The following is a 57,671-nucleotide window of genomic DNA, read 5'->3' on the forward strand; positions in this document are numbered from 1 at the left end:
CTGCGTTGCACGAGAAAACTGTCGATTCACCTAAACCAATAATCGAGTAGCGCGCCCAGTTTTCACCACCCTCCACGGATTCAAACAAATAGGCTTGCTTATGCTCTTTTAGGCGAGCAAAAACAGATAATGGCGTCTCGGTATCAGCTAAACGCTGACGATAGACAGGAATTAGGTTATAACCTGAGTTTTTGAGTTGATTGAATTGAGCTTGTGTTGTCATGAGTGTTTCTCTATTTTTTCAATATGGCGATATCAGTTTTTAAAATTAGCAGGTTGAGTTTCGCCATCGAAAAGCCATATGTTTACTCATGTTCATTCCTTCGTTTACAAAGTTACCCAATCAGCTCACACAGATTATCCACCACTTGTTGTGGCTGACAGTCTAAAATATTTTCACCATGATTATAGCCATAGCTGACCACAACACAATCAATACCCGCACGGCGTGCAGCCTCAACGTCATTGGATGAGTCCCCAATCATTAAGACCTGGTCTTTGTTTTGCGCATATTGTTCAACACAGTGTAACAACTGACGCGGATGAGGTTTGCGCTCTTCAAAACGATCTCCACCGATGACATCAGCAAAATAATGACTCATCCCCAAATGATCGACAATGGCGCGTGCAGGTTGTTCAGGCTTATTGGTCACACAAATCATGGTTTTCTTTTGCGCCAAGCCCCATTCCAAAAATGGCACAATGCCATCAAAAGGTAGCGTTTCCACACATGGGTCAGCATTATAAATCTTTAAAAACGTATCCAATAATTGTTGTTGCTGGGCTGGATCAACTTCACCAGTCAAATGCTGCAAGGTACTTTGACAAAACAGTGCCGTTCCTTTTCCTATCCAGATCCGCACCTGTTCTTCCGTCACGGTTGGTAGTTGCATGGCGTTGAGACTCATGTTCATGGCACGATGTAAATCTGTTGCAGAATCCACCAAGGTTCCGTCTAAATCAAAAAGTAAAACTTCTCGTTGCGCCAAGTTAGCAATATTCATTCACCCTCACCCATTTTTATCATGTGCTGCCCAAAAACAATCAAGGCATGCTGTTGCATGCCTTGATTGTAGTGTGATCTGAATCTTATTTGAACATCAGCCACGCAATAATGGCTAAAATAATCAAGACAATGATCGAGATCAGCCCAACAGAGGCATTCTTTTGCGTCTCAGCCGCTTGAGCAACGGGTATTGAAACTTCACTAACCTCAGCTGGGGACTCATTTGAAGCAGTAACATCTACACCTTCAGGAATAGGCGCAGGTTTAGGAATACCAACATTTTGTGGCATACCATCACGTGTTAGGCTCACATTAGCATCACGCTCTTTCAGCTCTGGCATTCCCTGATCATTCATTTGCTGTGCTACTGTTTTGGGTTGCTCAGGTTCTGCTTGTGCTGTTTCCGAAGTAGCAACAGCTTCCGATGGCTGGGCAATCGTCTCTTCTACCACAGCCGCACCCAACGTCGCATCATCTACTGACTCAACCACCTGCTCAAGTGGCTTTGCAGGCTCAAGTACTGAAAACTTTAAGCTGGCAAACTGGACAATATCACCCTGCTTTAACAAGGTCTCCACAGCAATTTGCACATCATTGACAAACGTGCCATTTGACGAACCGAGATCTTGTAACCAGAGTGCTTGCTCTTTCAGTAAAAAGGCTGCGTGCTTACGCGAAATTTCAGATTGTTGTAATAATATATCTGCCGTCTGATGACGACCCACCAACATATCACGATCAATATTAATTTCTTGACCAGTTAACTCACCAGAAATTGCTTGTATTTTCCAAGTCATGACTTATCTCTCTATGTGCTGATTTATCATAACACAGTGAATATTCTTTACCATTTTGCCTTTTATGCAGATGAAGTAAAATCATCTATGCTGTATTCGACTGTAAATCCTCAGATTTTAAAGTAAGTTGTCGAGACCGACTTTTGTGTCATCTGCCCAAGCATGGCACCTTGCATCCGATCAACACTTAAATTCTTCCATACAGACTCAGGTTGCTGCACTTGTGGCAACTGACTTGACGGGGTCTTCTGAGGCACTTTAGCAACGGGTTGTTTTTGAATCACAGGTTCAATCGCAACAGGTGTTGTTTCTACCTTAGGTTGAGTTGCTGTCGGGCTGCTCGGTACACGCTGATAAGATTGTGGCAAGCTTGGTTTCGTTGAGCTAACAGGCAAACGTTGTTGGAAGACATCATCGACATTTTCTGGTAATTTTGAAAAACTACCATCTTTATCCATAGCCAACTGCAAACTGTATAACTGACTATAGCGCTGTTGGGAAAGGCGACGTGCTGACTCAGCATCACCAACAATCGTTGGATGAATGAAAACCAACAAATTGCGTTTCTGATCCGTCTTACCATCTGAACGAAATAAGCGCCCCAAACCAGGAATTGCACCTAGACCAGGAATTGACTGGCGTGAATAGGCTGTATTATCAGAAATCAAACCACCTAGAACAATGGTATTACCATGTTCTGCCAAGACTGAAGTCTTGATCGCACGCTTACTGGTAACCAAATCTTGCGCTTCACCCTTATTGGTTTTGACATCTGAGACTTCTTGTTCAATCTCTAAACGGATCGTTCCGCCTTCCCCAATATGTGGCACCACCTTAAGCGTTACACCCACATCTTTACGTTCAATCGTTGTATAGGGATTGGCTGTGCCTGAAGATGTGGTAGAAACCGAACCCGTCACAAACGGTACATTCTCCCCCACAACGATATAGGCTTCTTCATTATCCATAGTCACAATAGACGGTGTGGAAAGCAGATTCGACTTGGTTTTACTCTTTAAAGCCTGAATCATGGCACCATATAACTGGCGAGAACCATCACTGCCTTCTTTGTAATCACCCAAAATGAGTGAAGCACCAGCTCCAATTGCACTGGCTGCCCCTGCACCACCACTGGCTAAATAACCCGCCGCAATACTTTGTAAACTTGAACCAATATTGTCAAAGTTAATAATTCCCACACCACTGCTTAAATCACCCATCGCCCATTGTACGCCCAGTTGATCTGTATCATTCCCTTCCACTTCAAGAATAGTTGCCTCAATCAGGACCTGCTGACGGCGAGTATCCAATTGCTGAATAGCAGACTCAATTTCACGCATGAGCTGTGGATCGGCTTTAACAACCAACGCATTTTGTGAGCTATCAGCAATAATACTCACTCCATTACTATTAAAACTGGTGATGTTGTTTTGATTGCGATTGGACTGGCTATTTAAGTTAATACTGGGTGTAGAAATCTGTGAAGACGAACCCTCACTGTTATTATTCTGACTAAAGGCCGCATTAGTGTTGCCACTATTATCAGCAGACTCGTTACTATTGACTGCTTGTCCCGAAACTAAGCCTTGTAAAATCTCAGATAAGTTTTTGGCGCTGGCATATTTTAAACGAAAAACCTTCAAGCCACCCAGACGTTCCGCAGCAGGCACATCGAGCATCTCGATCATTTGGCGAATACGTTTACGTGTAGCGGTATCCCCTTTTAAAATAATCCGATTGGTGCGGTTATCTGCAATAATACGTATTCTTGAGCCTTTTAAGTCCTTGATGGAACCTGTGCCGCTCATACTCTCCAACAACCCGATCATCTCTTCAGCTTGACTCGACTGTAACGACACCGCTTCAATATCATTTTGTCCCGTACCATCCAAATTACGGATAATGGTTTCAAGCTGATAAATATTGCTAGCACGATCGGAAACAATCAGTGCATTGGTTCCATTCACTGCCGATAAATGTGCAAATTGTGGCATCAGCGGGCGTAATGCTGGAATTAAATCATTGGCATTGGTATTTTCCAGCCAAATCACCCGCGTCACAATCTGATCACCTGTAGCGCGGTGACGTGCGTCATAGGGAATGCCTGAGCTTTTTACATTACTATCAGGCACAATTTTAATGGTTCTGCCAGATGGGATTGCCACTACACCATTCACATTCAGCACCCCTAAGAACAAATCATAAACTTCTTCTTTGTTAAGTGCTTTGTTTGAAATGACCGTAACATTGCCACGAACCCTTGGATCCACCGCAAAATTTTTCCCAGTGATATCTGCAACTTCATTAATAAATGCGGTTAAATCTGCATCGCGTAGATTAATTTTCCATGTTTGCGCATAACTGGCTGTGCTCACCGTGGCAAGCAAAGGTGCTGCAATTGTTAGTGCCCATGCTGAGCGGTGATTCAATAAAGCCATAAATCCAAATCATTCCTAACTGATACTGGTGATGCTTGATCACTGAAAATTTTGTTGTACCGTAATGATACGATCACCACGTTTCACTTCTATTTTTACTTGTCCTTCACGACGCGCACGCTCCAATAACTGCGCATCATTTTGCCCCTGTCCGATCGCTTGACCGTTTAAAGACATAATCTGATCTCCCGCCTGCAAGCCTAAACGACTACGTAGTGCAGCAGGGGTTTGTTCCGTCACCTGATAACCTTGGCCAGCATTATTGTTGGTACCGACACCCAAATCCTTTAAATATTGCTCGCGATCTTGTTGTAAGCCCTGTACTGCTTGGCCTAATGCTTGCTGCTCTTGACTCACAGGAGGAACTGCAACAGGTGCAGTCGTCGGAGCCACAATTTGCTGATCTAGATTATCAATTCCTTGGAACAACAATTCTCGGGTTTGCCCACTGTTATTTTTGAGAATCGCGCGGTCCCAATAGACCTCAGCCAGATAATATGAACTGCCTTCTATGCTCTCCCCCACCCGATAACGATCTGCTACATTATTTGACTTAATCACAGCAGATGAAAACTGACTAGGTTGCCCAACCACCACACCTTGTAGCTGTAAATTGAGCTGATCATCTGCAGGATTCTTACTTTGCTCTGCAAATAGCGCAAAATTGGTAATATTCGGGACTTGGGGTTGCTGTGAACCCAATTCAACACGTGGCATTTGCATAACTTGTGGTGGCGCCACCCAGAGCCAAAATAAGCCAGCCAACTTCCAGCATAGTGCCAAGATCAAAAGCATTAAACACAGTGGTGCTAGGCGCTCAAACTGTTTAAGGTTCAGCTCTGGTAATTTCTGTAGATCAAAATCCATTAAAAGCCCCCTTTCAGCAGAGGCTGACGCGAACTCACCACATAACTATCTAGACCTGCTTTACCTTGATAAGATGGCACATTTAACATTAAACGTTGGGTTAATTGCACATCCAGCATCAAATCTGGATCAACCGTTAAATTCATGAGTTTTTGTTGACGTTGATCCTGCAAATTAATCATGAGTTTATTTTGATCTTGCGATAACTTTCCTGCCAACGATGGAATTTGCATTTGCTGTGGACGTTGCGCAAAGATATACATCAATTCCCCTCCAGCCCACTGCATGCCACCACCTACCTGACTAAAACCTTGCTCTTTTTTATAATTAAAATCAATTTCTTGCAACTGGATTGCATTGCTAGGCCATTGCCAATTGGCGACCGACTTTAAAGTTTCTGGAGCAATTTGTCCGTTCAAATCCCGCACGATGACTTTTTTCCCGAAACCATAGGCCAACACACCATCCAGTTTGGTATTGGCACTATAAATCTCAACATTGGCGCCTGCACGCAGTAACAGTAAATCTAAAGGTCGGGTTGTCCAAACAACGGTTCCACGTAATTTTCCAGTTTGCCAATCGGCCTGTCCATGCCAAAGATTACCGCTGACATTCTGCAAAATCTGATTGTTTTTATAAAATTTTGCAATGAGCCATGCTGCCGGTATTTGCAGCAAAACGAAGATTAAAAATACTACAACTGTAAACATCCACCACGTGACGTATTTAGGTTTTGTGATTCTCCCACCACGAACTTTCAATTATTCTTCCTTGCTTCATTTTTTGTCTTTCTTTGATAGACATTATGCATAATTTTACAACAACACCAAACGTTAACTACAAAAAAAACCAAGCATATAATGCTTGGTTTTTGCAGTTTATGTCACGTCTGTGACAAGGCGATGACTTAGATTAGGAAATCTTCTAGCTTCGCACCTTTTTCCAACTGAGCCACTAACCAGCGTGGTTGCTTACCACGACCTGTCCATGTTTCAGCAGCATTACTTTTGTTACGGTAACGTGGCTCGACAGACTTACGCGTGCCTTTCTTACGCTTCGTTGCACCAAACTCTAAAATTTGTTCGATGCTTAAACCTACATTTTCTGCAATTGCAATAATTTGGGTATATGCATCTTCAACTGCTTGATCTTTTTTAGATGCAATTAAAGCTTCCGCTTCGATTTGTAGACGCTTTAACTCTTCTACGGATAAATTACTAATATCTGGCATACATTAACTCCATTAACCAACATTTTATTTACTGAGCCTATTTAATAATATTTTGATTAGACCAAAGACTCAACTCATCCATGACTTAAACAACAATACTTAGACAGTATTTATATAGTCTAGCGACTTTTAAAATAAATAAAAAGACATTTATATTTTATGTCCGATGGTTAACTCGAATTCTTTGAGTTTATGACGCGTCAGTTCAGGGATTAATGTTTTCTGCATATTCACCTTATCGACACAAACAATAACCGCTTCCGCTTCTGCAACGATAGATTGTTGTTGCTCGCTCCAGAGTAAATAATGCATACGAAATGCACTATTTCTAAGTTCTTCAATCCGTGCACCGATGCTTAATTGATCTGGATAAAATACAGGTTTTAAATACTTGCACTGATTTGATGCGACCACAGTCAGTATGTCCGAAGATAAAATACCTGTCCGCTCAATATAGGCCAAACGAGCACTTTCCACATAACGGTAATACATGACGTTATTAACATGACCAAAGGCATCCATATCTCCCCAAGCCACCTGTTGGGTATAAACCAATGGGTAATCTAACAGGCTCCGCATTATCCACCTATATTTTCATTTCGACAAAATTTGCATTATTTTCAAAAATTAAATTTAACTGTTTAATTAAATCCTCATCCCCGTTTAAGGTCGACTTGATTCTTAAATAGTTCATTAATACATTATCTGGATATAAATTTAATAACTCATCGGCTTGGTCTTTGTTCCCTAAAGCAGTATAAATATGCCATTTTGCAAAACTCAAAACGGGCACACTCATATACTTCGCTTCCCATGCTTCGATATGCTGTTGTAAATCGACATAATCGGGTAGCTGTTTCAAAAGTTGCTGTTGAAACCACAAATAAAATACTTCTGCATTAAACTGTTGATTGAGCAAATGAATCGACAGAATTTCATGTTGTGCACTCAAATCAGGCATGCGCGCTAATAATTTAAGCCATAAAAGTTGAATATCATAACTGCGGGTAAAAATCTGATCCGATAGATCTAAATAGCGCTGTTTTAAATCTTCTAAATTGTCATAGCTGGCTTGATCAAATTTAATCAACAAACGTTTCAACCATGCTTTCTTCACATCCTGATCCAAATGACCATATTGGGTTGAACGCAAATACAGCCATGGAAACTGAACCGCGAAACGCCCCCACAACTCTTTTAAACAGGATTCATAAGCCGTTTGTACATCCTTTAGCCATGGTGAAAGTTCATGTTGATTAAGAAACTCAAGATGAGTGAGTGCTTGTTCCGCATCCTCTTTCGCTAAAAAGAGTTCAATACGCTGAAGTTCAGCCAGTTCAAAAGCCATGGCATTGCTTTGACTTAGTGCACTGAGTGCTTCTGGAAACTGCGCCTTCATCAAGTATAAGCGCGCATCAATAATACTTTTGAGCAAGCCCGACTGAGCAAACGCATTTTGAATAAAGGCCTGCTGATCTCGACCTGCATCTAACAACCAGATCACAGCCAATTGCTCGTAAGGATGTAAATTTTTAAAATCAAAAACCGTTTCTGCTTTACGTTTTTCCCGACTAAGATAACGTTTCAGCCCGAGCCAACATAGGTGCAAACCAAGACTCAGTACGGCTAATGCAAGAAACATCACCCAAAGATTGGTTTGCAATTGCCAGTCATGCCAAAATACATAGACATAGCCTGCACCATGTCCGTAACTCAAAACACTCAGTACAGCAATCGCAATTAAACTCACCAAGCCATAAGCAATCAGTATTTGTTTCATCTCATTACCCCAGCAACGCACGTGTGCCTAAAATCGGGGTGGGCACGACCATCAAAGTCTTTAATTTATTCAATTGTTTTAGCAGTTCCTTAGCTTTAGGATCTGGTAGCTGCTGAATGAGCAACATAACCTCAGTCAAATCTTTTTGGTATTCGGTGTATTGTCCTGAAATTAAGGCTTGACGGGCCAATAACAAACGCAATTGGGCCTCTTTCAAAATAATCTGGCGTTGCATTAACGCTGTTGCGGGTGCTTGAGCAGGTTCAAGCTTAAACCATTGTTTCCAAAAGGGTTCAGACGAATCACGTACGGTGCTTAACTGTGGTTGCTGTATTTCACGATTTAAAGCCAGATCAATCTGTTGCAGTTGACGGTTAATTTGTGCTTGCTGTTCATTGCGCTCAGCCACAAATTTCTGAATGGTTTGCATATCTCGCGCGATGACCTGATGCAGACTTTGCTTCAACGCCACAGCCAAATTATATTTTTCCAGTTGCATATCTAAAAAGGCCAATTTATCGGTGGCCACCACATACTGCTGTTGCTTTAAGGCAAACTCCACCAAGTCCAGTTGTTGTTTGATAAACAAAATTGGATCAATACCCTCAACCACTTCTTCAGTGAGCTGACTACTCGTCGCATTCGCTACTGCAGGACTCTGCTTCAAAGTTTCTTTCTGACGTTGCATGGCGACAACTTGATCGTTCAAATTAGCACTGCGCTGCTCGATTTGGTGCATCTCACTCAACAAAGCAGTTTGCTGTGTACTCAGCCCCCACACGTCATAACTCAGCTTCGCAACCCACGCCAACGTAGCCATTAACACCACTATAAGAATCTTCTTCATGCGTTCCCTTGCCCACTGCATAACAACTGTACAATCGTGGCTGTCTTTAAGTCTTTCAGTACACTCACTTTAAACTGTACATACATTTGCTGTTGAGACTGTTTCAAGATGTGAGCCAAACGTTCACCTAATACCAAAAAGTGTCCTTTTTGCAAAAGTTGAATGTTTGTGTCTAGCAGAGCTAACCAATTCAGCCAACTAGCCTCACTACTGATCAGCGCAACATAATCATTATGTTCTGATAAACATTGAACCAATTCAGCCTGTTGCTGCAAAGTTTGATGAGGACAACGGCGTTCATATAGCACAAAGTTCAGTATAAAACGCCCGTGTTGCATTAAGGTGTCCATCATAAACTGACGCCCACCCTCGCCACGCCAAAATGCAATGCTCGCATCATCAGCCAAGTTCTGCAAAACGGGTAATTGTAACATCCCTTCTGAGCTTTCCACCTCGGGCACAACACTATCTAAACCAAACTCAGCTAAAGCTTGTGCAGTCTTTTGTCCAACAGCAATCCACTGAAGATGCTTTAAGTCAGACAGAGCTAGCCCACTGCGCACCAATTGATCCATACCAAACTGTACAGCACTTGGACTAACCACGACCACAACCTGTACCTGAGGCAACTGATCATACAAATGTGCCAAGTCTGTATCCCATAGCCTTGGAATGAGTTCCAATAAAGGCAGAGAATAGACCTCAACCGCCTGTTGCTCTAGCACTTGAGTCAGGCTTTTCGCCCGATCGACTGGACGCGTATTAATAAACAACATCGTAACTAATATTAATGATAAAAAGCTTTGAGCAAGTCACCAGCGCCTTGTGCCAATAGCTCTTGCGCCAGTACAACCCCTAAATGCTCTGCTTCAGCAGCATCACCTGCCACTTGTGCTTTCAGTAAGGTTTGCCCATCGACACTGCCCACGCGGCCTTCAAGCTGAATGCGGTTATCTGCTAAAGTGGCATAGCCTGCAATCGGTACCTGACAGCCACCTTCAAGATAAGCATTGAAAGCGCGTTCAGCACGTACACAAGTATCTGTTTCTAGATGTAGTAAGGGATGAATCAGGTCCAAGACTACTTGATCATTGCCACGACACTCTAGCCCTAAAGCCCCCTGACCCACAGCAGGTAAACTCAACTCTGGTTGAATGGTATGGCGGATACGTTCTGCCAAACCCAAACGTTTTAATCCTGCACTGGCCAAAATAATGGCATCATACTGACCCGCATCCAGTTTAGATAAACGTGTTCCCACATTGCCGCGTAAGTCGATAATGTCTAGGTCTGGTCGTTGTTTTAAGATTTGGCATTTACGGCGCAAACTCGAAGTACCAACCTTTGCCCCTTCTGGCAATGCCTCAAAACTCGCATAACTATTCGACACAAAGGCATCTAAAGGGTCCTCACGCTCACAGATGACCGCCAGTGATAAGCCTTCAGGCAAAGCCATTGGAACATCTTTCATCGAATGCACTGCCAAATCAGCACGACCATCCAATAACGCTGCTTCAAGCTCTTTGACAAATAAACCTTTGCCACCAATTTTTGCCAATGGCGTATCTAAAATTTTGTCCCCTTGAGTAACAAAAGTTACCAACTCTACGGTGAGCCCCTCATGCAATGCTTCTAAACGAGCACGAATATGTTCAGCCTGCCAAAGAGCAAGTGGGCTTTGTCGAGTAGCGATCTTTAGGGTTTTCATAAATTTTAGTATGTGCCAATAAGAATGAAACTATCTTAAACTGAATTTCCCCCATTGGAAATGTATTCAGCCTAAAGCACTGAGTCTCATTTCTTGCAGCATTACCGATGGCTTTAAGTTAGAGCTTATGTAAGCGCTCACGCAATCCTGGCAAATGCCGTCGGCTGACTGCCAAACGTTCATCTAGCTCACGGCAACGCACTTGATACTGTCCAGAGTTAACCACCTCTAACCCTTCTAAAAAGTGAACTGAAACCAAAGCATTGCGGTGGATGCGAATAAAGGCATCCCCAAACTCATGTTCTAAGTCTTTTAAGGTTTCATCAATTAAAACACTGCCATTTCTATGACGGACAGTGACGTATTTTTGATCCGCTAAAAAATAATAAATATTTTCAACAGGAACCAACTCCACACCACGATAGGTTTTCGCTGCGATTTGATGTCGCTTTACATTAAATTCGTCCATATTTTCTTTTTGTTTTATCTCGCTCATTTGAGCTTGGGTTAATTTAGTGAGGTGACCAAGCACCTGTTGCAATTCCTGTTGCATCACTGGTTTTAATAAATAGCCTTCAGCATGTGACTTAAATGCGTCAAGCGCATGTTCATCGTAAGCTGTACAAAACACCAAAGCAGGCATGGGCTCAAGCTGACGCAAAAAATGCGCACAGGTTAAACCATCCATTTCTGGCATTTGAATATCCAAAAGTACAACGTCTGGCTCATATTGTTGAGTGAGTTCTATAGCTTGTTGACCATGCGATGCGGTTGCCACCACCTGATGTCCAAGCTGACTCACCAATCGAGATAAACGTTCAATTGCTAAAGGCTCATCATCACAAATTAGGATGTCCATTTATCTCCCCCCAACAGTCACCTTGTTTATTTTTATAGGTTCACTGTGGCTTATTTATATTGATACTGCACAACAGTGGTATACATTCCTTCCCCTGCATAAGTTTGAAAACTGACACTACGCCCAAAATATGCTTCTAGACGCTGCTTCACATTTTCAATGGCAATACCATGTCCCTGTCGTTTATGAATTGTTTCCTTTGTAAATGGGTTAGTTATCACGATATTAACTTGATTCTGCAATATTTCAATCAGTACACTTATCGTACTCTTAGTTAAAAATTTTTCAACTCCATGAAAAATACTATTTTCAAGTAAAGGTTGTAAAGTTAAGAGTGGAATATGTACCTGCGGACATAACTCGGCATGTTCGATTTTCCATTCAACCTGTAAACGATCTCCCAAACGAATTTGCTCGATTGCCAAATAGCGTTGACATAGCTCAATTTCATCACTTAACTTCACCAACTTCAGCTCTTGAAAACTGGCTCTAAACAGGCGCGACAAGTTGAGTAGCATTTGCTCTGCTTTATCTGGATCAATCGCAATTAAACTGACAACATTATTTAAACTATTAAACAAAAAATGTGGATGAATACGGGCTTGCATAGCTTGTACCCGCGCATTCAATTCACTATGTTGCTGCCTGAACCACTGCTCTCTTAAATATAGATAACGAAAACAAAAAGTCCCCAACAGCAGACCATAACCCAAATGTAGCGCCACATCCTCGAATAAAACTGGCGAAGTTAAACCTTTGAGACTAAAATTGATGCCAAAGAAGATCAGTATATTAAGACTCAGCGTGGTTGCCAAAACAATGATCTGTAATAAAAAAAAGCCTGACAATAAAGTCATACCCAAACTTAAATTTTGCAACTTTTTTTGAGCATATTGCATCAGTGCGGTAAACGACAGCAACACCCAATTAATGTAAAGCATATAACTCAGCACATGCCCAAACACCAAAGCTGACCAAGACTGTGCTTCGGCCAAAGCCAACAGCATAGCCAACAAATTTCCACCAACAAACAGCTCCAGCAAATGTGGCCATTGCACAATTTTACTAAATAAATAGGAAATATTGGGCTTGGTCATACTGGAAGTTAAACTTTGCGCATCTTGAACTTCGGCAAGTTGTCTTGAATTTGTTATACTCATGCGAGTTCTACCGCTTTTTATCTTATTGAGCCGACATGACCACATCTTCTAATTCCTCAAATCCGTCACAAGCCCAAACTTCGGGTATGTGGGGCGGTCGTTTCTCTGAAGCTACTGATGCCTTTGTTGCTGAATTTACAGCATCTGTACAATTTGACCAACGCTTTTATAAACAAGATATTGCAGGCTCTATTGCCCATGCGACCATGCTTGCAAAAGTTGGCGTTCTGACCGAACAAGAACGTGATGACATCATCAATGGCTTAAACACCATTCAAGCTGAAATTGAAGCGGGTCAGTTCGAATGGCGTATTGACCTAGAAGATGTGCACATGAATATTGAGTCGCGTTTGACTCAACGGATTGGCATCACAGGTAAAAAGCTCCATACAGGTCGTAGCCGTAACGACCAAGTGGCAACCGATATCCGCCTCTATGTTCGCGATGAAATTGATGCCATTTTAGAATTACTAAAAAAATTACAAAAAGGTATTTTGAGTATTGCGGCTCAAAACACGCATACCATTATGCCAGGTTTCACCCACTTACAAACAGCACAGCCTGTGACTTTTGGTCACCACCTATTGGCATGGTTTGAAATGTTAGTCCGTGACTCTGAGCGCCTCATTGACTGTCGTAAACGTACTAACCGTATGCCTTTAGGTTCAGCAGCACTGGCAGGTACCACTTACCCCATCGACCGCGCATTTACAGCAGAGTTACTGGGTTTTGAAGCTGTTTCTGAAAACTCGCTTGATGCAGTATCTGACCGTGACTTCGGTATTGAGTTCAATGCTGCGGCTTCGCTGATCATGATGCACTTATCACGCATGTCAGAAGAACTCATTCTATGGACATCTGCTCAATTTAAGTTTGTAAACATTCCAGACCGTTTCTGTACAGGCTCATCCATCATGCCACAAAAGAAAAACCCAGATGTGCCTGAGTTAGTACGTGGTAAAACAGGCCGTGTCTATGGCGATTTGATGAGTTTGTTAACACTCATGAAAGGTCAACCGTTGGCGTATAACAAAGACAATCAAGAAGACAAAGAGCCTTTGTTTGATGCGATTGATACCGTGCGTGGCTCGCTCATGGCTTTTGCAGACATGATTCCTGCTTTGGTGCCAAACATCGACATCATGCGTGAAGCAGCGCTTCGTGGCTTCTCAACCGCAACCGACTTGGCTGATTATCTTGTTAAAAATGGTGTGGCTTTCCGTGATGCACATGAAATTGTGGGTAAAGCAGTTGCTTTAGGTGTTCAAGAGTCCAAAGACCTTTCTGAATTGACTTTAGAACAACTTCAACAGTTCTCTGACTTAATTCAAGCTGATGTATTTGAAAAAGCACTGACCCTTGAAGCGTCAGTCAATGCGCGTAACCACATTGGTGGAACTGCACCTGCGCAAGTAGAAGCTGCCATTGAACGTGCCCATGCGCGTTTAGAAAAACTTTATGCTCAATAAGGACGTCTAGATATGACTCGACAAGTTTTTTGCCGTAAATATCAAACAGAAATGGAAGGTTTAGACTTTGCACCGTTTCCAGGTGCAAAAGGCCAAGAACTTTTTGAAAGCATCTCCAAGCAAGCTTGGGGAGAATGGTTAAAGCACCAAACCACTTTAATCAATGAAAAGCGCCTAAATGTGTTTGAACCAGATGCGAAAAAGTTTCTTGAAGAACAACGTGAGAAGTTCTTTAACAATGATGAAAGCTTAGAAAAAGCAGAAGGCCTAAAGCCTGAGGCGTAATAAAGCGGAGTACTGCTCCAGCACGCCGTAAGACAAGCGAAGCGCATCGTTTCAAATGCCATGAAAGAGTCTGTAAAAGGACTCTTTTTTTATTTGCATGTCGATTGACTAAATCAATCTCTAAAGTAAAAAAGAAGATAGATGACACGTGGATGACTTAATTACTGTTTAAACCGATTATTTGTATCCAAATGATTGAGTGTAAACATAGCGCTACAGAACCTGTATAAAACTCAACATTACACTACAAGAACCTACATGACGCAGAAAAACATCTTTCCTATAATGACATTCAAGGATAGAGGGAAGCCTCTTATCTATAACGATAAATATCCCCGATTTTAGTCTCAGATTTCCCCCAAAATCTGAGATTTTTTTTATCCAAAAATTAAGCAACCATAAAAAAGCACAACCGAAGTTGTGCTTGAAAAATAAAATTCGCTTTTTTTATTTTTGGATATGTTTTTCAACTTCTTCAAAACTGGTATGACGCACATCCAAGCCTTTCACCATGTAAATCACTTGCTCAGAAATGTTACGCGCATGGTCGCCAATCCGTTCTAATGAACGTAATACCCACATCACATTAATCACGCGCGCAATATGACGCGGGTCTTCAATCATATACGTCATCAAAGTACGCGTTGCAGACTGATATTCACGGTCAATATCAGCATCGGCCATCATCACCCGTAACGCTTGCTCAGCATCCAAACGCGCGAACGCATCTAAAGCATCATGAATCATGACACGAACTTGGTTACCAATATGACGCGTTTCCATATAACCACGTGGTGATTCGCCATCTTCACATAAACTTTGCGCAATACGAGCAATTTTCGCAGCCTCATCACCAATACGCTCTAGATCAGTATTGGCTTTCGACATTGCAATCACCATACGCAAATCAATCGCAGCAGGATGACGACGGGCTAAGATCAAGGTCAATGCTTCATCAATTTCACGCTCTAATTGATTCACTGCATTGTCTTTAAACTGTACATCTACCGCTAAGTTGGCATCGGTGTCGAGTAAAGCATGAATTGCATTTGCCACTTGTTGCTCTACCAAACCACCCATGGTCATAAATTTAGTATTCACATCCTGCAAATCTTCATTGAACTGTGAAGAAATGTGATGGTTTAAAACAGGACTATTTGGCAAAGGACGTACTCCACAGCAACATCATGAGGGACTAAAGTTTGAGCGATATTAAAACATATCAATTATGAAGATTTGATGACAAGAGCTCATTCTGAGCTTGTTTTGTCGATCCACAATGCTTTCATTTTTCGCATCTCATAGTCAGTCAACTTACCCACAGATGCCTTTAAATGCAAGATAATGCGCAAATCACCTTTCAAGTATCCGCATTGTATTTTGATTAAAACAGTATGCCTTCCCCATGAATGTCCATTTTAGCACTAAACTTTTAACCAAATTGACATGCATCGAATTCAATTACACCTGTCACAACTTAGCTTTCGCCAACATCATCAAAAGCAAAAGTTTATTCAAACGAATTGTTATTAGTTTCGTATATTTTTTATTGCATACATTACACTGACATATCTTAATGCATTCATTATGAAGTAAATATTTTCCAGCGTCATAAACCCTGAACCACATTCATTCACAATACTACACATTAAAAATCTGATTCCTCTATAAAATGAGGCGTGGAGAAACGGAGTGTCTCTATATCTTGTTGTCGCTGAACTGAGTTTTCTAAATCGAGTTGCTGTGAATCATTTTTCTTTCTTTTCACTTAAAACATATACGCTCATATTTTTGTGCGTAATGCTGGCTGCCTGTCAGAAACCAGAGCCAGTGAGTTTTCAGGAACCAGCTAGAATTGAAGCGTCTTCGTCACAAACGATGGATCTCACAGATTTGTGCCAAAAAATTGGCAAAAACATGTCCGAAATAGATGCTCAGCGTACCACTTTTGCTTTAGAACAAATCAACCAAGACTTGAAACTATGTCTACCTTTACTTGATTTCCAACAGCAAAAACATTTATTGAGTTTATCTAATAAAATGTACAGTGACTTCTTAGCCGTCGATCGTACGCCACAGCAACAACGTGCTTTTGAAAGTTATGCTTTAGAAATGGCACAGCACCCGACCATTCAACAGAGTCTTTTTGAACAATTAACGCTTCGTGACCAATACTTAATCAAACATCAAGGCCAATCTTATGTGGAGTTATTCGACGCAGGCGAAGGGGAAGTCCATTACCGCCGCAGCCCTGAATATTTAGCTAAAATTTTTGCACCCTATTTACCTGTTGCAGAGCAAGCGTTTATTGAACATTTAGCAGCACAAAATCAGTACCCTGCCGTGATCGACCATCAAGTTAAAATTGATGCTAAAGAAATTGCAGATCGTGCATTGTATTGGGAAAGTTATTTAAAACAATATCCTCAAAGTAGCTATCATCAAGATGCCCGCCATTTATTGAATCTATATAGCACCTTGCTGTTTATTGGACCAAATACTCAAGCTGTTTATGATGGCTATACCGTACAAAGCAGTTATTTAGAGGAAATTGAGCGTCTTGCTGAACTCAAAAATTCAGTAGTCACCGATCATGCACGTTTATTTTTGAAATTTATTGAACTTAGCCCTGAACAAAGAACAGCTCAAATCATCTTGCCTGCTTCCACTCATCCGCAGCGTTTAGGTGCAGAGCAATTATTACAAACTCAACTCGCTCACTTTATTCAACTCCGTATGGTTCAACCCGACCAAGGCAAAGACTGCTTAAGTGATGCCATTTGCCTGAACCGCTAACATATACGCTCTCAAATTGTGCTCATATTTTGAGTAAAAAGATCGCTGTTTTTGCTTAACATGCATGTTAAGATGATGCATCGCTTGACGGAGCGCGAGTAACAACTCGCTGAGATCATCTAAAGCTTTTTATGAAGTTTTGAAGATGAGTACCGTTGAACCTGATCAGGTTAAGACCTGCGTAGGAATCAAGCCATCTAAAAACTGAACGCCTTTCATTGAACTATTTCCAGTAGAAATACATTCGTTGCATTTGTATCCACAAATCAACAACACATAGAAATAGTTTCAATTGCCATCGTTTTTGGTCGTGCTTGATTCGTTGATGTCATTCATAAGGATCATTGCAATGAACCATTTAACGAATCTTTCCGCTGAAATTTCAGCACAACATGAACAAGATGCCAAAGACCTGACCCGTATCTTGCCTGCCTCTAAAAAAGTCTATATCCAAGGTTCGCGCCCAGACATTCAAGTCCCCATGCGTGAGATTGAACTGACCGAAACCCCAACAGGCTTAGGCGGTGAGTACAATCCGCCTGTCATGGTATATGACACCTCTGGCGTATATACCGATAGCAATGTCAGTATTGATCTGAATAAAGGCCTACCAAATGTCCGTGAAACTTGGATTGAAGAGCGCGACGATACTGAAATATTAGACTGCCTCAGCTCAAGCTTTGGTCAAGAACGTTTACGGGATATTCGTACCGCTGAGATTCGCTTTGCGCATATTCAAAAACCACGTCGTGCCAAAGCGGGCCACAATGTCACGCAGATGCATTATGCTAAACAAGGCATCATTACGCCTGAAATGGAATACATCGCTATTCGTGAAAATCAACGTCAGCGTGAAGGGGTCGATGCACGTCAGCACGTGGGGCAAAACTTTGGCGCGCATAACTTGATGGAAATCACACCTGAGTTTGTGCGTAAAGAAGTGGCTGAAGGACGTGCGATTATTCCTGCCAATATTAACCACCCTGAAATTGAACCGATGATCATTGGTCGAAACTTCTTGGTGAAAATCAATGCCAATATTGGTAACTCGGCTCTTGGCTCTTCAATTGATGAAGAAGTCGCAAAAATGACGTGGGCAACCCGTTGGGGTGCAGACACCATCATGGACTTATCGACCGGTAAAAATATCCATGAAACCCGTGAGTGGATTATCCGTAACTCACCTGTTCCGATTGGTACTGTGCCTATCTATCAAGCTTTAGAAAAAGTCGATGGGGTTGCGGAAGACCTCACATGGGAAATTTTCAAAGACACACTAATTGAGCAAGCGGAGCAAGGTGTAGACTATTTCACCATTCATGCGGGTGTCTTATTACGTTATGTACCGATGACTGCAAATCGTCTCACTGGCATTGTCTCTCGTGGCGGTTCGATCATGGCGCAGTGGTGTTTGGCCCATCATCAGGAAAACTTCCTCTACACACATTTCGATGAAATCTGCGGAATCATGAAAGCCTATGACGTGTCATTTAGTCTCGGTGATGGTCTACGTCCAGGTTGTATTCAAGATGCCAATGACGAAGCACAATTCTCTGAGTTACGCACATTAGGTGAGCTCACTCATCGTGCGTGGAAACATGATGTTCAGGTGATGATTGAAGGACCAGGGCATGTGCCTATGCATATGATCAAAGAAAACATGGATCTACAACTTGAAGTTTGCCAAGAGGCGCCCTTCTATACTTTAGGTCCATTGACCACCGATATTGCCCCAGGTTATGACCATATTACTTCTGCGATTGGTGCAGCGATGATTGGTTGGTACGGGACTGCCATGCTGTGTTATGTCACCCCCAAAGAACACTTGGGCCTGCCGAACAAGAAAGATGTCAAAGATGGCATCATCACCTATAAAATTGCAGCGCATGCGGCAGATTTGGCCAAAGGTCATCCGGGTGCGCAAGTCCGTGACAATGCCCTGTCTAAAGCACGTTTTGAGTTCCGCTGGGAAGATCAGTTTAATTTAAGCCTTGATCCAGACACGGCGCGTAGCATGCATGATGAGACTATGCCAAAAGAAGCACACAAATCTGCACACTTCTGTTCGATGTGCGGTCCGAAGTTTTGTTCGATGAAAATCACCCAAAACGTCAGGGATTATGCACAAAATAAACAGAACACTGAACTGAATAAAATTCAGCAAGAAGAGGTTGAATCAGGCCTCAATAGTATGAAAAAACAGTTCCATGCAACAGGACAAAACTTGTACCAAAAAGTGTAAGTTCATAAAAAACCTTTTGTAATCATGCGATTCTCAGTTAGGATGAAGTGATAAATTTCATCCTGATTGAGCTTTATGAACATAATTAAGCAAGCTACATATCACCGTGAAGATGTCCAAATTGTAGACAGAACCTTTCTGTTTCGGGGTTTTATCCAAGTAGAAAAAGTAAATTTACGTCATCGTCTGTTTAATCAAACTGAGTACACCTCTGTGATTTCACGTGAGCTCATTCAGCGCCCTGAAGCGGCTGGTGTCTTGATTTATGACGATACACAACAAAAATTTGCACTGATTGAACAGTTTCGTATCGGCGCTATGGATGACCAAGATTCAGCTTGGCAGCTAGAAATTATTGCAGGGGTTTTAGATGGAGATGAATCACCCGAAAGTTGTATTCGTCGCGAAGCACTAGAAGAATCAGGTTGTCAGATTGAACAATTACAACATCTGTTCAGCTTCTATCCTTCTGCGGGTGCCTGTGCTGAACTGTTCCATCTGTATAGTGCTGCAGCCAATTTACCTGAACAAGGCGGTGTCTTCGGTATGCCAGATGAAGGTGAGAACATTTTATTGCACCTAATTGATTATGCGCAGATTGGCACATTACTTTCCAATGGTCGGCTCAGAAATGCGCCTGTCATAATGGCCTTGCAATGGCTACAACAACAGATTAAAACGACAAGGAATGTCTAAGGGGTCAGACATGACTTTAAATAATGAAAAAAATTGGATCATTGTCCAAATTTCCGATACGCACTTGATGGATCAAGATCATTTGGAATTTGTACATATGAATCCAGAGCAAAGCTTTCATCATGTGATGCAACACATTGTTGAACGCCATCCAAAAATTGATGCCATCGTCCATACAGGCGACTTGGCACAGGTTCCCGTGCCTCGGACTTATCAGCGCTATCTAGACTTTATGCAAAGTTTAAAGACGCCGTTTTACCAAGTGCCTGGCAATCATGACAATATTGAACACTTCCCTTTTCATGAGCAACAGAATAAAGCTCACGTTATTCACTTTGGTCCGTGGAGCGTAGTCTTACTCAATAGCGCAGTAAAAGGAAAAGTTGATGGATGGGTGGATGAAGCTCAGTTGATTCAGTTGGAACAGATTTTACAAGATTTTGCACAACAGCATATTCTGATTGCTTGTCATCATCATCCCTTTGAAATGCAGTCCAAATGGATTGATCAGCATAAACTCAAGAATACCCCAGACCTCACTGCTGTGTTGGCACGACATACCAATGTCAAAATTGTCTTATCAGGTCATGTCCATCAAGAATCATGGCGTGAATGGCACAATATTCAGTTTTATTCGACACCTTCAACCAGTGTGCAATTTAAGCCTTTAAGTGATCATTTTGCTTTAGATGAGCAAGCACCTGGTTATCGTATTTTACAATTAAATGCAGATGGAACACACGAAACACAGGTACAGCGCGTGTCACACGCGCAACAAAAAATAAATGTTGAAATTTCAGGTTATTAACTTTTCATTTTTCTCGTTTTCAATTACCTTAGTTGCTCTTACGAAAAAGTGATCAATTTAATCCAAACATCAAAGACTATCAAAATACTTAAAAAGTCTATATGATGACGACCCCCGAGGGTGGAATCTACTCGAGGGTGGATAAAAACACTTGCATATCACCATATTTTTTGCGTATTGAATACGTATATGATGAGGATTGCCCTAAATGGCGAATGACAACCAAAATACTGTCTTAGACGAACAAACTGATGTTGTAGATGAAAAATCTACAAAACGCGTGCGCAAAACTAAGCCCAAAGCGACTGACGGTGGTTCTACTGCTAGCTTATTTGGTATTGAACCTTATCAGCCGAAAAAAAATGAAGAATACATGTCTGAAGGTCAGCTGGAGCACTTCCGCCAGATCTTATTGGCTTGGAAAGCAGAGTTGATGTCAGAAGTTGACCGTACACTCAACACCATGCAAGACGAAAACACCGCTTTGCCTGATGTGAATGACCGTGCGACACAAGAAGAAGAGTTTGCAATTGAACTACGTACACGTGACCGTGAACGTAAACTCATCCGCAAAATCGAACAATCAATTGAAGCGATTAAAAACGACGACTATGGTTTCTGTGAAACCTGTGGTATCGAAATTGGTCTGCGCCGTTTAGAGGCTCGCCCAACTGCAACTTTATGTATTGACTGCAAAACGTTAGCAGAAATCAAAGAGAAGCAAAATAACGGTTAATCATGTTATTTAATAATCCTCCCCCAACCCCTCCTTTACAAAAGGAGGGGGACAACAGGATGGCTTATGTGGGTCGGTTTGCGCCATCGCCAACCGGCCCTTTGCATTTTGGTTCACTCATTACAGCCGTTGCCAGTTATTGCGAAGCAAAAGCACATCAGGGCTTATGGTTAGTACGCATTGAAGACACTGACATTCCCCGCATTTATCCTGGCAGTGAAAGCCATATCTTGCGTTGTATCGAAGCTTTCGGCTTTCAACCCGATGCAGAGATCATTTTCCAAAAAGATCGTCTCGATCTATACGAAAACGTCATTCAACAATTGCATCAACTCCAACTGGTCTATGCCTGTCAATGCACCCGCAAAATGCTCGGTTCTAATCACATTTATGCAGGTACTTGCCGTGACCTTGCTCTGCCTTTTGAGCAACAATCCATTCGCGTCAAAGTGGAAGATCTCGAGATTTGTTTTAATGATGCGCTGCAAGGCAGACACTGCTCGCAGCTAGCACATGAGCTCGGTGACTTTGTACTGAAACGCCGTGATGGCATTATCAACTATCAGTTAGCAGTCGTAGTAGATGACTACCTACAAGGTATCACCCATGTGGTTCGTGGTGCAGACCTTTTAGACAATACCGAGCGACAAATTTATTTAGGTCAGCTCTTAAATTACCCGCATCTTAACTATATGCATCTGCCTTTAGCCATGAATGATCAAGGGCAAAAACTGTCTAAACAAAACATGGCACATGCACTCGATCTCAACCAAGCACCTGCTCTACTCGCTCAAGCGATACGCGCTTTAAATCAGCCAGCTGTCGAGTTAGACCACCCTGAACAAATGTTGCAACAAGCCATCGCACAATGGGATGTTTCGCTGATTCCGCATTGCACTACCCTGCACGGCACTTATGTATAGCAAAACGATTACGGCAGAAACTCAACACTAGGCATAGCATTCAACGTTTCAATTAAAGCAAATTCAAAACTGATGTAAACCATTACAGTTATATCCATCATAAAAGCATGAGGGATAAATGCACTGATGAAAAACAGAATTCAGGAACAGCTCAAACGCTATTCGCATAATAAAAAACATGTCCAGTATGCAAATAACATGATGAAAGAAGAATCAAGCTTAGAAGCTTGATTCTTCTTTCGTTGGGTTAGTGCTTTGTGTGCTGGCATCAATTTTTAAAATCAAACTAATCATCACTGCGCACATAATCAGAGATGAACCACCATAACTAATGAAAGGCAGGGTCAAACCTTTGGTTGGGAGCATCCCCATATTCATACCTGCATTGACCAAAATTTGCAGTAAGAAAATAATCGACACCCCATAAGCCAAATACCCCGCACGCAGGTACTGGTTTTTCAGTGCACGATGACCAATTTTGATACAACATACCAACATGGTAAAGGACAGAATTAAGACTGTCGTAATTCCGAAAAAACCAAACTCTTCACCTAAAATAGCCAGCATGAAGTCAGTATGAGCTTCTGGTAAATACGCCATTTTCTGCACGCTATGCCCAAGCCCTACACCAAACCACTCCCCACGCCCAAAGGCCATCAAGGCATTGGAAAGCTGATAACCCGTACCTAGTGGGTCTTCCCAAGGGTTAGAAAACGACATTAAGCGCTCAAAACGGTAAGGCTCAAACACAATCAAAAAGACAAAGGCCGCAAAGATTGCACCAAAAGCCATACCAAACTGAATGAGGGGTGCGCCAGCAAGAAAGAAGATGCCGAGCATCATCAAGCTAATCACTACGGTTGCACCTAAGTCGGGCTCCGCAATAATCAAACCCACCGTCAACAGCATAATGATGCCGAGACGGATCAAGCCTTTGATGTTGTTCCTTACCTCTTCAGCACGGCGTACCACATAGTCCGCCGTGAAAATCGCCATCATTACTTTGGCGACCTCAGAGGCCTGCAAGGTGAAGCCCGCAACACGAATCCAGCGGGTCGAACCATTCACCTCTGTACCAACAACCAATACCGCGGCCAGCAGTAAAATGGTTAAGATCCACAACGGAAAAGTATTGTTAAACCAGACATTGAGCGGTATTCGGTAGACGGCGTAGGCTAAAACACCCGCCACAACAATGGAAATCCCATGACGCAATACGTAGTGGAATGAATTCTCATGAAGGCGTTCAGCATACGGCATAGAAGCCGAAGCTACCATGATCGAGCCTAAACACAACAACGCTATCACACAAAAGATCAATACATTACGCGGTGTCACTTCACTGGGTACACGTGGCGCCCAACGGCTATAAAACTGGTTAATTTTATTGATCGTTGTCTGAGCAAACTCAGCCATCTCAATTTCCTTATTATTTTTAGTGGAGTTCTTGCACACAAGCGACAAACTGATGTCCGCGCTGTGGGTAACCACTGAACATATCAAAACTTGCACATGCAGGTGACAATAACACGACATCGTGGGCTTGGGTATGTTGTTGGCAAAGTGCAACCGCCTGCTCTAAAGTGTCAGCATGCAGTAAAGGCGTTGTTCCTGCCACGGCTTTTTCAATCAATACTGCATCTTCACCAATCAATACCGCCACTTTCACATATTTGCTCAAAGCTTCACGTAAGGCACTAAAGTCTTGCCCTTTACCTTGACCACCTAAAATGATCGCAACTTTGCCACCTTTGGCCGCAATTGCTGCACCTAAGCCATCAATTGCAGCTAAAGTTGCGCCGACATTGGTTCCTTTAGAGTCATTATAGTAACGGACCCCCTCAACGTCTTTCACAAACTCACAGCGATGCTCTAAGCCTTTAAAGCTTTTCAGCGTTTCCAACATCGACTCAAGCGGAAGATTAATCGCTTCACCCAAAGCTAAACAGGCTAAAGCATTGGCAACATTGTGTGTGCCTTGAATATACATCTCTGCACTATTCAATAACCGTGTGCGGCCACGAGCCAACCAAATCGTACCATCATCATCTCTTAACACACCGTACTGATTCATATCAGGAGCATTTAAACCAAAGCTTTGCATTGGTGTAGCATCAGGTACCAAAGGACGAGTGAGAGAGTCATCACGGTTATGAACAACTTTTTTCACACCTTGGAAAATACGATGCTTCGCGGTGTGATAACCCATCATATCGCCATGACGGTCAAGATGGTCTTCACTCATATTCAGTACCACCGCAACCTCAGCCTGTAAATTTGATGTGGTTTCTAACTGAAAGCTGGATAACTCCAAAATATATAGGTCTGGATCATCCTTGGTTAAGTCTAAAGCTGGACGGCCAAGATTGCCTCCCACCGCGACTTTCACACCTGCATGTTCCGCCATCAGCCCAATCAAGGTCGTCACTGTACTTTTTGCATTAGAGCCTGTAATCGCCATAATCGGTTTATCGGTTGCACGGCGTAAAATCTGAATCTCACTCACCACAGGAATGCCTTTGGCAATCGCAGCTTGAATTTCAGGTAGTTTCGGATCAAGCCCAGGACTAATAATGATTTCTTCAGCAGACAACAACAGCTCTGCGTCAAACTGACCAAAACTGGTTTGTACCTCTGCTGGAATTTGGTCATGACCGGGCGGGGTCGATCGAGAGTCCGTTACTGCAACGCGGTAGCCTTGGTTATGTAAAAAATTGACCGCTGCAACACCTGAAATACCGAGTCCTGCAACGACCTTAAGTCCACCACGTTGTATTAACATTTTCGCCCCATGCTTGGTCTGAAATTTATCTGCGGAAATGTTAGCACTTTGCTGTTTTGAATGCTTTTTCTGTTTTGACTTTCCCGCACTTTTTTTGTGTCAGTGCGTAAAAAAGCCGTCCCTATCGGACGGCTTTTTTATTTGTGAGTAGAAATCGTTTTATTTCCACTTCACCGCCTGAACTTCAGGCTTTTTCGCACTGCTGTCTTCTGTCGCTGGGCAGGCACAATTTCCACCACACCCACCAGACATCGCAGGTTTTAACCACGCTGCTAAACGCGTCCAACCGCGTGCTTCACATAGCTCCGCCAAGGATGTGAAAACTGAACCTGATGTCTGAGGAAATACTTTCTTAAACACCACCACCGCACTCCAGATCACTAGAGCAGCAACAATTAGAACTTCAATCATCTCAATCTCCTCGCCTATTTACACTGATTAGCCCAAATAATGCGTTGCAATTTGATAGGTCAGGAATGACATTAAATAAGCCAAACCAAACAAGTAAATGGTCATAAAACTCACGGTTTTCCATGAACCTGTTTCACGTTTGACCGTCGCTAAGGTAGCCAAACAGTGCGGTGCATAAATAAACCACACCAGTAAAGATAGTCCTGTCGCTACCGACCAACCGAGCTCACCACCACTACTGATCAGTGAAGCCAAGCCTTGTGACATGGCATCATCATCGACAGCAGATAAGGCATATACCGTACCTAGAGCTGCCACCACCACTTCACGGGCCGCCATGGCTGGAATCAAAGCAATACAAATCTGCCAGTTAAAGCCCAGTGGCGCAAAAATCGGTTGCAGTAAATGACCAAGCATGCCTGCAAATGAATAATCAATTTCAGGTAAAGTCGCGCCTTCAGGGGCTTGCGGGAAAGTACACAAGAACCACAGCAAAATAGACAAGGCGAAAATGATACCACCTACACGACGTAAGAAGATCTTGGCACGGTCAAGTAAACCAATCCAAATATTCTTCAAGTCAGGGAAACGATAGCTTGGTAACTCCATCATCAACATATGTTGTGACTTGTCTTTCTGGAAGAATTTCAGAACGAAAGATACACACAGTGCACTCACAATCCCTGCCATATATAAAGCGAACAACACCAAGCCTTGTAGGTTGAACAAGCCCCAAACGGTTTGATTGGGGATGAATGCTGCAATCAATAATGCATATACAGGCAACCGTGCTGAGCAAGTCATCAACGGTGCAACAAAAATCGTGGTCAAACGGTCACGGGGATCGCTGATGGTTCGTGAAGCCATGATGCCCGGAATCGCACAAGCAAAACTAGACAAGAGTGGAATAAAGGCACGTCCTGAAAGACCTGCCTTATACATCAGTTTATCCAGCAAGAATGCAGCACGTGGCAAATAACCTGATTCTTCCAACACTAAAATAAAGAAGAATAGAATCAGAATCTGTGGCAAAAATACCACCACACCACCTGCACCTGCGATGATTCCATCCACCACCAAACTGTTGAGTAAAGGTTGACTAATCACCCCACCTGCGGTTTCACCCAACCAGCCAAAGAAAGTTTCAATCCCATCCATAAACGGCGCTGCCCAAGCAAAAACCGCTTGGAAAATAATAAACATCATCACAGCGAGGCTGACTAAACCGAGAACAGGATGCAAGAAAATTTTATCCAGAAAATCTGTTCGTTTGTCTTCTTCATCAACATACTGCACCACATCGTGCAATACATTCTCAACCTTCTGATGCGCCGTATCACCTTTTAAACCTGTCAACTCAGTATAAGGCACAGCATATTTGCCCTGCTCTAAAGCACTGAGGAGACTTTCAATACCCGAGTTACGTACTGCAACGGTTTCAACAATGGGCACACCCAAACGCTCAGAAAGCTTTTGGGTATTGATTTGCATCCCACGGCGACGTGCTTCATCCATCATGTTTAAAACGATTAACATTGGACGACCCAATGCAATCAGTTCAATCACTAAACCAAGGTGAAGTTTGAGGTTGGTTGCGTCAACAACGCACAAGAAAGCATCTTGCTGACCTTCATCAGCAATTTTCCCCATCACCACGTCACGGGTAATCATTTCATCAGGGCTGGTCGCATCTAAGCTATACGTCCCTGGCAAGTCCAGAACGCGAACCGCTTGACCTGAAGGCAAACTAAACTGACCAACTTTACGTTCAACCGTTACACCCGCGTAGTTGCCGACTTTTTGACGGGTTCCAGTCAGATGGTTAAATAACGAAGTTTTACCGCAGTTAGGATTACCTACAAGGGCAACACGCAAGGCATCACTCATCTAGGTGCTCCTTCGACTTGAATTTCAATTTTTTCAGCTTCAACTTTTCTTAGGGCGAAACGTGTAAAACCCACTTGGATTAAAATGGGATCGCCTCCAAAAACGCCTTTGGTAATCACCTGTACTTTAGTACCTGCAACAAATCCTAGTGTTTCAAGACGACTAGCCACCAAGTCAGTCTGAGCTTCGCCATCCAAAGTACGATTCACTTTGCTAATGATGGCAGTTTGTTTGACTTTTAAATCAGATAAACGCACCGCATCCAACCCTTTAATATTTTGAACAGTATACAAACAAATGAGAATAATTACCAAATCAGATTCGATAATGATTCGCATCTGTTATAACACATCGACAAGCGAGAATGATTACACTACATTGAATAAACCCCAATCATTGTTTTGTATTTTTTGCTGATGTGCTGAAAAGTTATGCTAAATAAAAAACCGCGTATACCTGCGCCTGTTCAAATTCCAACCCAGCTCAGCTTTTTACATGGCTTTAAAGATTACCTCATTGCACAAACTGTCAGTCCGCATACGCGAAATGCTTATCTTTCCGACTTACTACAATGTAGTGAGTGCTGTGCTGTGAGCATGCCCGAATGGAGCAGTGATGATATCGCTGATGTTTTACTGGCACTTACGAAACAAGGCAAAAGTCCACGTTCAATTGCGCGCTGTCTATCCGCCATGCGTTCTTTTTTTAAGTTTTTACGGGAACAAAAACTACGCTCCGACAACCCCGTCGCACTGCATAAAACGCCCAAAATTGGCCGCGCACTGCCTAAAGATTTATCTGAACAAGATGTCGATGCCCTGATTCAAGCACCCGATATTGAAACCGCTCTCGGACTGCGTGATCGTGCCATGTTTGAAGTATTGTATGCTTGTGGGCTACGTGTATCTGAGCTACTGAACCTCCGCCTAGACTTAATCAATTTAAAACAAGGCTATTTAAGAATTACAGGTAAAGGCAATAAAGAACGACTGGTGCCTTTAGGGCAAATCGCAGTGGAATGGGTCGAGAAATATCTGCAAGAGTCTCGCCCACAGTTATATAAATCTGCAACCGACTATCTGTTTCTCACTCAACATGGGGGCATTATGAGTCGGCAAAATTTTTGGTACGCCATTAAACGCTATGCCTTACAAGCAGGGATTCAAGCAGAACTCTCGCCACACACCTTACGCCACGCTTTTGCAACCCATTTACTCAATCACGGTGCGGACTTGCGTGTGGTACAAATGCTCCTAGGACACAGTGATCTGTCGACAACACAAATTTATACCCATGTCGCACAAGTGCGTATGCAGCAACTGCATGCCATGCATCATCCACGTGCTTAAAGCCATTAACAAATATGCATGGAAGACTATTTTTAGCAGGAAGGCAACGAAGTATTACCGAGTCTTCTGCTTTTTTTGCTATGCTTGGCGCTCTGTTTTTATAAAGTCAAAAGAAAAAGGGTTATCTATGTTATTTACCCGTAAGCCATTGTTCATTGCCTGTGTCCTTGCCTCCTCTGTTCTGGTCACAGCATGTTCAAACAATACTGAAGAAAAAAAACAAGACTCTTTAACAGCAAGCGCTCCGGCCACGGGTGAAGCATCGACATTGTCGGAACGCAATGCGAAACAACGTTTAATTGACACGCTTCAAAAGCATTTCAAAACAGCCAACATCAATGCCAAAATCATTGATATTAAAGCCACCGAAGTACCCAACCTATTTTGGGTGAATCTTGAAGGAATGAGTTCTGTCTATACCACAGCAGACGGCAAATATATTATCCAAGGGGATGTGATTCGCTTAGGCGATAAAACCCTCCACAATGTTAGTGATAACCTACAGGCTGAGGCCAATAAAAAGCTATTAGCAGAACTGAAAACTGAAGATCTACTGGTTTATAAAGCCAAAGGCAAGACCAAACATGTGGTTTATGTCTTTACCGATGCCAGTTGTCCTTACTGCCATAAACTGCATGAGCACATCCCTGAAATCACAGCTCAAGGTGTCGAGGTGCGTTACATTGCATGGCCACGTGGCGAGCAGTTCATGCCTGCTATGGAAAGCGTGTGGTGTAGTGCAGACCGTCAAGCTGCGTTTGATCAAGCCATTTCAGGTGTTCAACTGCCACCTGCAACTTGTAAAAATCCAGTGCGGGATCAATACCAATTAGGTCTAAACATGGGTGTAAATGGTACGCCTGCGATTTATAACGAAGATGGTGAATATCTCGGTGGCTATTTGACACCAAGTGAATTATTAAATCGACTTAAATAACTAATTTTTATTTGTTATTTAACTAATATTTATAGTTAAACATAAAGTTATTTCTTTCCTAGAGTCTCACAGTTTTTTTAGCTATGATCTAAGCTTGATTTAATATTTATAAGTAAATTGGAGTGTGACGTGAAACCAGTTCGTCTGGCAATCCTCGGTCTTGGTACTGTGGGTGGTGGTGCCCTTAAACTACTAAAAGAAAATGCTGCTGAGATTAAACGTCGCACCGGTCGAGAAATTCAAATTACCTATGTCGGCACACGTCGTCCACGTCCAGATTTAGAGCTTGATCCAAGTATTAAACAAAGCTCAGATTTGTTAGATATTGTGCGTCAACCTGATGTCGACGTTGTGGTTGAAGTTATGGGTGGCATCCACCCTGCTTATGAAGTGATTAAGGAAGCCATTCTTCACGGTAAGCAAGTCGTTACAGCAAACAAAGCCTTACTGGCTGAACATGGCAATGAGCTGTTCAAACTAGCGGATGACAATGCGGTGCAAATCGCCTATGAAGCTGCGGTTGCAGGCGGTATTCCGATCATTAAAGTCATGCGTGAAGGTTTAGCTGCCAACCGTATAGACTGGTTAGCAGGTATTATCAACGGGACAGGAAACTTCATCCTGACTGAAATGCGTGAAAAAGGTCGTGCTTTTGCAGATGTGCTCAAAGAAGCGCAGGAACTCGGCTATGCCGAAGCAGATCCAACCTTTGACGTTGAAGGAATTGATGCTGCGCACAAACTGACACTATTGGCATCTATTGCCTTTGGTATCCCGCTTCAATTCGATAAAGTCTTTACAGAAGGCATTAGCAAGGTCACTGCGCAAGATGTAAAATATGCTGAAGAACTGGGTTTCCGCATCAAACACTTGGGTATTGCCCGTCGTGCTGAAAACGGCATTGAACTCCGTGTACATCCAACGTTGATTCCTGAAGAGCAATTGATTGCCAATGTGAACGGTGTGAAGAATGCCGTATTGGTTCAAGCACATGCTGTCGGCCCAACATTGTATTACGGTGCAGGTGCAGGTGCAGGCCCAACTGCTTCTGCCGTGGTTGCAGACGTGATTGATATTGTCCGTGACATTTCTTATACCGAAGATGGTGCAGGAACAATTCCGCAATTGGCTTTTGAAGCATTAGCAGACTTACCTATTCTGCCACGTGAAGAAATGACCACAGGCTACTACATCCGTATTAATGCTGAAGATCAAACAGGTGTTTTGGCCGATGTCACCACAATTCTAAGCCGTGCTGGTATTAGTATTGATGCCATCATGCAGCAATCTCGCTTAAAAGACCTGATTCCAATCGTGATTTTGACTGATCCAGTCAAAGAATCAAAAATGGATGAGGCTCTTGCTCAAATTCAAGCCTTACCCGTCATTCATGGCGAAATCGTGCGAATTCGTTTAGAATCGCTTGATAATTAATCGGGTTGAGGGAAAGGCGCTTGTTCTCCCCTCACCAAGCTCTACACACAATTGGAACATCATCATGTCGAATGCCAATCGTTATACTGGTTTAGTTGACCGTTATCGCGACCGTTTACCAGTGTCTGCAACTACTCGCGCTATTTCTTTGGGTGAAGGTAATACGCCACTGATTAAACTTGAGAACATTCCACGTTTAATTGGCAAAAATGTTGAAATTTATGTGAAGTACGAGGGCTTAAACCCGACTGGTTCATTTAAAGACCGTGGTATGACCATGGCAGTCACCAAAGCCGTTGAAGAAGGCTCAAAAGCGATTATTTGTGCATCTACAGGGAATACCTCTGCAGCGGCAGCAGCTTATGCTGCACGTGCTGGCATCAAAGCATTCGTTTTAATCCCTGAAGGCAAAATTGCCATGGGTAAAATGGCACAAGCGATGATGTATGGTGCGATCACCATGCAAATTCGCGGTAACTTTGATGACGGTATGCGTCTGGTTAAAGAAATTGCAGATAAAGCGCCAGTAACCATCGTCAACTCAATCAACCCATACCGTTTGCAAGGTCAAAAAACCATTGCTTATGAAATCGTCGATGAGTTAGGTCGTGCACCAGATTACCACTGCCTACCAGTAGGTAACGCAGGAAACATTACTGCACACTGGATGGGTTATACCGAAGCAGTTGCCAATCAACCTGCAGATCAATTTGAGCAAGTGATTTACAATGCTGAAACTGATCAATTCACAGGTCCAAAACCTGAAGGCCTACCAACCATGGTGGGTTACCAAGCAGCAGGTGCTGCACCTTTCTTACGTGGTGCACCCGTTGAAAACCCTGAAACAGTTGCAACAGCAATTCGTATTGGTAACCCACAAAGCTGGAACCATGCGAAAGCAGTGGTTCGTGACTCTCAAGGTTGGTTTGACGAACTGACTGATGCAGAAATTTTAGAAGCACAGCGTTTACTTTCAATGTATGAAGGTGTCTTTGTAGAACCTGCTTCTGCAGCATCTATTGGTGGCGCAATCCGTGACATCAAAGCCGGTAAAATTGCAGAAGGTTCTGTGATTGTCTGTACCGTGACAGGTAATGGTCTAAAAGATCCTGATACTGCGATCAAGCAATGTTCTGACGCAGTTATGCTTTCAATTGATGCAACTTTAGAACAAGTTCGTGATTCAATTTTGTCGAATATGTAAGCTGAGTTAAAAGAAGAAGCCCTGCATATGCAGGGCTTTTTTGTGCCTCAATTTTTGTTGTTGAGTGAACAAAAACAAAGTCAGGTTAAATACGTTTTGGTAATTGGCTGGCCCAGTTCATTAGGCGCGTTGCGTCATTGGTACGTGCTGCAGAGGAGTCCGCACCCAATAATACCACCACTGCTGGACGGTTATTTAAAGTGGTATGCATCACCACACAACGACCAGCTTCATTAATGAAACCTGTTTTTGAAATATTAATATTCCAGCCACCATTACGAACTAAGGCATTGGTATTATTTGATTTTAATACACGATAACCCAAGTTAAAATCATAGCTTGCTGTGGTTGAGAACTGACGAATCAGACCATATTGTGATGCAGCATTAACCAAAATACCCAAGTCACGTGCTGAAGCCACATTACCGGGATGTAAACCTGTTGACTCCATATAATGCGTTGAATTCATGCCCAAAGATTTTGCTTTGGCATTCATCGCAGCAACAAAAGCTGAACGTCCACCTGGATAAGTCCGAGCAAGTGCTGATGCTGCAGGATTTTCTGACTTCATTAAAGCAAATAACAAAGCCTCTGCACGGTTCATACTATCACCCGCACGTAGAGATGAACTTGAACTTTTACAGCCTGAACACGAAAAGTCTGCTTGCTGTAAAGTAATGTTTTCAGACATATTTAAACGTGCATCTGAAATCACCACCGCGGTCATCAATTTGGTAATGGACGCAATTGGCAGAGCAGTATTACTGTTTTTACTGTACAGCACCTCCCCAGTATTGCCATCCATGACTAATGCTGCACGTGCATTGACAGTTGGTTGGTTAGAATATTTCGATGTATCGAAAATTTGTGCAGTTTTAGCTGTGCTATTGGTAACAACACCATTTGAGCTTCGAATACTGGTGGTGACTTTTGTTGAACCCTGCGGAGCGTACTCCTCAGGATCTTCCATCATCTGATCATTAAGAAGCTGTTCTGCATCCGCAGCAGACCAACTCATAGTTGCTTGGCTCGATCCCGAACCTGGGTTGACCACCAAGTCTGCAAAGCTATGGGTACTGCTGGTCATTACAATTGACCATCCCAATAGATGCATTAAAAATTTATTTGATTTTTTCACTTTTATTCACTCAACTTCATAACCCATAAGATACATTTGCGTATCCACGCCCATTACCTTACATTTGTACACAATGCGAATAGCATTGCCATCAACAGTGCGCATATCTTTTCAAATAAGCCTAAGAATAGGATTGCTAATTTTGTCGTTTCATTGCAAGCTTATTTTGCTTTATGTAACAAAAAATATGGTTTTTATAGTGAGGAAGTGCTAGGTGATCACAGTTTTAGTAGTAGATGACCATGAGTTAGTGCGTACAGGGATTTGTCGAATGCTCGAGGACCATGCCGATGTTCAAGTCATTGGCCAAGCTGAATCTGGTGAAGAAGCCATTAACCTTGTTCGTCAACATCATCCGAATGTCGTTTTATTAGATGTCAACATGCCTGGGATTGGTGGGGTAGAAACGACACGCCGTTTACTACAAACCGCACCTGACACTAAAGTTTTAGCCGTCAGCGGTTTAGCGGAAGAGCCTTATCCATCGTTATTACTCAAAGCTGGGGCTAAAGGTTACATTACCAAAGGCGCACCTGTAACTGAAATGGTTCGTGCCATCAATAAAGTGATGCAAGGCGGTAAATATTTCAGTGCTGATATTGCTGAGCAACTGGCCAGTTCTTATCTATCCGATACACAGACGTCACCTTTTGATGCCTTGTCTGAACGTGAAATGCAGGTCGCGATGATGGTGGTGAATTGCATCAGTGCGCAGGAAATTTCTGATAAACTTTTTGTCAGTGTAAAAACAGTCAATACCTATCGTTATCGCATTTTTGAAAAGCTCAACATCGACAGCGATGTAAAACTCACTCACTTAGCGATTCGTTACGGGCTGATCAAACCCTAATGTCTGCTCTCTAAAGACCGACATGGCTCGACACAATAGCAATATTCAACTCAACCAATACCGCTTAGGCATTTGGTATGCGTCGTATCGACTGTTTATTGGCTGTTGTTTACTGCTGGTATTTTTACTGACCTATGCGCAACTGTTTTCAAACTACCAGTATCCAGCACTATATCGCTATGTACTGATTGGCTTTATTTTTATCAGTGCTTTTCAGCTCCTGAGCCTCAAGAATATACGGACACATATTCCGCTTCAGCTTACCTTACTGTTCATTGTCGATGTTGTCAGTCTCAGTTTACTCACCTTCGCCACAGATGGCCCTAACTTACAATTAAGTTTACTATTTGTGATCACGATTTTTGCCTCTTCCTTATTGGTGGATAAACAAAAAGCGCTCATCATTACTTTGATCGCAGTGATTACACTGGTTTATCAGCATTTTATTGGGACATTATTTTCAATTAGTTCACTCAACACCATTGGCAATAGTGCAGTGCTCGCCTTTTTATTTTTTGTGGTGTATGGGTCAGGTCAAATTGCTGTTCGACGCTTCCAGTTCCTTGAAAACATAAACTTTTACCAATCTCAAGAATTAGATCAACTGCAAAATATTAACCGTTATATTCTTGAGCAAACCGAGCTGGGTTATTTGGTTCTCGATGAAAACTGCCATATTGTACTCAGTAACCCTGCAGCATGTGCACTCTTGGGTATTTCTCCGATTTATGCCAATGACAAATACCCTTTGTATAAAGCACAACCTGATTTATTCGAGCTACTCAAATTCGACCAACTGAAAAATGGGGAAAAATTCCAATTTAAATCACAGTTGAGTCGCTTTCAAATTCAAATCGAAATTCAAAAACTACAAGTCCCGAATCAAACGCTGACTTTGTTTGTGCTGCAAGACGCACAAAAAATTAATCAACGCGTACAACAACTCAAACTGGCTGCACTGGGCCAACTTTCTGCCAGCATTGCACATGAAATTCGCAATCCTTTGGCAGCCATCACTCAAGCCAATGAACTGATGCAAGTCAATGGCCCACAACAAGAACTATTGCATAACATGATTGCCAAACAAGCTTCACGGATTGATAAAATTATCGGCGACACACTGAGCATGGCACGAAGTAAAGAAACCTATCCGACTTTAATTGATGTCGCAGCTTTTTTAGAACGTTTTATCATTGAAGATTTGCCCGATGTCAAAGAGCAAATTGACTGCCGTATTTCGGATCAAGCTTATATTCAGTTCGACGAACAACAACTGAGACAAGTGCTGATCAACCTGATTCGAAATGCCATCCGGCATAATGCAACGGAAGCTGAACATATTCAAATTCGCGTCTATAGCTATAAAAACCTTGTTCACATTGAGGTTTGCGATTTTGGAGACGGGGTCGCCACTCAGGATCAAACGACCTTGTTTCAACCGTTTTTCAGTACCTCAATCAATGGAACTGGTTTAGGATTATATTTATCCCATAGTTTCTGCGAAGCCAACCAAGCTAAGCTATACTATGTAGAACAAAAAATAGGGGCATGCTTTCGGATTGAATGCCCTCGTATAAACAATGACGTGTAATTTTCGGGGTTAAGCGTGGAAAAAAAACCACTTGTCTTATTGGTGGATGATGAACAAGACTTATGTACACTGATGCAAATGTCTTTAAGTCGAATGGGGATTGATACGCATATTGCCTATCGTTTACAGGAGGCTGTTCAAGCACTTAAAACACATCAATATGATGCCTGTCTGACAGATTTGAATTTACCTGATGGTAATGGATTAACGCTGGTGGATTTTATTGCTCAAAATTATCCTAATCTACCTGTAGCTGTATTAACTGCTTATGGCAACATGGATGTCGCGATTGCCGCATTAAAAGCGGGTGCTTTTGATTTTGTCAGTAAACCAATCAACCAAAAGCATTTAGAGCAACTTTTACAAAAGGCCTTTAACCAGCCTATCAGCCAGCTACATATTCAAGAAGATACGCTTGAACACAAACTGTTAATTGGTCAATCCCTTCCTATTCAACAGCTTCGTGTGACCTTGAAAAAAATTGCCCGCTCACAAGCCCCTGTCTTTATTACAGGTGAATCAGGAACTGGTAAAGAAGTGGTGGCCAATTTGGTACATCGCCTGAGTAACCGTAATGAAGGGCCATTTATTGCCATCAACTGTGGTGCTATCCCAACAGAACTGATGGAAAGTGAACTATTTGGACATCGTAAAGGTAGTTTCACAGGGGCAACCCAAGACAAACAAGGCCTGATCCTTTCTGCACATGGTGGCAGTCTATTTTTAGATGAAATTGCAGAACTGCCACTAACCATGCAAGTCAAACTCTTACGTGCAGTACAAGAAAAGCGTATTCGTCCCATTGGTAGCGATACAGAAATTGATGTCGATTTCCGTGTGATTAGTGCCAGCCACCAAGACCTTGAAGCCTTAGTACAACAAGGTAAATTCCGTCAGGACTTATATTTCCGCATCCATGTTATGGACATTGTACTGCCTGCCCTACGTGAGCGCGGTAATGACATTATTCTTTTGGCACAGCATTTCATTCAGAAAATCTGTCAAGAGTGGGACATCCCGGTCAAAACCCTAAGTGAACGTGCACGTGAGTTTTTATTGGCCCAATATTATCCGGGCAATGTGCGTGAACTGCGCAATATGATGGAACGTGCCATCACTTTAAGTGATGAAAGCAGTATTGACTTACCGCACTTGCAAACCGCCCCACTGCGACCGATTGCACAGGCCAACTATACTAATGCCACACAACAGGGTGCGATTGGTACTGATCAACTTAGCCCTGTGCCTTCACGCAAATTACCTGAAGAAGGCTTAGAGCTGTATTTAGAAAAAATTGAAAAAGAAATTTTGATGAATGCACTCAATCTCACCCACTGGAACCGAACACTGGCGGCTAAAAAGCTCGGCATGTCATTCCGTTCTTTACGTTATCGCTTGAAGAAATTCGGACTCGATGGTGAAGACGATTCCGTTTAAAGACTTAACGACGGTTAATTAAAATCTCTGCCACATGTTCAACATAGCTTTCGTCTTTGAGTTCGTGTGGCATTGGATAAACCTGATTTGGCGCAATTCCCACCCCTTCAATCATCTGACCAGTTGGCGTGTAATAGTGAGACACGGTCATTTGCAAAGCTGCACCATTGGACAGTGGAAAAAGTTTCTGCACGACCCCTTTGCCATAACTTTTCTCACCAATCACCCATGCTCGCCCATGTTCCTTGAGCGCCGCAGTAAATACTTCTGCCGCTGATGCAGAGCGATCATTGATTAAAATTCCTACTTTCAAGTTTTGAAACTCAAAGCTTGGTAAGGCCTGAAACTGCTGATCACCCTCCGAGCGGCTTTTCGTTGAAACAATGACGCCTTGATTTAAAAATAGATCAGCAGATTCCACTGCAGCGGACAACAATCCTCCCGGGTTATTCCTGAGATCAATCAACACTGCTTTTAGACGCGACGAATGGTGTTCTTCGATCAACTGTTGAATTTCGTTGGCGGTATCTTGTTGGAAAACACGAACTTTCAGCACCAATACTTGGTTGTTCAATAACTGAGACTGAATATCTGTTTCAACCTTTCGGGTTCTCACCACATTGATTGGAACAGAATTAGCTTTCAATTGAAGGCTCACCGTACTGCCGATGGCACCACTGAGTAAATCATTCACCTGAGTATGGCTGAGCTTATGTAATTCCTGATCATCTATTTTAAAAATGGCATCTGCATTTTTTAAACCCAATTTGCTCGAGTCTGAATCAGGTTTCAGCCCACGTATCAGCCATTGTTGTAAGCGGGAATCAAATACTAAACCAAAATCTACCGAAGCCAAATCTCCTTCAGTATATTGCACCAACTGCTTATATTCTTGCGGTGATAAATAGCGGGAATAACGGTCTAAACCGCCGACCAAGCCTTTAATGGCCTGTTGAAAAAGAGCATCATCACTGCGTTCAGCCACATAATTATCTTTGACTAAACCATAAATTTGCACAAATTGTTGAATGGATTCTATTGGAACCTCAACATAGCCCTGTTCCAATTCATCATCAAAAGCAGGTGCAGTCGCTGTTTTTGCAACAGCACCCACTGAGTGGATCAAAGCAAAACCTAAAGCAATCATTACACCTATTGAAGTCCACGATGCTTTTGCCATTTATCCACCCAAATTGATTTATACGTCTAATGTAATTAAGTTACGACCTTTCATTTCTGTAGGAACAGGAATGTGCATTAAGCTAAGTAGCGTTGGTGCGACATCAGCCAATACGCCACCTTCAGCGATGGTTGCTTGCGTTGGTCCTACATAAATGAACGGCACGAGCTCTGTGGTATGCTGAGTATGTACCTGACCGCTATGATAATCCTGCATTTGTTCAACATTACCATGGTCAGCCGTAATTAACATATGACCTTTTTGTGCCATCACCGCTTCATAGACACGGCCTAAGCATAAATCAACGGCTTCCACTGCTTTCACCGCAGCATTAAACACGCCCGTATGACCAACCATGTCGCCGTTGGCATAGTTCACCACCAACAGATCAAACTCGCCTGAGTTAATCGCAGCCACCAATTCATCGGTTACTTCATATGCGCTCATTTCTGGCTTGAGGTCATAAGTCGCAACATTCGGTGAAGGAATCAAAATACGTTTTTCACCTGGATATTCATCTTCACGACCACCGCTGAAGAAGAACGTCACATGTGCATATTTCTCAGTTTCAGCAATACGCAATTGGGTTTTGCCAAGGTCTGAAAGATATTCACCAATCGAGTTTTTCAATGCTTCAGGCATATACGCCACAGGCGCATCAATACTGGCTTGGTAACGTGTCAACATGACAAATTTCGATAAGTTGGGTACGACTTTACGTGCAAAACCTGCAAAATCTTTTTCAACAAACGCTTTAGTGATCTCACGTGCACGGTCGGCACGGAAGTTCATAAAGACAATACTGTCACCATCTTCAACTTTCACAGCATCGCCAATACGTGTTGCTTTGACAAACTCATCCGACTCATCAGCCGCATAAGCCAGTTCCAAACCTTCAACTGCCGTAGCCGCAGTACGTGTAGCTTCAGACTCTGTGAGTAAACGATAAGCTTGCTCTACACGGTCCCAACGATTGTCACGATCCATCGCAAAATAACGACCAATCAAGCTGACAATACGTCCTTGATTTGGATATTGAGCAAACAATGCATCTAATTTTTCTAAAGAGGGTTGAGCACTGCGTGGCGGCGTATCACGACCATCTAAGAAGGCATGAAGGTACACGGTTGCACCACGTTTTAACGCAAGTTCAGCCATAGCCACAATATGATCTTCGTGTGAATGTACCCCACCTTCAGACAACAAGCCCATGATGTGTACCACACCACCCGCTGCTTTGGCTTTTTCAACAGCATCGACCAACACTTCATGCTCAAAAAAAGCACCTGTGCGAATGTCTTTGGTGATGCGGGTAAAGTCTTGATAGAGCACACGCCCTGCGCCCAAGTTCATATGACCCACTTCAGAGTTGCCCATTTGACCATCTGGTAAGCCGACGTCTTCACCAGAGCCTGAAATTAAGCTATGCGGATGCTTTGCTTCAATCGCTGTTAAATTTGGTCGATTTGCTGCTAAAAATGCATTGTCTTCGACCGCCTCACGATGACCCACACCATCCATAATCACCAATACGTGAGGAATTTTGCCAGCAGTTGCATCCGCCATAATAAACACTCTTTTTTGTCTACAAATTAATCGCTATATCTTACCGAATTTTCGGTCAAGACTCTATGCAGGCATGATGGTTTAACACCATCATTCGCATTGTTTTCTTCAATATCGTACAGTTAACGCGCACGTTGTAATAAATAACCGCCTGCTGTAAACATCAACAAGATCGGCACAAAAACAAACCACGCAGGTGATGGTGAATACACCAAACTTGCATACCCCAAGAAGTCTTGTAGGTAAAAGAATCCTAAACCTGTAAACAGTGCAATCACCAAACGAAAGCCCATCGACTGTTGGCGAAGTGGACCAAAAATAAAGGAACACGCAATCAACACCAAGGCAATTAAAGCAAATGGAGAGGCCACTTTCTGCCAAAAAGCCAACTGATACGTTTTAGGCACTTGGCTGTATTCATGCATATAACTCATGAAACTGACCAATTGACTCGGTGAGAGATCTTCAGGATCAATAGTCACCATATGTACATATTTCGGTTGTAAAGCTAAGGCCAAAGGCATCTCAGTTGCTTTTTGTAAAGACGCATTCCCCGTTGCTAGCAAATCGACTTGTGCAGTATTCTGTAAAATCCAACGGCCATCTTGTACAAATTGCCCCTGTTCGGCATTCAATACCCCTTTTAAACGAGCATCCCGATCAAAGTCGACCACTTGCACATTTTTCAATTGACCTTGAGAGTTGGCATAATCGACATAAATAAAGCGTTGCCCTTCTCGCGTCCAATAACCACGGACTTCACCCAACTCAGCAGCCGTTCGATGACTTTTCACACTTTTGGCTTGCTCATTGGTATAGGGAATCACCCATTCACTTAGAGCAAAAGACAGCACCACTAAAATCAATGCCGAACGAATCACCCAACCGACGATCCGCCAAAGACTCACACCAACAGAGCGCATCACTATCAGCTCACTGTTCGATGCCAAAGTGCCCAAGCCCAATACAGAACCAATCAGTGCTGCAATCGGCAGAATTTCATACAAATATTGTGGTGCCCCCCATAGGACGTAGCGTAAAGCATCCAACGCCCCATACCCATCTTTGAGAGAGCCTAACTCACCTAAATAAGTAAACAGAATTTGTAGAACTGATAAAATGGCTGTGGCACCTATCATTGCCATCGCGGTGGTTTTGGTCACATGTTTTGCGACTATACGACGTGCGAACATGATTAAGACCCCGCTCGTTGTAATGTTTTCTTAATTTTGGGTGCAAGCTTTTGTTTACGAGAAAACAGTGCTGCTGCAATCGCATAAATCACCAAAATCAGTGGATAAGCCCAAATGCCCATTTCTTCTTTGCTGACCCGAGTTTTAATGGCCATTAACGCCACAATCAGACTGGCAAAAATCAGTAATGCTGGAAACAGCTTTAAATAACGCCCTTGACGTGGACTCACTTCAGATAAGGCTACAGCAAGCATCAATGCGACCACAATCGCAAAGGGCACAAAAATACGCCAACCCAATTCACTCGCCACGACAGGATCATTTCGATTATCCCAAAGTTTCACAGTAGACAGTGCTTCAACATCAGCACTTTCAAACTTCGCTTCTTTATCATTTTCTAAACGTAGACGATAAGACTGAAACTCCGCTTGCGTATAACGCGGCTGTCCTGGATAAATTTCATAACGTCGACCCTGTACCAAGTCCACCACATTGGCAGGATCATTTTTAATTTCAACACGTGTGGCTTCTTTGGCCAAAATCATGACATCAGGCTTACCCTCTTTCTCAGCACGCTGATAAAAGAAAATATCTTTGAGATTCTTGCGGTCTTCCGACAAATCACCTGCATAAATAGTATAAGGGCCAGATGAAATGAACTCTTTAGGGCGAACCAGATCAAACCCTGTTCGTACTGCCTGACTGGTGGTGAGTTGTTCAAATTGACGAACACCCCACGGCGCCATCCACAACATTAAAATTGCTTGGACAGCAAGATAAACCACCGTAAGTGGAATCAGAAGCCGTCCTAACTGATTACGACTAACCCCACTACCATTAAGTACCGCCATTTCATGATCGACATATAAACGACCAAACACCAGCATCAAACCAATGAAGAAGCCTAGAGGAAGTATTAGCGTTAAAAATTCAGGCAAACGATAGCCAATAATGCTAAATAAAATACCTGCATCCAAGCGACCTTGTGCGGCTACACCAAAATACTTGATCAAACGACCGCCCATCATGATCAAGGTCAATAAGGCAATCACAACCAAGGATGTCGACACCACTTGTTTGACCAGATAACGCCGAATAATCAAATTAATGCTTCCAAAAATAGGTGAATAAAAACTAGCGCTAGTTTACCCGAATAGTGAAAATATAAAACCTGTACTCTTGTTGCACTTTGCAACTCTATTCATGTTAATGTTTCAGTGGTTTAATCATTTTCAAACTTTATAAGGCTTAAATAAAACTTATGAAACTCTCTATTAATACGTCATTCGCAGAGAATACGTCTAGCCAATTTTTGTTGATATTAGTAGATTCTGAAAACACTCAACAGCTTACAAATAGTTATCAAATTAATGATTTAAACAACTTAGTTGAGGCAGCTCAGTTTAAAGCCGCTTTCAATGAAACCTTAAGCCTCATTGCTCAAATCCCAACAAGCCCAAATGCAGCATTGTTAGGAATTGGTAAAGCTGCTGAATTACAAACAGCAAAACTGGCTAAAGTTGCACAAACTATTATCAAAGCTTCACAAAAAAAATTCAAACACATCAGTATTGATCTTTCAGCCCTCCCGACTGAATTGCATTATTTATTTGCCCTCAGCTTGACGCAAGCAGCGTATGCTTTTGACGAATTCAAATCGAAAAAAACAGAGGCTGTGCTTGAACACATTAGCTTCATTGCAACCAACTCGACACTGAATGATGCACAGCTCAAATTGATTGAAGCAGTGCAATCAGGTCAAAGCTTTGCACGTGATTTAGGTAATCGTCCGGGCAATATCTGCTTCCCTGAATATTTAGCTGAACAAGCTTTAGCTCTAGCAGCCCAATACCCTGACCTGCTCCGCGTTAATGTCCTCGATGAACAGCAAATGGCTGACTTGGGTATGCACTCTTTCCTTGCGGTGAGCAAAGGCTCAGATCGCCCAGGCCGTATCATTACTCTTGAGTATCAAGCTGAACGTACTGAAGCCCCAGTGGTCTTGGTCGGTAAAGGGATTACCTTTGATACAGGTGGCATTTCATTGAAACCGGGTGCTGGTATGGATGAAATGAAATATGACATGTGTGGTGCAGCATCGGTTCTCGGGACACTCCGGGCTCTATGTGAATCACGTTTAGCCATTCATGTCGTAGGTACGATTGCTGCGGCTGAAAATATGCCTTCAGGCAAAGCTACACGCCCGGGTGACATCGTGAGCACCATGAGTGGCCAAACCGTTGAAATTTTAAATACCGATGCAGAGGGTCGTTTGGTACTGTGCGACACCTTGACCTATGTCAAACGTTTTAATCCCGAACTGGTGATTGATATTGCAACCTTAACAGGTGCTTGTGTCGTTGCACTCGGTTCTGTACTCACAGGAATGTTTACTCCTGATGATGAATTAGCAGCAGAATTATCCAACGCAGGTCAAAACAGCTTTGACCGCGTCTGGCGCATGCCGGTGATTGATGATTATCAAGAACAGCTCGACTCCCCATTTGCCGATATTGCCAACATTGGCGGGCCTAAAGCTGGTGCTGTGACGGCGGCTTGCTTCTTGCAACGCTTCACCCGTGATTACCGTTGGGCGCACTTAGACATTGCAGGTACAGCATGGAATTCGGGCGCCAATAAGGGTGCAACAGGGCGTCCAGTGCCTTTACTGATGCAATTCTTAGCCAACCGTGCGCAATCTAATGGCTAATATTAGCTTTTACCTGTTTGAACAAAGTCCTGAACGACAAGTCGAAAGTGCTTGTCGTTTATGCCGAAAAATCTTGCGCCAACCAGAGCGAATCTGGTTGCATGCAAGTGACACTGAACGACAGCAGCAATTAGATGAACGGTTGTGGAGTTTTGATCGTACAAGCTTTATTCCGCATGGCATTGATCAAATTGAGGCTCGAATCTGTATTTCAGGCCAACTGCCCGAACAATCCGATTGGATTGTGTTCAATTTTAACGATCGAGCTATTGAACAGTTCGAAAAATTTAGCCACATTATAGAAATTATTGAAAATAACGAGTCGGCCAAACAACAAGGTCGTGAAAAATTTAAACAGTATCGACGTTTAGGTGTGGAAGCTCGAACCTTCAAGCTCTAAACCTTTCCACCGTTGACATAAGGAGATGCGTAGTGGCATTGAATGTTGGTCCAGATTTTAAACAGCGCTGGTTAAATGTCCCTGATGCTGTTCGTCAGGCCTTTATTGATGACCTGAGTCGCGTCTGTGATGTACTCAAACCTGAAACAGGTTTACACAGTTGGATTGAACAAGACCAACGCGCTCAAGCCGTCTCTACCCAAAAAATTGAGCAAGCCTATGCTGACCTGAAAGCACAGCTGATTGAAGAAGCGCGAATTCGTAAGCAAGAAGCGTTGGAAAAATCACTGGCAGATAAACGTGCTGCACAGGAAGCTTATGCTGAAAGCCTGAAAAAAGATGAAATTCGTCAGTTTAATGAGCAAACGCAAGCGTTGAATGTCATGCGACAAAGCGTTGATCAGGAAATTTCAAACTATACTGCACGCTATGAAAAAACACCTGAGCACGCACTGGATTATGCCAAAGCTAAGCTCAGCATTAACGATGCACAGATTTTATCTGAACTTGAAAGTGTTCGTTTACGCTTGGAACTTGAAGCGGAAACCTTAATTGAAGAATCTGTGACCGCCTACCGCAGCAAGCTGAAAGCTGCGGCACAAGAAGAAATTGATTATATTCTGAAAAACTCAAATTTCTCAGATGAGGTGGTATCCAACACTGCCGAATAAGTGACCCATTCATGTAAACTCACTTCGGTGAGTTTCTTTATATGTATGCATCACGCTCTCCATTGTTAGTCGTTAAGCGAATACCCCGACCATGAACGATAAAGTGTTACCCACACCATAACCAATCGCCAACAAACTGGTGATCCAAATCAAACCACCTGTGACGTTGTACCACATAAAACTACTCAAACTCATATGTCCTGCACCTGCTGCAAAAGGAGCAAATGAACGGACAAAAGGAATGAAACGTGCTACTAAAATGGTTTTACCACCATGCTTTAGGAAGTACTGATTGGTTTTCACCATATATTCAGGTTTCAACCAACGTGAATGTTGATGTGCAAACTTGAAGCCTAGTTTTTGGCCCGTATAATAATTGACACTATAGCCCAATACCGCAGCAATAATCATCAAAATACCCATAGTATGGATGTGAATTAAATCTGAGCTTGAACACAGTGCACCAATGGCAATTAATAAACTGTCACCAGGCAAAAAGAACATAAAAACGAAACCCGTTTCTGCAAAAATAATCAGAAAAAGAATCGCATAAATCCAAAGGCCGTATTCTGCAAGCAGTACGGGCAATAATTGTTCTAGATGGAGAAAAAAATCAATCATTGTCACGTATCCGTGCAATAAACTGCGTACTATCTTTCATCATACTCAATTGCTTACCTATTCATTTCAAAAGAAAAACTCCCTCATTTTGGCAAAATAGGGAGCTCATCTTTTGTCTATTCTTGCTGCAATCTAAACGATTTTTCTATTTCAAGAAACCATTTTGTGCCAAAAAGTCTAAACTAATTTTAGATTGTGGGGTAGTTTCAGCTGCTTTATTACCCATCATCAGGCGTTCGATGTAGCGTGCTAACACATCTACTTCAAGGTTCACTTTACTGCCTGACTTCCACGTTGCAATATTGGTTCGTTCCGCCGTATGCGGAATTAAATTGAGACTCAAAATATGCCCACGTAAATGGTTAATGGTCAAACTAATGCCATCAACTGTAATCGAACCCTTTTCTGCCAAATAACGGGCAATTTCAGGCGGTGCTGTGACTTCAAAATACAGCGAGCGTGCATCTTCACGTACAATGGTAATTTCACCCACCGCATCGACATGCCCTGACACAATGTGTCCACCAAAGCGTGTGGTTGGCAACATCGCCTTTTCTACATTGACCCGTTGCCCCACTTTCCAACCACCCAGTGTGGTTCGGTTCAGACTTTCACGCGAAACATCTGCAGCATACCAATGCTCCCCCCAATCAATTACCGTGAGGCAAATACCGTTAGTGGCAATCGAGTCACCTAAATGTACATCTGACATATCGAGGTCAGTACCAATGCGTAAACGCACGTCACCACCGACATTTTGCAGGCTTTCAACAGTGCCTAGACTTTCAATGATTCCTGTAAACATGACTTATTTTTACCTCAATCTTCTTACCACAGTGCCAACTGCGTGGTGACTCCAGATGTATCGACCCCGCCCAATTCTGCATAATGGTATAATTGCCCAAGTAACTGTCGAATTGGTGGCCCTGACTTGGCATGGGTATCGGTGATCACAATAAACTCTAACACACGTGCGCGCTCCGACTGGCGTTGCTTACTCACGCGATAACGAGGTACATCTTGTGTCAATAAAGTCACTCGTCCACGCTCTAGATTCGCCTTGAGCAAATCACCTGCTTCAATATTACCATCGGTTGAATAGCTGGTTAAAATGTAACGTGCATTGATGGTCGAAAGTAACTTCTCATAAGCTTCTTTGGCATACTTAGAAGAGTTATATGGGCTCGGACGTTCTTTACGCCATGCACGGTCGATCCCGCTTTTAAAGCCTTTGGTGTCAGGGGTTGGTAAATCAACCTGATCCCATAGCGTTAAAGCATTCAACACATGATAATTACTGCTGTAGGCATGCTGGTTATAGGGTGGGTCTAAATACGCCACATCGACCTCAAAACCACTCATTTGATTGGCCAAATGTTGTGCATCGACACACCACATTTCCGCCGCAGGTTTTTTCGGGTCACCCACTTCACAAAAACGGCTCGGCGTTAACCAAAGCAAGGACTCAATCCGCTCTAACGCTGTTTGAGTTTTACCCCCCCAACCGTGGTGGAAGCTTTTAAAGACGCCTGAAGTATTGCTAACAAAACTAGCAGAGTACAGTAGCGGCGCCAACAGTGCTGACATTTCCACATCATCAATAGCACCCTGTGCTTGCCAAGTCGCAATTTGCTGACGAATTGCATCAATACGCATGCCGTTGCGACGCTTAAAGAACAAACGGTCACGGCTCGGATCATAAATTTCATCATTACGCGGACACAGATTATGCGTCACCCAGCCTTTCACTTCAGGCAGGCGATTTAAATAATCAATGGCTTTTTGATAGCCACCCAACTCTTTAAATGCAGGTGCATCAACGCAAGATAACACGGCATTATTCAGAGCATGGCTATACGGTTCCCAGTCATTGGCAATCACCCGATAACCATTTTGGCGTGCCAAACGTGAGACTACACCTGAGCCTGCAAAGAAGTCTGCAAAAATAGGCGCACGACCATCTGTACGGTTTAACGTTCCAGTACTCTCAAGTGCTTCTAAAATCAGATGCAACAGACGGCGCTTATTCCCCAAATAAGGAACAAGTTGATGAAATAGGTATTCATCTGTAGTACGTGCCGCATGACGACGTTTATGATAAACCGTAGACTCTGAACTCATAATGACTCTTGAGATGGAATAAGCGTTAAGCGCACATCATCACCCAATCGGGTAACATCCAGCAGCTTAAAGCGGAGTTGCTCTGCCATCTGAGAAAACTCAGCATTGAACATTGCACGTGCAGACTGACCCAATAAGGTCGGTGCTACATAACTAATCATTTCATCAACCAACTTTTCTTGTAAAAAAGCCGTCGATAACGTTGCACCTGCTTCAACCATGACATCATAAATCTGATGTGATTGAACCAACTGCTTTAATAACTGATCTAAAGGCTGTACAGCAAACTGCAGCACGCCTAAATCGGCTAATGCTTGACGATAAGGCCCCATCACCATCACGGTATCAGGTTGTTGTAGGATCTGAGCAGTCAAAGGTAGACGTCCTTGACGATCTAAGATCAGACGTTTTGGCTGTATCACAGTATTAATATCAGCTACACCCTGAAGTTCTCTCACATTGAGTTGAGGATCATCGGCCAATATCGTTTCAATCCCCGTGATCACGACGCCAGAAATGGCACGAAAATGCTGAACATCTAAACGTGCTGCTGAGCCTGTAATCCATTTTGACTCACCCGACGCCATCGCGGTTCGACCATCTAAACTAGAAGCAACTTTTAAACGCACATAGGGCATGCCTGTTGCCATCGCTTTTAAAAAACCCGAATTCAACTGATGCGCTTCGGCTTGGCAAGTACCAACCTCAACCTCAATACCTGCTTCTTCTAAAATTTGAACGCCTTTACCTGCCACTAAGGGATTGGGATCTGGACAGGCAATCACAACACGTGCCACCCCTGCCTCAACCAAACCTTTAGCACATGGCGGTGTACGCCCATAATGCGCGCACGGTTCTAAGGTCACATAAGCGGTTGCACCCCGAGTCTGTTCGCCCGCTTCACGCATGGCAAAAACTTCTGCATGGGGTTGACCTGCTTTAGGATGATAACCTGTGCCTAGTAACTGTCCATTTTTGACAATGACACAGCCTACATTTGGATTTGGTTTAGTGCTGTATTGACCTTGCATTGCTAAAGCAATCGCTTGTTTCATCCAAGCTTGGTCAGCTTGTAAAGAACTGGACTGTAATTCAGACATGGATGAAAACTCGATTAATGTTCACGTTGTTGCATTTGTTCAATTTGATGACGAAATGCATCCACATCTTGGAAATCTTGATAGACTGATGCAAAACGCACATAGGCAACATGATCCAGTGCAAATAAAGCCTGCATCACAATTTCACCAATGGTGCGAGACTTTACATCGCGCTCACCTAAACGGCGAATTTGCAGTTGAATATCACTCAAAACGGTTTCAATCTGCTCTTGGGTCACTGGACGCTTTTGTAAAGCATGCATCAAGGAACGACGCAGTTTTGCTTCATCAAAAGGTTCACTTTTTCCATCAGACTTAAGCACACGAGGCATAACCACTTCATAACTTTCAAAAGTTGTGAATCGTTCACCGCAACCAATACATTCTCGACGACGGCGGATTTGACAACCCTCAGCGGCCAAACGGGAGTCGATCACTTTACTGTCTTCAGCGTTGCAAAATGGACAATGCATAGTGGTTAAATTGAACAAATTTGAATGGATTTAAAGTGTAGCAAAAATTCTGTGTTTTGTAGAGTTTTACGCTAGATATAGAAAAAAAACAGCCCTTTCGGGCTGTTTCACACAATATATTGATTATACTGTTTATTTATTATTCTATTGCTTAGTCAACACGTTCACCATGTTGGCTCAAGTCTAGACCCATGCGCTCATCATCAGATTCAACACGAATTCCAATCACAAGGTCAATCACTTTTAAAATGATGAAAGTTAATACTGCTGAGTACGCAATTGTTGCTAATACGCCTTCAACTTGAACCCAAAGTTGATGCATGATATCCGTCGGTGCTTTATCACCCATGATGAAATCGCTAGCAAAGAAGGCCGTTAAAATTGCACCCACGATACCACCCACACCATGTAGACCAAAGGCATCCAAAGAATCATCTGCTTTTAATATACGTTTCAATCCGCTAATGCCCCAGAAGCACACTACACCACCAATAAGACCCATAGCTAGCGCGCCACCTACAGTGACAAAACCTGCTGCTGGTGTAATCACCACAAGACCAGCAACTGCACCTGATGCAGCGCCTAAAACAGAACCTTTACCACGCGCAACTTTTTCAGTAATTAACCAAGAAATTGCTGCTGCAGCCGCTGCGACTTGAGTCACAAGTAATGCATAACCTGCAGAACCGTTTGCACCCAATGCAGAACCACCGTTAAAGCCAAACCAACCTACCCAAAGTAAGCTTGCACCGACCACGGTTAAAGCCAAATTGTGCGGAGCCATTGATTCACGACCCAAGCCCATACGCTTACCGAGCATATACGCTGCAACTAGACCCGCTACACCTGAGTTAATATGAACAACCGTACCGCCTGCAAAGTCTAGAGCACCATCATGACCTAACCAACCGCCACCCCATACCCAGTGGGTAATGGGTGCGTAGACCACCACAACCCAAATCGCAGTGAATGCAACAAACGCGCCGAATTTCATACGTTCAGCAATTGAACCACTGATAATTGCAACCGTGATGATGGCAAAGGTCATTTGGAAAATGACGAATAAAATCTCAGGAATTGTCCCCGTTAACGCATCGGTAGTAATGCCTGTCAACATGAACTTATCTAAACCACCGATAAAGGCATTGCCTTCACCAAATGCTAAAGTATAGCCAATTACAACCCATGCAATACTTACTACAGCTGCAGCTACAAAGCTATGCGCCATCGTACTTAAAACGTTTTTCTTACGAACCATACCGCCGTAGAACAACGCTAAACCAGGAATAGTCATCAGTAAAACGAGTGCCGTAGAAACTAAAATCCACGCTGTATCACCTGTATCTAATTTTGGTTCTTCTTCTGCAGGTGCTGGCGCTTCTACTGAGGCAGTAACGGCTTCTACCGCTTGTGCTGCTGGGGCAGCAACATCCGTTGTTTCAACCACTGTGACTTGTTCTGATGGAGTTGGCGCTGTTGCCGCTTCTTCAGCCCATGCAACAGAGCCACCTAAAAGTGCGCTAGATAAACCCAACGCGAATAGCATCTTTTTCATTCGTATCCCCCAACCTAATTTGTGCGAGTTATGTGTTACTCAGCAAACTTCATGCCAAATTAAACGGCATCAGCACCTGTCTCACCTGTACGAATACGGATGACTTGTTCTAAATTCGTTACGAAAATCTTACCGTCACCAATTTTTCCAGTACTAGCCACACGAGTGATTGATTCAATTACCGCATCAACCATTTCATCGCTGATTGCGATCTCAATTTTTACTTTTGGTAAGAAATCAACGACATATTCAGCACCACGATAAAGTTCAGTATGACCTTTTTGACGACCAAAACCTTTGACTTCAGTCACGGTGATCCCTTGAACACCAATTTCAGATAGTGCTTCACGCACATCATCCAATTTAAACGGTTTTACAATTGCAGTTACGAGCTTCATGTTTGTTTTCCTTCGGCTTATTTCACCAGTAAGGTTTTATGTTCAAATTTCATGCCAAAAATTCTTAGGTTGGGGGAGAAAGAAAGTCTGACATGAGTTTTCTTTATACCCTATTCTATACATTTAAATGCGTTTTGAGCTTCAAAATTCAGGTTTTTTAGTCGAAGATTTAGAATTTTTTACAATCCATGAAATCATATTTCATCTGAAAGGCTATAGAGTCAGAAGCAGCAATGGTACACTGCTGTCACTTCTCCAACCCATGGATATAGAAATGATCGAAACTTTATTACAAGCCATACTGGAACAAGTCGACCAACCTAAAAAAGACTTAGAACACAATCTTCGAGCATTATTAAACGAAGCAGTCACCAAAATGGATTTAGTCTCAAAAGATGAAATTGAACGTCAACGAACTGCACTAGACAATGCAAATTTACGCTTAACTGAATTACTTGCACAGGTTGAAGCATTAGAACTACGCATTCAGAACAAAAAATAAGCACCTGCTTGGTGCAACAGAAGACACTAACGAATTAAAATAATGCACTATAATGGAACAAAATATGTCTTTTGCCAAAATTCACACTCGAGCTTTGCTCGGATTATATGCACCATCCGTTGAAGTTGAAGTTCATCTCAGCCAAGGACTTCCTTCTCTAACCATTGTGGGGCTTCCTGAAGCAGCCGTTCGAGAAAGTAAAGATCGAGTCCGCTCTGCCATCATTAATAGTGGTTATCAATTTCCGACAAAACGCCTCACCATCAATCTTGCTCCCGCAGACTTGCCCAAAGACAGTTCACGACTAGATTTACCTATTGCACTGGGTATTTTAATTGCCTCTGGTCAGCTCCCCGAACACGGGACTGAAAATTTTGAATTTATTGGTGAATTGGCACTCGATGGGCAATTGCGACCCATTTCGGGCACTCTAAGTATTGCGATAGCTTGCCAACAAGCTGGGCATCAACTGATTTTACCTGAAGCCAATGCGCAAGAAGCCTCTCAATTGCCCAACTTCCAAGTGTTTGCAGCGCAACATTTAAAACAAGTCTGTGCGCATCTGTCGCAAAACCATCTTATCCAACAGTTTCAGCCCGCGGCGCTAAAAACCTCTCAGCATTACAAATTTGATTTGGCGGATGTTAAAGGCCAACTACGTCCAAGACGTGCTTTAGAGATTGCGGCAGCAGGTGGACATTCCTTGTTGTTTAAGGGGCCTCCTGGGACAGGGAAAACCCTATTGGCATCACGTTTAGCCAGTATTCTACCGCCCTTAAACACGCAAGAGAATTTGGAAGTGGCGAGTATTTACTCGGTGGCCAATCATCAACATCCTTTTGGGCAACGTCCCTTTCGCGCACCGCACCACACGGCTTCTGCTGTTGCCTTAGTCGGTGGCGGGTCGCAACCCAAACCTGGTGAAATTACATTGGCACATAAAGGCGTGCTGTTTTTAGATGAACTACCTGAATTTGATCGAAAAGTTTTGGAGGTTCTAAGGCAACCCATTGAGTCCAAAGAAATTGTGATTTCTCGTGCTTCGCGGCAAATTACCTTTCCTGCAAATTTTCAATTAATTGCAGCAATGAACCCTTGCCCATGTGGTTATGCTTTTAATCAAGATAGTCGTTGCCAATGTTCAGCAGAAGCCATAAAACGCTATCAAAACCGTATTTCTGGCCCATTATTAGACCGTATTGATTTGCATATTGATGTGCCACCATTGCATGCCTCAGAGCTACAGGACACACAGGTTGTTGAAAACTCAGCGACCGTTCGCGAGCGGGTCATTCAAGCTTATGAAAGACAAATCCAGCGCCAAACCTGTCTCAACATGGCATTATCACCCAAACAACTCGAACAGTTTGCTCTACTAGATACAGCAACTACTCTTATCTTTGAAAAAGCACAGCAACGTCTGAACTTATCTGCCCGTGGTTATCATCGTATTTTAAGAGTAGCTCGAACCATTGCAGACTTGGCTGAGTCAGAGCATATCCAAACAACACATTTAACCGAAGCGCTGTCTTACCGACAGCAAAATGCCTAAAAATCACCCAACTTCATATAAAAAAACCCTCTAGTCCTTAGGACTAGAGGGTTTTTGAAGGGATTAAAACTTAGAAAGTTTTAGTCAAGGTAAACACTGCACCTGTTTCTACACCACGTGCTGTAGCATGATCTAGATCATCGGTATCAATATTGGTACCTACTGCTGCTAACTCTGCTGTTGCACCAGAGATAGATTTGAATGCATAGGTCACGCCCACTTTCCAATCTACATAGTTATCATCACCATTGAATGAATATTTATCTTCATCACTTACCACGGTATAACCCACATTCGCTACACCACCAAAGCCTGTTGAACCAAATGGAATTGCATAACCTGCATTGATGTTCCAACTGTCTGTATCTTCTGCAATATAGTCATTGGTATAGTTTATATTGGTCAGTAAGCTATCACCTTCAGTAAAGACACTCGCAAAGGTTAATTTGCCATAAAACTCTAACCAGTTCAGATCATCTGCACTTGGGTAGTTGTAGTACACCATGCCCACATCAAGTACAGGCTTGCTAGCAAAACTCTCTAAGGTGGTTGCAAAACCAATTGATGGATCGAGTTCTAAGCTCGGTGAACCTTCACCAAAATCAACATTTGAACCCCAAAGGCCCAAATACACGCCTGATTCATGTGCCAAAGTAAAGCCCGCTTGTACCGCCGGATCATTTTGGGTTTGAGTTAAACCACGGAAACGATAGTCGGTTGTTACAGCAGCGCTTCCGCTAAAAGAGAAACCAAACGGTAGTGCTGGTTCGTCATCTGCGAAAGTGAATGTAGAAGCTGAAGCCACTACAGCTAAAGATAATGCTTTAAGTGCAAATTTCATTGTTTGATTCCCCTACATCGTATCCGACGTTTTTTTGGTTATTTCGATAAACTCATGTAGGAATTAGCAATAGCTATGCCAAACTCAAATTAAAATCAGTTACACTCTCATAAAAAATAGAATAATTATTTGTTTTATAAAAATTTATTAAGAATAAAAAAAATTAAACACCATCTGCCTTCTATGGCCAATAACATTCGCTGTTAATTTATGTAATTTAATTTAGCTCAACATAATTGTTTACAATATGCGCTATTTTGAACCCAGCTTTTATACTTGCTCTTTTTAAATGCATAAAAAAAGTGCACCAGCATGATATAAGCTGATGCACTTTTAATCAGAAAATATTAGAAATTATAGGCTAACCCTAACACTACATGATGATCTAAATCATTTCCTGCTCGGTCATATACCCCATAAATATAATCAGCAGACAGCTCAAAACCTGTATTTGCAATAGGTTTAGTCAAACCTAGTCGAATTTCATTTAAAGTTAAGCGTCGCTCAGTGGAGAACATCACATCGTTGCCATGCTGATAAAGCGATACCCCTAAAGAGCTGTTGAAGCTAATGTCGTGTGGAAGTATATAATGGTGCGTCAGATTTAAATAAGTATCTCCTGCATTGGCATAACTTACATTAGCCAATGCTATGCTGACACCTAAAACAAAATCTTGATACGAAAGATTACTCACCCATTCTGCACCTGTAGTGCTTCTGCGCTGTGAGCCATCTTCACTCGAAACAGAGCCACCATCATTATATAAATAAGTGACAATATGTGAACGATAGCTTAGATCAGGACTCAAGCTTCCTGCATAGCCAATATAGAAGTCGTGTTCAAAGCCGTGATCCTTACTGGCATCTGCTGCATCATAATTGAGTGTAGACCCCCAATACCCGACATATACCCCCGAGGCATCTGCATATTCAAGCCCCACTTGTACAGTTGGGTTATCATTCTCAACACCACCGCGATAGATATACTGACTCATCACAGCAAGGCCTCCGCTGACCTTATTTTTTGAACTTTCTTTTTGTTCCTCACTCGCCATTGTCACCGTACTGCTAAAGATCAAACCAAAAAACAGTGCAACTTTATGTGAATCTTTATGCATTTAAACTCTCAAATTTAACTTAAAAAAATCTTTCAAAGATTCGCTATGCATAAATTTTAAAACGGTTTTTTAATAATTGGTAAAATTTATATGAAAAAGAACAACATAAATGCTTACACATTCATTTTTATATTTTCTATCTTTGCAGTATTTGATTGGATGAAAATCAAACAAAGCCTTTGTTTAAAAGGCAAAGCGACTGGACGATCTATATATTATATTCTTCGATCTATATCAGAATAGAGAATTAAGAAAAGAAAAATAATTAAATGTTTTATAAAGAGTTATTTTAAAAAACAGAGTATTTTAACTAAAAATAAAATATTTAGAACATATCACTTACAAAAAAGTGCATTACTTTAGTTGAATATATTAAAGAAAAATGACAATTTTTCTGCGATTACTTATACAATTATTGCTCTCTTTCCATCCAATTTGTATAAGGTTCGCTCCCCAATGCAAAACACAAAAAAATTAGCATTAGCAGTTTTAGTTCAAACTGCACTTATATCAACAGCTTTTGCAAGTGAGCAAAGCGAATCTAAAGGTTTCGTAGAAGACGCTGAAGGATCAGTTTTATTCCGTACAGGTTACTTAACCCGTGACAAGAAAAATGGTGCAGCTGATACAAGTTCAGCGGCTCAAACAGCGATGGTTAAAATTGAGTCTGGTTATACTCAAGGTCTTGTAGGCTTTGGTGTCGGCATTATTGGCGATACATCATTTAAATTGGGTAAAAATGGTCATACAGCTAACCAAATGATCCCAACCCATCCGCAAGACAATGCTGATGGTACCAAAGATGCGTATGACTACTGGACACGTGGTGGCGGTATTGTAAAAGCGCGTATCTCAAACACAGAAGTGCGTTACGGTACTCAAGTACTCGACCTACCTGTACTCGCAAGCAACACTGCTCGTTTAGTACCTGAATATTTTGAAGGGGTCTTAGCAACAAGCCGTGAAATCAATGGTCTTGAGTTGACTGCTGGTAAATTTACCAAAGATCAAATGTCTGAACAAATTAACAGTGATGGCAACCATTTAGACCGCGCTGTCGTTTGGGGCGCGAAATATAAATTTAATGATGACCTAAATGCATCTTACTTTGGATTAGACAGCAAGAATGCTCTTGAACGCCATTATGTAAATGCCAACTATAAGCAAGCTTTGGCAAACAACAGCTCTTTAACCTATGACTTCAGCGGTTACCACACTGAGTGGGATAAGGGTGCTAACACAAGTTTATCTACTTTGCCTGTTACCTCATCTGAGCGTAGCAACAATATTTGGGCATTGTCTGGTACATATAACCAAGATGCGCACAATGTTATGCTTGCATACCAACAAAGTACAGGCAACACAAACTATGCATATGGTGAAAATGCTGACGGTTTCCAAAGTATTTATCTACCAAACTCATACCTTTCTGACTTTAACGGTCGTGGTGAAAAATCTGTTCAAGTTCAATATAGCCTAGACTTTGCAAATTACGGTGTGCCTGGTCTCAGCTGGACCACTGCGTATGTTTATGGTTGGGATATTGATACAGCAACTGATGACAATGCGAAAGAAAGCGAACTCTTTAACCAAGTGAAATATACAGTTCAATCTGGTTTTGCTAAAGATGCAAGCTTACGTTTACGTTATTCTCACTATCGTGCTGATGATGCTTATAATGCTGATTATATGCCAGACACCAACGAATGGCGTATTTGGTTAGACATTCCTGTGAAATTCTTCTAATTTCTACGGAAAAGCTAGTCTAATAAAAAACCTGCACATTGTGCAGGTTTTTTATTGAAGCCATCAATCAAACACGATTCAATTGAGGCTTCACAGACAGGATTATTTTGCTGCTTCGATTGCTTTAAGCACTTCTTGCTTAGCAACTTCAGAACCTTCCCAACCTGTTAATTTAACCCATTTCCCTGGCTCTAAGTCTTTATAGTGCGCAAAGAAGTGCTCAACTTGTTGAATCAGTAAAGGTGGAAGGTCTGTA

56 protein-coding genes and 1 riboswitch (2 of these 57 only partly in view) are annotated in these 57,671 nt (G+C 42.5%); of the genes, 21 read left to right on the top strand and 35 right to left on the bottom strand.

The genetic code is table 11. The features are described from left to right. The 14 genes from trpE to B9T36_RS12265 all read right to left on the bottom strand — a co-directional run. Positions 1 to 223, bottom strand: the start of a protein-coding gene (gene trpE, locus B9T36_RS12200) for an anthranilate synthase component I (protein WP_086209744.1). It extends 1,271 nt beyond the left edge of the window; only the first 223 of its 1,494 coding nucleotides appear in the window; its start codon is at positions 221 to 223; its stop codon lies off the left edge, out of view. A 112-nt stretch (positions 224 to 335) separates the two neighbouring features. Further along, positions 336 to 1,004, bottom strand: a complete 669-nt coding sequence (gph, locus tag B9T36_RS12205) for a phosphoglycolate phosphatase (RefSeq protein ID WP_086209745.1) — start codon at positions 1,002 to 1,004, stop codon at positions 336 to 338. 85 nt (positions 1,005 to 1,089) lie between these two features. Continuing rightward, positions 1,090 to 1,803, bottom strand: a complete 714-nt coding sequence (locus B9T36_RS12210; protein WP_086209746.1) for an FHA domain-containing protein — start codon at positions 1,801 to 1,803, stop codon at positions 1,090 to 1,092. Positions 1,804 to 1,913: 110 nt separating this feature from the next. After that, positions 1,914 to 4,241, bottom strand: coding sequence for a type II secretion system secretin GspD (gene gspD / locus B9T36_RS12215; RefSeq protein WP_086209747.1), 2,328 nt, complete (start codon positions 4,239 to 4,241; stop codon positions 1,914 to 1,916). A 39-nt stretch (positions 4,242 to 4,280) separates the two neighbouring features. Next, positions 4,281 to 5,108: a type II secretion system protein N gene (locus B9T36_RS12220; protein WP_086209748.1), complete on the bottom strand. Its 828-nt coding sequence runs from the start codon at positions 5,106 to 5,108 to the stop codon at positions 4,281 to 4,283. Continuing rightward, positions 5,108 to 5,818, bottom strand: coding sequence for a type II secretion system protein N (gene gspN / locus B9T36_RS12225; RefSeq protein ID WP_086209749.1), 711 nt, complete (start codon positions 5,816 to 5,818; stop codon positions 5,108 to 5,110). Before gspN ends, B9T36_RS12220 begins: the two co-directional genes overlap by 1 nt. Before the next feature lie 197 nt (positions 5,819 to 6,015). Next, the gene (locus B9T36_RS12230; RefSeq protein WP_086209750.1) at positions 6,016 to 6,339 is read right to left on the bottom strand and encodes an H-NS family nucleoid-associated regulatory protein; all 324 of its coding nucleotides are present in this window, start codon (positions 6,337 to 6,339) and stop codon (positions 6,016 to 6,018) included. A gap of 150 nt (positions 6,340 to 6,489) precedes the next feature. Beyond that, positions 6,490 to 6,918: an acyl-CoA thioesterase gene (locus B9T36_RS12235; protein WP_086209751.1), complete on the bottom strand. Its 429-nt coding sequence runs from the start codon at positions 6,916 to 6,918 to the stop codon at positions 6,490 to 6,492. Positions 6,919 to 6,925: 7 nt separating this feature from the next. Next, positions 6,926 to 8,119, bottom strand: a complete 1,194-nt coding sequence (locus B9T36_RS12240) for a hypothetical protein (RefSeq protein ID WP_086209752.1) — start codon at positions 8,117 to 8,119, stop codon at positions 6,926 to 6,928. Positions 8,120 to 8,123: 4 nt separating this feature from the next. Next, entirely contained in the window at positions 8,124 to 8,966 is an 843-nt protein-coding gene (locus B9T36_RS12245; RefSeq protein ID WP_086209753.1) for a hypothetical protein, read from the bottom strand. Beyond that, a complete protein-coding gene (locus B9T36_RS12250; protein ID WP_086209754.1) occupies positions 8,963 to 9,742 on the bottom strand; it encodes a uroporphyrinogen-III synthase in 780 nt (259 codons plus the stop codon). The genes B9T36_RS12245 and B9T36_RS12250 overlap by 4 nt, the downstream gene beginning before the upstream one ends. Before the next feature lie 11 nt (positions 9,743 to 9,753). Beyond that, positions 9,754 to 10,674 (bottom strand): hydroxymethylbilane synthase, encoded by a 921-nt coding sequence (gene hemC, locus B9T36_RS12255; protein WP_086209755.1) that lies wholly within the window; start codon positions 10,672 to 10,674, stop codon positions 9,754 to 9,756. A gap of 118 nt (positions 10,675 to 10,792) precedes the next feature. Further along, on the bottom strand, positions 10,793 to 11,533 hold the full coding sequence (locus tag B9T36_RS12260; protein ID WP_086209756.1) for a LytR/AlgR family response regulator transcription factor: 741 nt from the start codon (positions 11,531 to 11,533) through the stop codon (positions 10,793 to 10,795). A 50-nt stretch (positions 11,534 to 11,583) separates the two neighbouring features. Then, positions 11,584 to 12,738, bottom strand: a complete 1,155-nt coding sequence (locus B9T36_RS12265; protein WP_162900308.1) for a sensor histidine kinase — start codon at positions 12,736 to 12,738, stop codon at positions 11,584 to 11,586. Between B9T36_RS12265 and argH the strand changes: the two genes are divergently transcribed. Then, a complete protein-coding gene (gene argH, locus B9T36_RS12270) occupies positions 12,729 to 14,162 on the top strand; it encodes an argininosuccinate lyase (RefSeq protein ID WP_004692796.1) in 1,434 nt (477 codons plus the stop codon). The two genes, B9T36_RS12265 and argH, sit on opposite strands and share 10 nt — an antisense overlap. Before the next feature lie 12 nt (positions 14,163 to 14,174). Next, entirely contained in the window at positions 14,175 to 14,447 is a 273-nt protein-coding gene (locus B9T36_RS12275; protein ID WP_004978611.1) for an oxidative damage protection protein, read from the top strand. Positions 14,448 to 14,894: 447 nt separating this feature from the next. On the opposite strand, the gene phoU is transcribed toward B9T36_RS12275, so the two are convergent. Beyond that, positions 14,895 to 15,611 (bottom strand): phosphate signaling complex protein PhoU, encoded by a 717-nt coding sequence (gene phoU, locus B9T36_RS12280; RefSeq protein WP_004692799.1) that lies wholly within the window; start codon positions 15,609 to 15,611, stop codon positions 14,895 to 14,897. 579 nt (positions 15,612 to 16,190) lie between these two features. Here phoU and B9T36_RS12285 point away from each other — a divergent pair. The 6 genes from B9T36_RS12285 (at position 16,191) to gluQRS (ending at position 22,648) form a co-directional block, all read left to right on the top strand. Beyond that, positions 16,191 to 17,243: a hypothetical protein gene (locus tag B9T36_RS12285; RefSeq protein WP_086209814.1), complete on the top strand. Its 1,053-nt coding sequence runs from the start codon at positions 16,191 to 16,193 to the stop codon at positions 17,241 to 17,243. Between the two features lie 78 nt (positions 17,244 to 17,321). Further along, a riboswitch (TPP riboswitch) is annotated at positions 17,322 to 17,448 on the top strand. Positions 17,449 to 17,592: 144 nt separating this feature from the next. Beyond that, complete coding sequence (gene thiC, locus B9T36_RS12290; protein ID WP_086209758.1) at positions 17,593 to 19,485, top strand: phosphomethylpyrimidine synthase ThiC; 1,893 nt, start codon at positions 17,593 to 17,595, stop codon at positions 19,483 to 19,485. A 75-nt stretch (positions 19,486 to 19,560) separates the two neighbouring features. After that, entirely contained in the window at positions 19,561 to 20,181 is a 621-nt protein-coding gene (locus tag B9T36_RS12295; RefSeq protein WP_086209759.1) for an NUDIX domain-containing protein, read from the top strand. A 10-nt stretch (positions 20,182 to 20,191) separates the two neighbouring features. After that, positions 20,192 to 20,989 carry a 3',5'-cyclic-AMP phosphodiesterase gene (gene cpdA, locus B9T36_RS12300; RefSeq protein WP_086209760.1) on the top strand — a complete coding sequence of 266 codons (798 nt, stop codon included), beginning with the start codon at positions 20,192 to 20,194 and terminating at the stop codon, positions 20,987 to 20,989. A 208-nt stretch (positions 20,990 to 21,197) separates the two neighbouring features. After that, the gene (gene dksA / locus B9T36_RS12305) at positions 21,198 to 21,725 is read left to right on the top strand and encodes an RNA polymerase-binding protein DksA (protein ID WP_004692816.1); all 528 of its coding nucleotides are present in this window, start codon (positions 21,198 to 21,200) and stop codon (positions 21,723 to 21,725) included. 2 nt (positions 21,726 to 21,727) lie between these two features. Next, a complete protein-coding gene (gene gluQRS, locus B9T36_RS12310; protein ID WP_228147002.1) occupies positions 21,728 to 22,648 on the top strand; it encodes a tRNA glutamyl-Q(34) synthetase GluQRS in 921 nt (306 codons plus the stop codon). A gap of 219 nt (positions 22,649 to 22,867) precedes the next feature. Here the strand turns inward: gluQRS and ftsW are convergent, their stop codons facing one another. The 5 genes from ftsW to B9T36_RS12335 form a co-directional block, all read right to left on the bottom strand. Then, on the bottom strand, positions 22,868 to 24,064 hold the full coding sequence (gene ftsW / locus B9T36_RS12315; protein ID WP_086209762.1) for a putative lipid II flippase FtsW: 1,197 nt from the start codon (positions 24,062 to 24,064) through the stop codon (positions 22,868 to 22,870). A 19-nt stretch (positions 24,065 to 24,083) separates the two neighbouring features. Beyond that, positions 24,084 to 25,430 carry a UDP-N-acetylmuramoyl-L-alanine--D-glutamate ligase gene (gene murD, locus B9T36_RS12320; protein WP_086209763.1) on the bottom strand — a complete coding sequence of 449 codons (1,347 nt, stop codon included), beginning with the start codon at positions 25,428 to 25,430 and terminating at the stop codon, positions 24,084 to 24,086. A gap of 159 nt (positions 25,431 to 25,589) precedes the next feature. After that, positions 25,590 to 25,841: a DUF6587 family protein gene (locus tag B9T36_RS12325; protein ID WP_086209764.1), complete on the bottom strand. Its 252-nt coding sequence runs from the start codon at positions 25,839 to 25,841 to the stop codon at positions 25,590 to 25,592. A 27-nt stretch (positions 25,842 to 25,868) separates the two neighbouring features. Next, entirely contained in the window at positions 25,869 to 27,728 is a 1,860-nt protein-coding gene (gene feoB, locus B9T36_RS12330; RefSeq protein WP_086209765.1) for a ferrous iron transporter B, read from the bottom strand. Then, the gene (locus B9T36_RS12335) at positions 27,725 to 27,985 is read right to left on the bottom strand and encodes a FeoA family protein (RefSeq protein WP_213033328.1); all 261 of its coding nucleotides are present in this window, start codon (positions 27,983 to 27,985) and stop codon (positions 27,725 to 27,727) included. Before B9T36_RS12335 ends, feoB begins: the two co-directional genes overlap by 4 nt. Before the next feature lie 174 nt (positions 27,986 to 28,159). Between B9T36_RS12335 and xerD the strand changes: the two genes are divergently transcribed. The 4 genes from xerD to thrC all read left to right on the top strand — a co-directional run bounded on the left by xerD (position 28,160) and on the right by thrC (position 32,652). After that, the gene (gene xerD / locus B9T36_RS12340) at positions 28,160 to 29,077 is read left to right on the top strand and encodes a site-specific tyrosine recombinase XerD (RefSeq protein ID WP_086209767.1); all 918 of its coding nucleotides are present in this window, start codon (positions 28,160 to 28,162) and stop codon (positions 29,075 to 29,077) included. A 127-nt stretch (positions 29,078 to 29,204) separates the two neighbouring features. Continuing rightward, entirely contained in the window at positions 29,205 to 30,014 is an 810-nt protein-coding gene (locus tag B9T36_RS12345; protein WP_086209768.1) for a DsbC family protein, read from the top strand. A gap of 129 nt (positions 30,015 to 30,143) precedes the next feature. After that, entirely contained in the window at positions 30,144 to 31,448 is a 1,305-nt protein-coding gene (locus B9T36_RS12350; RefSeq protein WP_086209769.1) for a homoserine dehydrogenase, read from the top strand. 64 nt (positions 31,449 to 31,512) lie between these two features. Then, a complete protein-coding gene (gene thrC / locus B9T36_RS12355; RefSeq protein ID WP_058868731.1) occupies positions 31,513 to 32,652 on the top strand; it encodes a threonine synthase in 1,140 nt (379 codons plus the stop codon). Between the two features lie 85 nt (positions 32,653 to 32,737). Here thrC and B9T36_RS12360 read toward each other — a convergent pair whose 3' ends face one another. Next, positions 32,738 to 33,790: a serine hydrolase gene (locus B9T36_RS12360; protein ID WP_139841364.1), complete on the bottom strand. Its 1,053-nt coding sequence runs from the start codon at positions 33,788 to 33,790 to the stop codon at positions 32,738 to 32,740. A gap of 214 nt (positions 33,791 to 34,004) precedes the next feature. Here B9T36_RS12360 and B9T36_RS12365 point away from each other — a divergent pair, with 214 nt between their 5' ends. The 3 genes from B9T36_RS12365 to B9T36_RS12375 all read left to right on the top strand — a co-directional run bounded on the left by B9T36_RS12365 (position 34,005) and on the right by B9T36_RS12375 (position 37,668). After that, a complete protein-coding gene (locus B9T36_RS12365; RefSeq protein WP_086209771.1) occupies positions 34,005 to 34,640 on the top strand; it encodes a response regulator in 636 nt (211 codons plus the stop codon). A gap of 22 nt (positions 34,641 to 34,662) precedes the next feature. After that, a complete protein-coding gene (locus B9T36_RS12370) occupies positions 34,663 to 36,231 on the top strand; it encodes a sensor histidine kinase (RefSeq protein WP_086209772.1) in 1,569 nt (522 codons plus the stop codon). A gap of 72 nt (positions 36,232 to 36,303) precedes the next feature. After that, positions 36,304 to 37,668 (top strand): sigma-54-dependent transcriptional regulator, encoded by a 1,365-nt coding sequence (locus B9T36_RS12375; RefSeq protein WP_416202564.1) that lies wholly within the window; start codon positions 36,304 to 36,306, stop codon positions 37,666 to 37,668. A gap of 4 nt (positions 37,669 to 37,672) precedes the next feature. Here the strand turns inward: B9T36_RS12375 and B9T36_RS12380 are convergent, their stop codons facing one another. The 4 genes from B9T36_RS12380 to lptF all read right to left on the bottom strand — a co-directional run bounded on the left by B9T36_RS12380 (position 37,673) and on the right by lptF (position 42,710). After that, positions 37,673 to 38,848, bottom strand: coding sequence for a S41 family peptidase (locus tag B9T36_RS12380; RefSeq protein WP_086209774.1), 1,176 nt, complete (start codon positions 38,846 to 38,848; stop codon positions 37,673 to 37,675). Positions 38,849 to 38,866: 18 nt separating this feature from the next. Beyond that, positions 38,867 to 40,414, bottom strand: coding sequence for a 2,3-bisphosphoglycerate-independent phosphoglycerate mutase (gene gpmI / locus B9T36_RS12385; protein ID WP_086209775.1), 1,548 nt, complete (start codon positions 40,412 to 40,414; stop codon positions 38,867 to 38,869). A 122-nt stretch (positions 40,415 to 40,536) separates the two neighbouring features. Beyond that, positions 40,537 to 41,607 carry an LPS export ABC transporter permease LptG gene (gene lptG / locus B9T36_RS12390; protein WP_086209776.1) on the bottom strand — a complete coding sequence of 357 codons (1,071 nt, stop codon included), beginning with the start codon at positions 41,605 to 41,607 and terminating at the stop codon, positions 40,537 to 40,539. Between the two features lie 2 nt (positions 41,608 to 41,609). Further along, positions 41,610 to 42,710 carry an LPS export ABC transporter permease LptF gene (gene lptF, locus B9T36_RS12395; protein WP_086209777.1) on the bottom strand — a complete coding sequence of 367 codons (1,101 nt, stop codon included), beginning with the start codon at positions 42,708 to 42,710 and terminating at the stop codon, positions 41,610 to 41,612. A gap of 158 nt (positions 42,711 to 42,868) precedes the next feature. Here lptF and B9T36_RS12400 point away from each other — a divergent pair, with 158 nt between their 5' ends. From B9T36_RS12400 to B9T36_RS12410, 3 genes are read left to right on the top strand one after another with little or no spacing between them, the layout of a single operon-like run. Beyond that, positions 42,869 to 44,317: a leucyl aminopeptidase gene (locus B9T36_RS12400; RefSeq protein ID WP_086209778.1), complete on the top strand. Its 1,449-nt coding sequence runs from the start codon at positions 42,869 to 42,871 to the stop codon at positions 44,315 to 44,317. Beyond that, a complete protein-coding gene (locus tag B9T36_RS12405) occupies positions 44,310 to 44,717 on the top strand; it encodes a DNA polymerase III subunit chi (protein WP_086209779.1) in 408 nt (135 codons plus the stop codon). Before B9T36_RS12400 ends, B9T36_RS12405 begins: the two co-directional genes overlap by 8 nt. 32 nt (positions 44,718 to 44,749) lie before the next feature. Beyond that, positions 44,750 to 45,388 (top strand): hypothetical protein, encoded by a 639-nt coding sequence (locus B9T36_RS12410; protein ID WP_086209780.1) that lies wholly within the window; start codon positions 44,750 to 44,752, stop codon positions 45,386 to 45,388. A gap of 72 nt (positions 45,389 to 45,460) precedes the next feature. Here the strand turns inward: B9T36_RS12410 and B9T36_RS12415 are convergent, their stop codons facing one another. The 7 genes from B9T36_RS12415 to glnK all read right to left on the bottom strand — a co-directional run bounded on the left by B9T36_RS12415 (position 45,461) and on the right by glnK (position 51,656). After that, the gene (locus B9T36_RS12415) at positions 45,461 to 46,009 is read right to left on the bottom strand and encodes a VTT domain-containing protein (protein WP_086209781.1); all 549 of its coding nucleotides are present in this window, start codon (positions 46,007 to 46,009) and stop codon (positions 45,461 to 45,463) included. Positions 46,010 to 46,154: 145 nt separating this feature from the next. Next, positions 46,155 to 46,814, bottom strand: coding sequence for a riboflavin synthase (locus B9T36_RS12420; protein ID WP_086209782.1), 660 nt, complete (start codon positions 46,812 to 46,814; stop codon positions 46,155 to 46,157). A 23-nt stretch (positions 46,815 to 46,837) separates the two neighbouring features. Then, a complete protein-coding gene (locus tag B9T36_RS12425) occupies positions 46,838 to 48,130 on the bottom strand; it encodes a DNA adenine methylase (RefSeq protein WP_086209783.1) in 1,293 nt (430 codons plus the stop codon). Then, the gene (gene ribD / locus B9T36_RS12430; protein ID WP_086209784.1) at positions 48,127 to 49,230 is read right to left on the bottom strand and encodes a bifunctional diaminohydroxyphosphoribosylaminopyrimidine deaminase/5-amino-6-(5-phosphoribosylamino)uracil reductase RibD; all 1,104 of its coding nucleotides are present in this window, start codon (positions 49,228 to 49,230) and stop codon (positions 48,127 to 48,129) included. Before ribD ends, B9T36_RS12425 begins: the two co-directional genes overlap by 4 nt. A gap of 14 nt (positions 49,231 to 49,244) precedes the next feature. Then, positions 49,245 to 49,703, bottom strand: coding sequence for a transcriptional regulator NrdR (gene nrdR, locus B9T36_RS12435; protein WP_086209785.1), 459 nt, complete (start codon positions 49,701 to 49,703; stop codon positions 49,245 to 49,247). A gap of 151 nt (positions 49,704 to 49,854) precedes the next feature. Then, a complete protein-coding gene (locus tag B9T36_RS12440; RefSeq protein WP_086209786.1) occupies positions 49,855 to 51,258 on the bottom strand; it encodes an ammonium transporter in 1,404 nt (467 codons plus the stop codon). 59 nt (positions 51,259 to 51,317) lie between these two features. Continuing rightward, on the bottom strand, positions 51,318 to 51,656 hold the full coding sequence (gene glnK, locus B9T36_RS12445; RefSeq protein ID WP_004281042.1) for a P-II family nitrogen regulator: 339 nt from the start codon (positions 51,654 to 51,656) through the stop codon (positions 51,318 to 51,320). A 274-nt stretch (positions 51,657 to 51,930) separates the two neighbouring features. Between glnK and B9T36_RS12450 the strand changes: the two genes are divergently transcribed. Both B9T36_RS12450 and B9T36_RS12455 read left to right on the top strand, forming a co-directional pair. Continuing rightward, the gene (locus B9T36_RS12450) at positions 51,931 to 52,158 is read left to right on the top strand and encodes an accessory factor UbiK family protein (RefSeq protein WP_086209815.1); all 228 of its coding nucleotides are present in this window, start codon (positions 51,931 to 51,933) and stop codon (positions 52,156 to 52,158) included. 64 nt (positions 52,159 to 52,222) lie between these two features. After that, positions 52,223 to 53,710, top strand: a complete 1,488-nt coding sequence (locus B9T36_RS12455; protein ID WP_086209787.1) for a YifB family Mg chelatase-like AAA ATPase — start codon at positions 52,223 to 52,225, stop codon at positions 53,708 to 53,710. Positions 53,711 to 53,780: 70 nt separating this feature from the next. Here B9T36_RS12455 and B9T36_RS12460 read toward each other — a convergent pair whose 3' ends face one another. Beyond that, a complete protein-coding gene (locus B9T36_RS12460; RefSeq protein ID WP_086209788.1) occupies positions 53,781 to 54,551 on the bottom strand; it encodes a TorF family putative porin in 771 nt (256 codons plus the stop codon). A gap of 347 nt (positions 54,552 to 54,898) precedes the next feature. Then, on the bottom strand, positions 54,899 to 55,669 hold the full coding sequence (locus B9T36_RS12465; RefSeq protein WP_086209789.1) for a TorF family putative porin: 771 nt from the start codon (positions 55,667 to 55,669) through the stop codon (positions 54,899 to 54,901). A gap of 456 nt (positions 55,670 to 56,125) precedes the next feature. Between B9T36_RS12465 and B9T36_RS12470 the strand changes: the two genes are divergently transcribed. Beyond that, complete coding sequence (locus B9T36_RS12470; RefSeq protein WP_086209790.1) at positions 56,126 to 57,415, top strand: OprD family outer membrane porin; 1,290 nt, start codon at positions 56,126 to 56,128, stop codon at positions 57,413 to 57,415. 102 nt (positions 57,416 to 57,517) lie between these two features. Here B9T36_RS12470 and ppa read toward each other — a convergent pair whose 3' ends face one another. Continuing rightward, positions 57,518 to 57,671, bottom strand: the final stretch of a protein-coding gene (gene ppa / locus B9T36_RS12475; RefSeq protein WP_004692877.1) for an inorganic diphosphatase. Its footprint extends 371 nt past the window's final position; only the last 154 of its 525 coding nucleotides appear in the window; its start codon lies beyond the right edge, outside the window; the stop codon is at positions 57,518 to 57,520.

Origin of the sequence: Acinetobacter sp. ANC 4204 (genome assembly GCF_002135205.1) — a bacterium.
Taxonomy (GTDB): Bacteria; Pseudomonadota; Gammaproteobacteria; order Pseudomonadales; family Moraxellaceae; genus Acinetobacter.

Excerpts from the sequence above, each read along its gene's own strand:
- gph (WP_086209745.1), bottom strand. The coding sequence starts at position 1,004 with ATGAATATTGCTAACTTGGCGCAACGAGAAGTTTTACTTTTTGATTTA.
- B9T36_RS12240 (WP_086209752.1), bottom strand. The coding sequence starts at position 8,119 with ATGAAACAAATACTGATTGCTTATGGCTTGGTGAGTTTAATTGCGATT.
- glnK (WP_004281042.1), bottom strand. The coding sequence starts at position 51,656 with ATGAAGCTCGTAACTGCAATTGTAAAACCGTTTAAATTGGATGATGTG.
- B9T36_RS12325 (WP_086209764.1), bottom strand. The coding sequence starts at position 25,841 with ATGATTGAAGTTCTAATTGTTGCTGCTCTAGTGATCTGGAGTGCGGTG.
- thiC (WP_086209758.1), top strand. The coding sequence starts at position 17,593 with ATGAACCATTTAACGAATCTTTCCGCTGAAATTTCAGCACAACATGAA.
- B9T36_RS12275 (WP_004978611.1), top strand. The coding sequence starts at position 14,175 with ATGACTCGACAAGTTTTTTGCCGTAAATATCAAACAGAAATGGAAGGT.
- B9T36_RS12210 (WP_086209746.1), bottom strand. The coding sequence starts at position 1,803 with ATGACTTGGAAAATACAAGCAATTTCTGGTGAGTTAACTGGTCAAGAA.
- B9T36_RS12415 (WP_086209781.1), bottom strand. The coding sequence starts at position 46,009 with ATGATTGATTTTTTTCTCCATCTAGAACAATTATTGCCCGTACTGCTT.
- B9T36_RS12380 (WP_086209774.1), bottom strand. The coding sequence starts at position 38,848 with ATGGCAAAAGCATCGTGGACTTCAATAGGTGTAATGATTGCTTTAGGT.
- B9T36_RS12265 (WP_162900308.1), bottom strand. The coding sequence starts at position 12,738 with ATGTGGTCATGTCGGCTCAATAAGATAAAAAGCGGTAGAACTCGCATG.
- B9T36_RS12295 (WP_086209759.1), top strand. The coding sequence starts at position 19,561 with ATGAACATAATTAAGCAAGCTACATATCACCGTGAAGATGTCCAAATT.
- B9T36_RS12400 (WP_086209778.1), top strand. The coding sequence starts at position 42,869 with ATGAAACTCTCTATTAATACGTCATTCGCAGAGAATACGTCTAGCCAA.
- B9T36_RS12440 (WP_086209786.1), bottom strand. The coding sequence starts at position 51,258 with ATGAAAAAGATGCTATTCGCGTTGGGTTTATCTAGCGCACTTTTAGGT.
- cpdA (WP_086209760.1), top strand. The coding sequence starts at position 20,192 with ATGACTTTAAATAATGAAAAAAATTGGATCATTGTCCAAATTTCCGAT.
- B9T36_RS12245 (WP_086209753.1), bottom strand. The coding sequence starts at position 8,966 with ATGAAGAAGATTCTTATAGTGGTGTTAATGGCTACGTTGGCGTGGGTT.
- B9T36_RS12460 (WP_086209788.1), bottom strand. The coding sequence starts at position 54,551 with ATGAAATTTGCACTTAAAGCATTATCTTTAGCTGTAGTGGCTTCAGCT.
- nrdR (WP_086209785.1), bottom strand. The coding sequence starts at position 49,703 with ATGCATTGTCCATTTTGCAACGCTGAAGACAGTAAAGTGATCGACTCC.
- B9T36_RS12260 (WP_086209756.1), bottom strand. The coding sequence starts at position 11,533 with ATGGACATCCTAATTTGTGATGATGAGCCTTTAGCAATTGAACGTTTA.
- B9T36_RS12370 (WP_086209772.1), top strand. The coding sequence starts at position 34,663 with ATGGCTCGACACAATAGCAATATTCAACTCAACCAATACCGCTTAGGC.
- gspN (WP_086209749.1), bottom strand. The coding sequence starts at position 5,818 with ATGTTTACAGTTGTAGTATTTTTAATCTTCGTTTTGCTGCAAATACCG.
- B9T36_RS12450 (WP_086209815.1), top strand. The coding sequence starts at position 51,931 with ATGATCGAAACTTTATTACAAGCCATACTGGAACAAGTCGACCAACCT.
- B9T36_RS12235 (WP_086209751.1), bottom strand. The coding sequence starts at position 6,918 with ATGCGGAGCCTGTTAGATTACCCATTGGTTTATACCCAACAGGTGGCT.
- ribD (WP_086209784.1), bottom strand. The coding sequence starts at position 49,230 with ATGTCTGAATTACAGTCCAGTTCTTTACAAGCTGACCAAGCTTGGATG.
- gspD (WP_086209747.1), bottom strand. The coding sequence starts at position 4,241 with ATGGCTTTATTGAATCACCGCTCAGCATGGGCACTAACAATTGCAGCA.
- B9T36_RS12455 (WP_086209787.1), top strand. The coding sequence starts at position 52,223 with ATGTCTTTTGCCAAAATTCACACTCGAGCTTTGCTCGGATTATATGCA.
- thrC (WP_058868731.1), top strand. The coding sequence starts at position 31,513 with ATGTCGAATGCCAATCGTTATACTGGTTTAGTTGACCGTTATCGCGAC.
- B9T36_RS12425 (WP_086209783.1), bottom strand. The coding sequence starts at position 48,130 with ATGAGTTCAGAGTCTACGGTTTATCATAAACGTCGTCATGCGGCACGT.
- xerD (WP_086209767.1), top strand. The coding sequence starts at position 28,160 with ATGCTAAATAAAAAACCGCGTATACCTGCGCCTGTTCAAATTCCAACC.
- B9T36_RS12465 (WP_086209789.1), bottom strand. The coding sequence starts at position 55,669 with ATGCATAAAGATTCACATAAAGTTGCACTGTTTTTTGGTTTGATCTTT.
- argH (WP_004692796.1), top strand. The coding sequence starts at position 12,729 with ATGACCACATCTTCTAATTCCTCAAATCCGTCACAAGCCCAAACTTCG.
- B9T36_RS12230 (WP_086209750.1), bottom strand. The coding sequence starts at position 6,339 with ATGCCAGATATTAGTAATTTATCCGTAGAAGAGTTAAAGCGTCTACAA.
- B9T36_RS12470 (WP_086209790.1), top strand. The coding sequence starts at position 56,126 with ATGCAAAACACAAAAAAATTAGCATTAGCAGTTTTAGTTCAAACTGCA.
- gluQRS (WP_228147002.1), top strand. The coding sequence starts at position 21,728 with ATGTTATTTAATAATCCTCCCCCAACCCCTCCTTTACAAAAGGAGGGG.
- B9T36_RS12345 (WP_086209768.1), top strand. The coding sequence starts at position 29,205 with ATGTTATTTACCCGTAAGCCATTGTTCATTGCCTGTGTCCTTGCCTCC.
- gpmI (WP_086209775.1), bottom strand. The coding sequence starts at position 40,414 with ATGGCGGATGCAACTGCTGGCAAAATTCCTCACGTATTGGTGATTATG.
- feoB (WP_086209765.1), bottom strand. The coding sequence starts at position 27,728 with ATGAGTGATGCCTTGCGTGTTGCCCTTGTAGGTAATCCTAACTGCGGT.
- lptG (WP_086209776.1), bottom strand. The coding sequence starts at position 41,607 with ATGTTCGCACGTCGTATAGTCGCAAAACATGTGACCAAAACCACCGCG.
- dksA (WP_004692816.1), top strand. The coding sequence starts at position 21,198 with ATGGCGAATGACAACCAAAATACTGTCTTAGACGAACAAACTGATGTT.
- B9T36_RS12375 (WP_416202564.1), top strand. The coding sequence starts at position 36,304 with ATGCAAATGTCTTTAAGTCGAATGGGGATTGATACGCATATTGCCTAT.
- B9T36_RS12405 (WP_086209779.1), top strand. The coding sequence starts at position 44,310 with ATGGCTAATATTAGCTTTTACCTGTTTGAACAAAGTCCTGAACGACAA.
- B9T36_RS12250 (WP_086209754.1), bottom strand. The coding sequence starts at position 9,742 with ATGTTGTTTATTAATACGCGTCCAGTCGATCGGGCGAAAAGCCTGACT.
- B9T36_RS12220 (WP_086209748.1), bottom strand. The coding sequence starts at position 5,108 with ATGGATTTTGATCTACAGAAATTACCAGAGCTGAACCTTAAACAGTTT.
- B9T36_RS12420 (WP_086209782.1), bottom strand. The coding sequence starts at position 46,814 with ATGTTTACAGGAATCATTGAAAGTCTAGGCACTGTTGAAAGCCTGCAA.
- murD (WP_086209763.1), bottom strand. The coding sequence starts at position 25,430 with ATGTTAATACAACGTGGTGGACTTAAGGTCGTTGCAGGACTCGGTATT.
- hemC (WP_086209755.1), bottom strand. The coding sequence starts at position 10,674 with ATGAAAACCCTAAAGATCGCTACTCGACAAAGCCCACTTGCTCTTTGG.
- ftsW (WP_086209762.1), bottom strand. The coding sequence starts at position 24,064 with ATGGCTGAGTTTGCTCAGACAACGATCAATAAAATTAACCAGTTTTAT.